The organism is Paenibacillus sp. RC67 (assembly GCF_030020805.1).
In the GTDB taxonomy this organism is placed as follows: Bacteria; Bacillota; Bacilli; order Paenibacillales; family NBRC-103111; genus Paenibacillus_S.
Genome location: NZ_CP125098.1, coordinates 7,665,172 through 7,722,189, shown reverse-complemented (window position 1 = coordinate 7,722,189; position 57,018 = coordinate 7,665,172). Strand labels below are relative to the sequence as shown.

Below are 57,018 nucleotides of genomic sequence, written 5' to 3'. Positions count from 1 at the left end.
TTTGCTCTATTTGATTCAGCTCAACCGCCATATGGTTCAGGTTTTCCGCCAATTCACCCCAAGGGCCGTTGTCCTTGTGTGTCTCGAAAGTGACATTGAAGTCACCCTTGGCCATTTTCCGGATGGCATCGATCATTCGTTTTAAAGAGAGCATCTGTTTTTTTCTCTTGGGCGATGCGAGCAAGGCCAGCAGGAAAAGAAGAAGGAAATTGACAAACACCGTGACGAGCTGTTTGCCGTAATCGTGGAACAGGCTTTCCGTATCTGCTTGAATGAACAGAGCATAGGGGTGGCCGGCTATGGAGATGGACTGACCTGTGGTCGCAAGCCCAGGCTGAAACACATTGGTACGCTCCGCCTTTTTAACCTCCCTGCCCAAAAGTACTAGATCGATCTCGGTCTGATCGATAGTTGAAGCGAATGACACGGCCGGATCTCCTCCAAATTCCAGCTTGCGGCCCGAACTGTCGATGAGAACAAGCCGTTCCTGTTTCAGAAGCGCCAACTGCTTCAACAAGCCATCCATATTTCCGGGATTGTTGTCGGTCAGGGCGGCAATCGTCTTTCCATTGCCGAGCATCTCGTCCCATCGGGCTTCCTTGCCGCGCCAATCGTAGTAATATGCGGTCAGTAGGGAAGCCACGGTCCATAGTGTAATAGATACGGTTAAAAAGACGGTCAATCCAAAAACAAATTTGAAGGGGAGTTTCTTTTGTTTCATACAAGAACCTCCAGCCGGTAACCGAGCCCCCGGATGGTATTGATTTTGAAGTCGTACGTTTCCTCGGGAAACCGCTCCCGGAGCCGGTTAATGTGAACGTCGACCGTTCGTTCATTACCTTCGAAATCATAACCCCACAATTGTTCAATGAGCTGCTCTCGTGAGAATGTTTTGCCCGTGTAGCTGCCCAGCTTGAACAAAAGCTCGAATTCCTTTAAAGGCAGCGTCATGCTTTCGCCGTTCGCAATAAGCTCATACGTTTTGCGATTCATCGATAGCTTGCCGAATTGAATCGTCTGGGAGGATGCAATGCGATACCGCTTGAGCAAAGCCTTTACCCGGACGACCAGCTCTAGCGGGTCAAATGGTTTTACCAAGTAATCGTCCGTACCGAGCTCGAAGCCTTTGACCTTCTGAGCTGTATCTCCTTTGGCTGTCAGCATGAGGAGGGGGAGCTCATAATGCTCCCTCAGCTCGCTGCACAGCTCCCAGCCATCCATATTAGGCATCATAATATCTAGAATGACCATATCTACAGTGACCGACGCGAGCATGGTGAGCGCCTCTACGCCGTCCGAGGCTTCAACTATTTCGAAGCCTTCGTTGGATAGAAAAACCCGCACCAATTCGCGGATATGCGCATCGTCATCGACAATCATTATTTTTGTCATCTTATTTGTCAGCCTTCTTTCTGCAATAAAATCCAACGGTCCGAAAGGAATAAAAAGTCGTGTTGGAAATATCATATACCAGTTCCTCTTCTTATACGAGTTCGGCTTCATGCATAGATTTTTTTGCCGTCTGCTGTAGTCTTTTGCTCCTGTACTTCAGTACCGGAGCCGCCCGAACTTTGGCTGCTTAAACGGGCTTTGCCTATAAAGAAGCCTGCAATGAGTCCGATGAGGACTATAATGAGCCCTGTCATGAACACCTGATTGACTGCTGCTGTGAATACCTTTTGGAGCTCTAGTAGAACTTCATGCGGAAGCTTGCTCATTGCTGCAGGGTCTAGAAGTACCCTCGGATTAGCCAGTGCTGCCAGCTTCTCTGATGGGACTTGCGGGAGCCTATCACCAATACCTGCTAGACCGCTGCTCATCCGACTTGCCATTAGGGCGCCCATAACACTGACTCCAATCGTCCCGCCGATGGAGCGGAAAAATTGGACGGAGGAGGTAGCAACGCCGCGCAGCTGTCTGCCTACTTCGCTTTGTACTGCTGTATTGATGGTTGGCATAAGCGGCCCCATACCAAGGCCGGCAATAATCATGTACATAATGATCGTGCTATTGGAAGTGTGAACTCCCATCTGCGAAAGCAGCCCGAATCCGATGGCCATGAGGGCCATGCTTGATATAATCGTAACACGGTAAGGTACCTTGATGATGAGACGGCCTCCGATCATGGCAGCCACAAAGACCGATAGCATCATAGGTGTCAGAATATAGCCCGCCATGGAAGGATTGACGCCTATAACTCCCTGCACAAACAGCGGAATATAGGTGATGGCGCCAAACATGGCGGCACTCATCAGAAAGCCGGTTAAATACGAGATCGCGATGACACGGTTGCTGAACAGGTGAAGCGGAAGAATAGGCTCCTTCGCTTTCTTTTCAATCCAGAGAAATAGGGCAAGCAGAACCGCGCTTGTAGTGAACAAGCCGATGACTTGGACAGATCCCCAGGCGTAATGGACGACACCTTCTCCACCGCTGCCACCCAGCACGAGCGCTAACAGCAGGGAGATGATCGATCCGCTTAAAGTAATGGCGCCAAGCCAGTCGATGGAGCGCTTCTCCGTGCTTTTACTTTCTTTAAGCGCTATGGACATGATGATCATAGCGGCTATACCGAAGGGAAGGTTGATATAAAAAATCCAGTTCCAAGTCGTATGCTCAACGATAAATCCGCCAATAGCCGGACCGATAATACTGGATAAGGCGAACACACCTCCGAATAGCCCCTGCATCTTTCCACGTTTCTCCGGAGATACGATATCTCCAATGATGGTCATGGCAATGGGCATTAATGCGCCGCCGCCAATGCCTTGGAGCCCGCGGAACACGATCAGCTCCGTCATGTTGCTAGCCATGCCGCATAAGGCTGACCCTACCATAAACAACGCCATGCCGATTAAGTAGATGCGCTTGCGCCCGTACAAGTCGGCGAGCTTGCCGAATATTGGCATACTGGTCGTTGAGGTGAGCATATACACGGAGAACACCCAGCTGTACAGCGACATTCCTCCCAAATCTTTAATAATCGTGGGCATCGATGTAGACATAATTGTTTGATCGAGAGAAGCTAACAGCAGCCCAAGCAGCAGCCCGGTCAAAATCAGCTTCATGTTTGGTTTTGTATTCGACATTTACGCATTCGCTCCTTTTGGTACTTTGGTAAGAGCAGAATACGATACATTTTTAAACGGAATATAAACGGATGTTATTGGAAGGGGCCTTTCCTGTGTAGTAAGAAAGAGACTGCCCAACTAGACGCTGGACAGTCCTTGCAGATGAGACGTATTTGGTGTTACAACGTGCAAATCAATAATAAGGCCTTTGCTGAGCTGGCGGATAAGCGGGCTGAGCCGAGTAGCAGGCAGGGTAGGGAAGTATATTTTGAATCTGGCTGAGCGGATAATGCTTTGTCGCAAACTGCGTGTGGTACAAATATTCAAGCAAGTAAATTTCTCCTTCGTTCACGCTGCACAGAACTCCCGACACTCCCTGACCGTTTGCTAAAGAGACGCCGACCGGCTTACCTATTAAATAATGAATGCTTTGATGCCAAGACATAATGAATCCCCTCCGTAGATTACAGTATGAGGGGAGGACAGATAGGGTTACTTGCCTAGAAGAATAGAGGAGACAGGCGAACTGCAGCTGTTCGTTAAGCAGATACAGATACGGTTATCCGGAAGGATGCTGCTTAATCTCAATGAGTATACTCTCTCTGCCGCTGCGTTCCATTTCTTGAACGGTTTGAATCAGTTTAATGGCGGCATTCCATTTCTCTTGCTCAATGGCGGATAAAATAATCTCTTTCATATCATGTTTTGTCGTGAGATTATACTGCATTCGCATCGCTCCTTGTAACCGGTTTCTCGTATCTATTGTTTCCACTAAATGGATGTTTCAATCCTAGCCGTGCAAAAAGACGGCCGCCCCATTGTGGAGCAGCCGCCCTAACTTCAATGATTAAAATTTCACGATCAAATGACTGAGTGAACCGTATTGGTAGCTTTGGTGAAGAAGCTCCGCTTTCTTCCGGGTATGGCCTGCGCCCATGGCGATGAATATTGGCAGGAAATGCTCGTAATCCGGCGTTGCAACTTTAGCGTAAGGCCCTTGGTTCAAATAATCGAACAAGGAAGCGGTGTCCCATTCCTTCATCCGGCCAATGAGCCAATCGTCGAATTCCTTGGCCCAGCCATCGGCTTGATCCGGCTTGCCGAAGTCCATTGCGCGGAAGTTATGCACGGTTGCCCCGCTGCCAATAACGACAACGTTTTGGTTATCGCTAAACTCTGCCAAGGCTTGCCCAATACGATAGTGCTGCTCCGGCGGCAGCAGCGGATTAACGGAGAGCGCGATAACAGGAATATCGGCATCAGGATACATATGCCGCAGCACTACCCAGCTACCATGGTCCAGTCCGCGGGTTGTGTTGCGATTCGCCGGAATACCGGCAGCTTCCAGCAACGTATGAATCTCGTCAGCGATGCTAACCGCTCCCCGGGCAGGATAGACAACCCGGAACAGCTCATCCGGGAAGCCGCCGAAATCATAAATCGTCTCGTACACATCATTCGAATACGTAAGCTCTTGCTGACGGTTTACCCAATGGGCGGAGAATAAAATAATCGCCTCAGGCTTGCCCAATTGATCTCCTAGCTGACGCAGCTCCCGAGTATAAGGGAGATCCTGTATTGCAAGCATTGGAGATCCGTGACCGATAAAAAATGATGTTCCCATTATCGCAGCCTCCTTAAATGATTAATTGGTTGAATTTGCAGTACGCCCGAATAAACGGTCAAGGCCCCAGCCTTTATGTGGTTCTACAGTTAAGAACAGTGCGATCAGCATATAGGCTAGCTCCAACTCGAATCCTGGAGCTTTACCATCTCCGAGAAGTCCCATCGGCAGCTTCGTACTAATAATGGCTCCTGCCATCAGTATAATATAAGCAATTGATATATAACGGGTAGCCAAGCCTGCGATAAGAAGTACGCCGCCAATTAATTCCAAGAAGGCAACCACATAACCGAGCTGCCCCGGTAAACCAATGCTGTTGAACCAGCCTGCCACATTGCTCAACCCCATTTGCAGCTTAGAAATACCGTGAGCCATAAACATCGCTCCGAATAGGATGCGTATTAGGGTAATAATGATACTTCCTTTAGACACAAGATCCTCTCCCTTTGACTATAATTTTGTAAGTTGATTACTTTAAATAAAAGTTATCATGTTTGCAGCAGTGCGTCAAGAAGAAATATTTCTCATACAAATATAATATTTATATTAATAATATAATACGAAGACTACAGCTGCTGCACAATATCCTACTCCGCGAATATCCCCACTATAAAAAACAAACCTAATCTCTTAAGTTTGTTCATTGTTGAATAGCTCTCCCGAATGCAATAATAAGCATGTAACAGGGAGAATTGATGTGAGGGGGAGCAATGATGAAGAAATTGCGTAAGGTCCATCTGGCTTTGACCGGAACGCTTGTATTAAGTCTTGCGGCATGTGGAGGCGGAGGTAGCCCGTCACCTGGTCAAACGAGTCAGGGGGGCAGCTCCAGTGACGCAGGCAAAGAGAAAGATAAGCAAAGTGCAGTAACAATCACATTCCAAAACATATACCCGGACCCGACGACCCCGACAAATAAAATCATGAAGAAAATTGTAGCCGATTACATGACGGCGAACCCAAACATTAAGATAGAGCTTGATTCCTTGAACACCGACCAGCAGAAGCTGAAGCTCAAAACCCAAGCAGCCTCCAAAGAAGTGCCGGATATTACGATCGTTAATCCAAGCGCACAGATGAAACCATTTGTAGATGCCGGATTGCTGGCACCTTTGAACGATGTAATGGATAAGAACGGATTGAAGGATACGTTCCAAAAAGGCATCCTTGATTATTACACCTTCAACAATAACGTGTATGCTTTCCCGGATGGCAACAATATTGCCGTTGTGTACTACAATAAGGAACTGTTCGCTCAAGCGGGCGTTGAGGTTCCTAAGACCTTTGAGGAAATGGTTGAGGTGTCCAAGAAGCTGAAGGCTAAGGGCATTACACCGATCGCCCTACCGGAGAAAGACACTTGGACCGGATCCTTCTTGTTTATGAACATGGTGCTAAGGACAAACGGTGGACCGAATTTCCTCAAGGATGTTATGGATAAAAAGAAAACATTCAATGACCCGGCATTTGAGTTGGCGGTTTCGAAACTTCAGGATCTCGTTCAAGCGGGTGCATTCCAGGAAGGCGCGACATCGTTCGACTATAACGCAGGGGAGAACCTGTTCAAAACAGGTAAGACGGCCATGTATTTCATGGGAACATGGGCAACAGGAAGCATCGACGATTCATCGGTCAAAGGTAAGGTTGGCGTATTCAAGTTCCCAGCGGTAGATGGAAAAGGAAATCCGGATCAATACATGCTGGCACCGGGAAGTGCCTTTGCCGTATCGGCTAACAGCAAGCATTTGAAAGAAACGAAAGACTTTCTTAACTACTTCATGACTAATTTCCCTAAAGTGTCGTTTGATATGAAAAATGCGGTCGGCTTGGCGCAAAAAGTAGACGGCGATTTCAAAGCCGCCGGCTATTCGCAGCTGGCAATCGATGTGCTTGATTTATTCAAAACGGTGCAGGGTGGCGATTTGGCCTTCGACAACACGATGAACCCCGGAACGGCACAAGCTCATTTGACCAGCATTCAAAACCTGTTCGTCCAGAAAAAAGATCCTAAGGATGTGACGAAGGAGCATCAAGCGGCCTTCGAGGCGAACAATAAATAATGAGAAGCTAGGTGCGAAGGGAACCGGGAATTTGGACGGTTCCCTTTGTTGTAAGAACAACTTGAGAGGAGGCTGTTACAGATGAACGTGTTAAGGGTTCCGAAACGGATGATCGCTTTGTTCGTGCTCCCTTGTTTACTGTTATATATAGCCCTTGTATTTATTCCGATTCTTGTTTCCTTTTACAGTGCCATGCTGGATTGGAACGGGATAGGCACGTCGAAGTTTATCGGACTGGATAACTTCAAGACTATTTTTACGCAGGATCCGGTCTTTTGGCCTTCCGTCGGGAGAACGCTGCTGTTCGCCTTGTTCTCGATGGCAGAAATTCCGATAGCGTTATTCGTAGCAATACTGATCAGCCGGTTCGTCCGCAAGCCGAACTTTTGGGTATCCAGCTACTTTTTACCTGTCATTCTGTCGGTTGTCGTTATCGGACAGCTGTGGAAAACGATCTACAATCCCGCATCGCTGGGCGGTATGCTGAATCAACTGCTCATAGCTGCCGGTCTTGATCATTGGACTCGAGTGTGGCTGTCTGACCCCAAGGTTGCGATTTTCTCCTTGTTCTTCGTAGCGCTGTGGCAGTATCTGGGGTATCATGTGCTCATTCAGTTCACCGGTATACAGAACATTCCGGCGGATATTTATGAAGCGGCACGTATCGATGGTGCAGAAGGCTTAACTGCCGACCGCTACATTACGCTTCCGCTGGTGCTGCCAATTTTTAAAATATCTATTGTGTTATCGGTTATCGGGTCGTTGCAGGCGTTTGACATGATTATGGTTATGACCGGGGGAGGCCCCGCCCATGCGACGGATGTGATCTCCACTCATATGTATAATATGTCCTTTTTATCGATGAAATATGGTTATGGAAGCGCACTGGCGACCTTTCTTGTTATCGAGTGTCTGATCGTGACTGTGCTGTTGAACGTCATTTTCCGTTGGTTGGAGAACAAATATAATTAACGAGAGGAGAGCCGACCATGAGCTCCATATCCGGTAGAGTCATCGTTCCGAGTACCGTGAAAGCTCGCCGCAGTAAGTTTTCGGTGGGAAAAGGTATCGTTATGGTACTTCTGTCCGTACTGTTCGTTACACAAATTTACCCGCTCGTCTGGCTGCTGCTGTATTCGCTGAAGACAAATGAAGAAATATTAAGCGGCAGCTTCTTCTCACTCCCACAATCGCCCCAGTGGCACAATTATAAGGATGCTTACGTATCCGGGACTTATTTGAGGTATTTGTTCAACAGCTTTTTCGTGACGACGGTAACCATGCTTGTAGTCATTATGCTTTGCTCGATGGTTGCCTATGGGATAACGCGATTCAAATTTCGTTATGGCAATGCGGTTATGCTTGTGTTTCTAGTCGGGATTATGATCCCTCTGCAAGCGACGCTGCTGCCCAATATGATTATTTTCAAGCACTTAGGAATTTTGAACACATACCTGGCTTTGATTTTGCCCTACATTTCCTTTTCAACGCCGATTGCCGTATTTGTGCTATCAGGATTTATGCGTTCGCTGCCAGTAGAAATTGAAGAGTCCGCTATTATGGACGGAGCAAGCGTTATTCGGATGTTCCGCAGCATTATTCTGCCGATTTCCGTTCCCCCGATTATGACGGTATGTATTTTAACATTTATTTCCGTGTGGAATGAGTATATTATGGCAGCAACGTTTATTTCGTCCCAGAGCCTTAAAACCTTACCCTTCGGTGTGAACAGCTTTGTCAGCCAATACTCCGTCAACTACGGTGCAATAGGTGCTTTTCTTGTCATGGGAGCTATACCGGTGATTATCATCTACTTCGTTCTGTCGGAGAAAATTACGAAAGGCATGGTGGCCGGAGCGGTCAAAGGATAAGCTTGCACCCTTTTTCGGTGTGGTTCAGCGGGAGGATCTGCTCAAAATCCGGGCGATGTTGTATAGTTAAAGCAGGCAGGTTATGTGAAAGGGGACTACATTCGTGCGGCGAGGGCTTCATTCGATCCACAATCGGTTATTTTTCCTTTTTCTCATTTGTATGCTTAGCCTGCTCCTGGTCGTGAGCGGATTGTACTACAAACGTTGGACAGACCAATTTCATCAGAAATTCAGCGATATCGCACAAAAGAACGTATACCAGACGGTTGAGTTGTTCGATTTGCTGCTGCAAGGGTACAATACCATGTCCAAATCCATTGCAGGCAATTTGGATATGCAGCGGCTGATGGTGGACGACAGTCATAAAGACCCCGCTCTAAAGGCGATTAATGAAAGAACTATCGTCAATATTCTGGGTGGCTTTTACAATTCGCGGGAGGATATTCTCGGTATCCACGTCATTTCCAACGGCGGAGCGGTATACAGCTACGGCAGTATGATGAGTGTGATCGATCCGAATTTTGCCGCGGCGTCTTGGTATAAGGAGATCGAAGCCTCAACTGGCGAGTTGGTCTGGTTCGGCGTGAAGGATCACTCGATGATTGATCAGAATGAGAAACGGCCGGTATTTGCCTTTGGTAGACATCTGTATGATTTTCATACTCATCAGCCTATTGGGGTGCTCTTTGTAGAAATGACTCCGAAGCAGGTTGTTTCCGCACTGTCCAATTTGAGTCTCGGCGCGCATAGTGAGGTATATATGCTCTCCAAGGATGGCAAAGTGATGGGCTCGAGCGGTACGACGGAGACGGATTCCAAGCTGCTCAAATCACTTGGCGCCCATCAGCTCCAAGAGCATGAAGTGCTGGTGACGGAGCAATCGGGCATTCTTGTGGTCGCATCCAGACCGGCGTTGGCCGATTGGCAGTTCGTCAGCCTGACTCCTTCAAAAGATTTGAACGTAGAGCTTGATCAAATGAAGCATTATTTGCTGCTCGTCGGGTCCATTCTTGTTGTCGTAGCGACGATTATGGCCACACTCGTTTCCAAATCGTTTGCTTCCCCCATGAAGCGGCTCATTCATCAAATGAAGCAGGTAGAAAGAGGTAATTTCCACGGAGTTCTCAACGTAAATTCTTATGAAGAAATCAATATATTAGTCGCATCGTTCAATCAAATGGTTGGTCGAATGGAAGAGCTGATTGGCCGCATCAGAGCGGTGTCTGAAAGTGAAAAAAATGCACAGCTGCTCGCGCTGCAGTCTCAGGTCAATCCTCATTTCTTGTATAACACTCTGGATATGATCTACTGGATGCTTGACGAGAAGGAGAATGACAGGCTGGGAAGGGTTGTTTTATCCTTATCCCATATGTTCCGCTACAGCAGCCATTGGGAAGAGGATTCGGTTGTGACCTTAGGCGAGGAGCTGGAGCAGATCGGTCATTACTTAACGATCATCGAGACACGGCTCGAGGGCAGACTGCGTACGAATATCCAGATAACCGAGAGCTGGCAGTCCATACGGCTGCCCAAAATGACGCTGCAGCCCATCATCGAGAATGCGGTGAAGCATGGGTTGGAGCCCATGCATGAAGCAGGCGTACTGCGGGTTTATGGAGAGTCTACGGATTCGGTTCTGCGTTTGTACATTGAAGACAATGGCCCAGGTATGGATGCCGCTGCTCTAGAACGGCTCAACGGCTCGCTAGGGGAAAGCTTGCCGAATGGAGAACATGAGCAGCAGAAGCTCAATGCTCCAACTAATACAGCACATACCGATGGGACGGCTGTAAAGATCCGTCAGGGCATCGGGCTGTATAATGTGCATCAGCGCCTGCAGCTCATGTTCGGTGAGCCCTATGGTTTAGCTGTCCAAAGCCGGGAAGGGCAGGGGACAACGATTACGATTACGATTCCTTTAGTGAGGCGTATGGAAGCAGAAAGGGGCAGCTTGCATGAATATTCTGGTCGTCGATGATGAGAAAATCATTCGTGAAGGGGTTAGGCGAGCTATTCAAGCCGGTTATCCTGAATGTCGTGTCTTTTTGGCGGCTTCTCCTGGGGAAGCCATTGAGGTGCTGCGGAGTGAGCATGTGGATACGGTATTTACCGATATTTTGATGCCTGGCATGACCGGACTGGAATTAATGAAGCTGTCCCGCCGCAGGCATCCTCATGTCAAATGGATCGTCATCTCTGCCTATTCCGAATTTGCTTATGCTCAAGAAGCGATGAGGCTTGGAGCGCGGGATTACTTGATCAAGCCTATAGGCAAGGAGAAGCTGATAGGACTCATAGCATCATTGGAAGCTGAATTGAAGCGGGACAGCCGCCTAACAAGGGAAACTCAGCTTCTGAAATCGAATTTGAAATATTTGCGCGAGGCGGTCTTCCAGCGCTGGGCATCAGGCCTCGATATCGGCCGTTTCGATATGACCGACCTTACGGAACGGCATCCGCAGTTTTACTTGGCCATGGTTCGTTTGGAGAGCGCCAATCGAATCCACCTGGAACATTTCATCGTAGATAATGTTCTGTCCGAACTAATCGATAAGCAGGGGCATGGCTTCGTCATCAGTCTGGACAGCCACAGCCTGCTCGGCTTGGTGACGCTGCGCGAAGGGGCAGGGGTAGAGACGTTCACGGCAGAGCTGAAGAGTCATCTTCATCAATGCTTGAAGATCCCTTTTCATCTACCGATGAGTGGTTTATTGAGTGATTTCGGGCGAATTCCCGAAGAGGTTAAGAGGCTCAAGCAGTTCGGTGCCGTTCCAGCGGCAAAGCCGGTCGAGAAGGGCGGCGAAAGCTCTATCGACGTCGCTTTGCAGTATATCCGGACACATTACGATGCGGATCTTTCTTTGGAGAAAGTAGCCTCGGTCGTATTTCTAAATCCCGTATATTTCAGCCAGCTGTTCAAGCAAAAGACGGGTCAGGGCTACAAGGAATATGTGATCCAGCTGCGCATAGAACGGGCGAAGGAGCTGCTGCAGGACCCTTATTTGAAAATCGCCGATGTGGCTGAGCGGGTCGGCTATCAGGATATGCGGCATTTCACCCAGGTTTTCCGCAAGAAATCTACCCTTACGCCAACGGAATATCGCAAGCAATTCGATTGCGGCTCCTAGCCAGCAAAAAGCCACCGCATTCCTCATAGGGAAGTCGTGGCTTATTTTACTTTTTCAGGTGCGCTTGCTGCAATCAGGAGCGTCCCGCTCTGCTCTCGTTGTAGCTGGCTATCAAGATAACGGCCTGATCGTCCCCGATGTTGGATACTTTATGCGGTACGCAGGCTTGCCAGGTGAAGGTATCTCCTTCGCTCAAAATAAATTCATCCTCACCCTGAGTTACGAGGAGAGTGCCTTTTAATATAAGGTGACATTCTACCCCTTCGTGAACGCTTGTTTCCTCAGTTCTAGGAAGCCCCGGTGGAACCTCTATGAGGATAAGCCGCAGACCGCCTTCCTCTCCCAAATGCTCCACCTTCAATTGATCTTTGTAGAAGCTGAAGGTGCGTTCCTCTTTTCGAACGACTTTCATCCGTTCTTCCTGCTTCAGCAGTAGGAACGCCAATGGTACTTTCAGTACGCCGGCGATAGATTCAAGGGTTGCTAACGAAGGAGAGGTCTTATTATTCTCCACCAGGCTCATGAATCCTTGCGAGAGTCCCGTCGCTTCGCACAATTGCCCGATCGTAATGCCTCTCTTTTTACGTATCGCCCGAATCGTCGCTCCGATCTCCATGATTCCATCCCCATTTTTCACCTTAATGTGCATGCTGTTGCTATCATCTTAGCGAATCGGGCGGTGATTTGCAAAGCATGGACTATTTCTGAGGTACTCCCGGATGCTTCGCTCTGCGAAGGAACAGAGAGAAGAACAAGGCAATGACGGTAATCAGAGTCGCAACCAGAAATGAGTCATTAATCCCACTAATGGTCGAGTGAGTCGCTGCCAGAGAGTAGATCGTCTGGATCGCTAAGCTGCTGCCGGTTTCCACGGCTTGACCTGAAGCTAGAGCGAGCTGCTGGCCGAACTGATTAATATTTTCCGTCAAAATGGGATTGCTCGTTGTGATCTCATTTGAATAATTGCCCAAATGAACCGTGGTTCGGCTCGACATGACGGTAACTAAAAGAGCGGTGCCGATGGAGCCTGCGACTTGTCTTGTCGTGTTAGACATGGCGGTTCCATGGCTGCCTAGCTGCCTTGGCAGCTGGTTTAATCCAGCGGTCTGCACAGTCATCATAATCATCGACATTCCGAACATGCGAATCGTGTAAAGCAGCATGATGTGATTGTAGGTCGATGTATCCGTCAGCTTGCTGAATTCGAGCGTCGTGATTGCGGTAATGATCAAACCGACAATGGCCAACGGGCGGGCTCCCATACGGTCGAACAGAGCACCGGAAATAGGGGACATGACTCCCATGATCAAAGCGCCCGGAAGCAGCAAAAGCCCTGACTGCAGCGGTGTAAAACCGCGAATATTTTGCAGATAGATCGGAAGGAGAATCATCGCTCCTAGCATAGCCATATTAACGGCCGCGCCTATGATCGTGCTCATGGTGAATACATCGTATTTGAATACGCGCAAATCAAGTAAAGGTGTATCGGCTGTGATTTCGCGCCAAATGAATAGGAGCAGGAAAATAACACCGATAAAAAAACTCGCTAAGACAAGCAGGCTGGTCCATCCTTTGCTGCCGGCTTCGCTGAAGCCGTACAGTAAAGCCCCGAAGCCGATAGTGGAATAAATCGCTCCAGCGGTGTCGAAACGGGGATAGGAGAGCTTGGTCACATTCTTGAGCCATTTGAGTGCCAACAAGATGTCGAGAATACCTAATGGAATCATCGCATAGAACAAAATGCGCCAAGTGTAGTTCTGAACCACCCATCCCGCTAAGGTCGGCCCTATCGCCGGAGCAAAAATCATTACAATCCCCATGGTACCCATGGCTGCTCCCCTTTTCTCAGGAGGGAAGACGGCTAGGAATACGTTAGTGATCAGAGGCATCAGCACTCCGGCTCCTGTCGCCTGAATAATACGTCCAATGAGAATAATGGTGAAATTGGGCGATATAGCACAGATTAAAGCCCCTACCGTAAAGGCAACCATGGCGAAAAGAAACAACGCACGTGTTCCGTACGTCTCGATCAAGTAAGCCGTGATCGGTATAAGCACTCCGTTAACCAGCATATAGGCGGTGGTCAACCATTGTATCGTTGTAGCCGAGACATTGAAATCGTTCATCATATGAGGGATTGCCACACTGATGAGCGTTTGGTTCAAGATGGCTACGAAAGCCCCGGCCATTAACACGGTTAGCGTGCGGCCAATCGAAATGTTTTCCATAACGGCCCCCTGCTAAATATGAATTCGTACGGATACGTTCATTCCTGGAACGATGGCCAGACCGTTATAGCTGTCCAATGTGATAGTAACGGGAATAACTTGAGTTACTTTCGTATAGTTTGCATTGCTGTTAGAGGAGGGCAGCAGTGAAAAAGAACTTGCTGTCGCCAGACCTACTTTGTCTACATGTCCTGTAATCGTTGTGCCGGGAAAAGCATCCGTATACACGTCCACGGTTTGTCCCGCTTTAATGTTGTTAATTTTGGTTTCTTCAATATTCGCGGTTACCCATAAATGATTGAGATCGAACCCACGGGCCAAGGGAGAACCAGCAGAGACGAAAGAGTTGGGAATGGCGGTTTGTTGAACAATCGTAGCATCAATCGGTACATTCAAATCTACCTTAGCAGTACCTGATGGCGGTTGTATGCTGCCCACCCGATCGCCAGAGCGGTAGGCCTTGCCAACTTGTCCGTTCCATTCCGTTAATTGTCCGGAAGCGACGGCTGCTATCGTTACAGATTGACCCTCGAACTTCGCATTATCTGTTGTTACGTAGTTGATGGAGCGGTTGTAGTAGTAGATAGCTGCTCCGGCCCCGCCCAATATGAGGATCAAGACCAAAATATTGATCAAAATTACTTTACTCATCTTTCATTCCTCCATGCATCCAATTTTCTGTACACATTTTCCCCTGAGGGTTCCTTATTTATGCAATCGCTAGCTGTTGGAAATTATTTAAGGCTCATACTTTCATGTTTCGTGGGGAAAATTGAATGGAGAAGCCTAGGATAGGGAGGATAGAACTTACCATGAAAATCTTAGTGGTTTACGATAGCGAGAACGGACATACAGAGGCGTTGGCACGCTCTATCTATGAGGGGGCTAACAGTCACCCACAGTCAACGGTGAAGCTGCGCCATGTCAGTGAGGCGGATACGAGCGAATTGGTCGATATGGATGCTATTATATGGGGGTGTCCGGGCCATTTTGGAACCATCAGCGCCGGAATGAAAACCTGGATCGACCAATTAGGCTACTTATGGGCCAAAGGGAAGCTGATGGATAAAATCGGTGCTGTATTTTGCACTACAGCGACCGTCCACGGCGGGATTGAGGCTACTATGCTGAACTTGATTACACCGATGCTGCATCAAGGGATGATCATAGTGGGATTGCCCGGCAACATTCCCGAGAATGCATTGTACGGCTCGTATTACGGAGTTGGTGTTACCTGCCCTGTAGAAGCATCGCGTGACGATCCGCCGAATTTGCCTTCAGAGAGAGATCTCGCTCTAGGACGAGCTTTAGGCAAACGAGTCGCTACTATAACTGGAAAAATGAAGCACGACAGGGTGTAGCCATATGCAATATATCATTTTTGGTATTATTGCCGTTGTCGGGCTTGTGTTTCTTATCGTTTATAATTTGAAGGTGGAGTCCAACCGTAAAAAAAGAGAGAGCGAACTCTCCTCTCCAGCACAAGAACGGATTCCGGAAGCGCCGTCCGAGCCGGCGGTACGAAAGGAAGTTGCTCCTCCTCAGCCTGTGCCTGCAACCCCTCCTCCGGTCGCTGCTGTACCAGAGCGGGCCAAGGAAGTGCCTTCAGCTATCGAGCCCGATCCGCCTGAGCCTCCTAAGATCAGAAGAGAAAGCAGTCGCGGTGACCACGATTATCGGCAGGCTCTCAGAAGCTTTGAGAACAGTGAAGAGACCCAGGAGGATAAAGAGGATACAAGCTCTAAAACAAGTAAAGACAATCAGTTTCGCGAGGCGCTGCGTTCATTGAACAAAAATGATGAATAAGCAAACGGGACAGCACTAGCCCTTTTATGGAAAAGAATTTCTTCAGGCCTACCAATAGCGCTTACCAATAAAACAGCCCGGCTGAAGCTTTAGCGCTTCTTACCGGGCTGTTCTGCTTTTAATTATAGGCTAGGAAAAGTTCGGCTAAGGGAGATAGCGGAATTAGCAAGATGAGGGGTTAATTTTGCTCGTAAGCGTTCAAGGCATTGACGGAATGCGCCAGTGCAGCACCGGCATTGACGGCTGAGGCTACCATGACGGCTTCCACGATTTCTTCCATGGTACCGCCAAGCTTTTTGTATTTGGCTACGTGGACGTCAATGCAGTAAGGGCAGCCCGTAATATGTGCAGCCGCTATGGCGATCAGCTCCTTCGTTTTCCGGGGAATCTGGCCTGAAGCGAAAGCTTCTTTTTCGAATTGAAAATAGCTGTCTGCAGCGGGTGCGGCCATTTTTCTCAGCTCCGTAATACGTGCTAAATACGATTTACGATATAAAACGTCATCTGACATTGGAAACCAACCTCTTTCCTGTAATTTACTTAGATATCTAAGTAAATTGTAATAGGAATAATAGAAAAAATCAAGAACTTAACCCGTTATTTTCCTTTATTATTCATATTATTCTTGTTTAAATAAGTGAACAATTTGAACTTATTTGTTTCTATATCTAAATAAAAAAACTCCTGTGCAGGAGTTCATAGTATTGAACCTTTATTCGGGAAATTTGCTATTTAAGTAGGTGGGGTATGCCTTGGAAGAGTCTACGTCCGCCTTTGAACCCCGTGAATATACCGTTAAATTTCATCAAATTCACGGGGTTCAACAGCGGCTGGAGGGGCATATCCCACCGGAGTATACTAGCAAAGTTTCAAGTCTATGGGTTTCTAATTAAATGAACTTCTGTTTAGGAGTTCAAATTGCTCATTACCCGCTGAATCCAAGCTCTCATAATAACAACCTCATCCGATGAAAAGCCGCTGCGCATTTTGTCCTCGCCCTCCAGCACAATCACCATGCACGGCTCCTTCAGTGCCTGGCCTGGCTCGGTGAGATATAAACGTTTCGCCCGGGAATCGTTCGGGTCTCCCCGTCGGGTAACAAGCTGTTTATGCTCAAGTCCCTTGATCAAATGCGTCATAGAAGCCGGCTGGATGCCAAGCATTTTTTGAATATCGGTCTGTGTGAGTCCGTCTTGCTCCCAAAGCATCATTAATACACCCAATTGCGAATTGGTCAATCCATAAGGCTCCAGACGGCTATCCAAGTAATTGCAAATATCGCGATAAGCCCGTTTCATCCAAAATCCGAGCAAAGAAGACATGTGCTGTTCCATCTCATACCTCGTTCTAATAATAGATCAGCCCGGCTTGTCACCGACAGCTGTTGTACAACATTTAGTGTACATCGGAATGGGGCAGATTCCAATCCATAACAAAGAAACAACCTTATTCCTGCGGACAGGAGTAAGGTTGTTTCTAAAGAGGGCGTCTAGCTGGCTGGAACGATAAGGCTCTGGCCCGGGAAGATCAAGTTAGGGTTGGTGAGCTGGTTCCATTCTTGCAGCGTCGTCCAACTGGTGTTATATTGCTGAGCGATTTTCCATAAGGAATCGCCATTTTTCACAATATACAATCCAGAAGCGGTCTGTTCAGCCTTTGCTTCAACAGGAGCCGGTGTTGGTTCAGAAGGTGCAGCTTGAGGCTTTGGAGCAGCAGCTATGACTTTGATTCGGCTGTCTGCGCTTGGCAGCACAGCACCTTTTTTCTGCAAGTAGGCGATAACGGACTCCTCGAGTGATGAGAAATCGTTGGCTAGCGGGTAGTCCTTGAACATGGTGTATTGATCGCCTCCGGCTGCCATAAAGTCATTGGTCGCCAGAACATATAGTTTGTCTGCATCGATAGGCTGGCCTTTTACCTTCACTTCGCTAACGCGACTGCCGGATGGTTTTCCAGCATCAAGCGTGAAAGTGATTCCACCAACATGCGGGAATCCGCCGAGAGACTCTGGATAGGAGGATACTCCCAGCTCCAGAGCGGCGACGATATCGGAGCCTTTGACTTTTTTCGTTTGGATGTAGTTGCCGAAAGGGAGCACCGTAATAACTTGACCTTTGGTGATCGGCCCAGCTTCGATAGAAGCACGGATTCCGCCTCCGTTGGTCAAAGCGATGTCTGCCCCGGTCTCATCCAGCATGGCATCCGTGATTAAATGGCCGAGATTGGATTCACCTACACGTACAATTTCGCGCTCACCGATCAGCTTTTCTGCCGTCGATCCTACGACCTGTGACAGCAAGCTGTCCTGACTTTTTTTAATATCATTGACTATCTTAACCACGGCAGGATCGGCTTGAATACTTTCTGTTGCTGACTTCATAATAAGGCTTGCCGATTTGCTTTTGATTTTCGTTCCATCCAGTGTTAAATCCACTTTGCCGATATTTTTGCTGTACTCTCCGGTTTGGGCAATGAGCACGCTGCCGACCGTCATCCCTTGCTCTAATGTAGAGTGACTGTGCCCATCGATAATGACGTCAATGCCTGGAACCTGCTCGGCAACCTTGATGCTTGTATCTATGCTCGATTTATCTATCCCCAAATGCGCTAGGGCAATGATAACGTCGGCCTGGCCCTTAAGCTCCGCGACCATCGCTTTGGCTTCCGTTACCGGATCGGCAAATGTGATGCCTTTGACATTGTTAGGATGAGTCTTATAAGCCGTTTCCGGCGTAGTCAGACCGAATATTCCGAATTTTACACCAGCGACCTCCTTGATGATATACGGCTTGAGGAGACGGGTGCCGTCAGCTTTTTTGACGTTGGCAGAGATAATAGGGAATTGAGCCTTACCGCTTAGCTCGACGAGCCGATCACTGCCGTAGTTGAAATCGTGATTCCCCGGCTCCATGGCATCGAAACCGATGCTGTTCATCATTTTGACGATGCTCTCACCGCGCTCCAGATTGGCAATGGTCTGACCGTGGAACGTATCTCCGGCGTCCAATACCAGCGTATTCGGGTTGGCTGCTTTCTGCTGTTTAATAATTGTTGCCAGCTTCGCATAGCCAATGCTTTCCTTGCTTTCCTCAACTCGGCTGTGAATATCATTCGTATGTAGAATCGTGATCGTTTTTGTCCCGCTTGGTGCGTCTGCAGCTGCCGCCTGGACCGCGGATGAAGCGCTCATGAATAAGGCCAACATCACGGAAAGCCATGCTGTGCTTTTTTTCATACTTGCCCTCCTTGGATTACCTAATTAATTTGTCCATCGCATTGTATCAACCGAATGTTAATGGACTAACAATTACGTGTTAATTTATGGTAAATAAGGAAGGGGTCAAAACAAAACAACCACGCCAAACAGCGTGGTTGCCAACAAGTTTAAGCTTCAACATGCCGTTTTTTTCTGCGGATACTTTGTGCCCTTAGCGATTTGATAGACAGAATGATACCGGTCGAAGTAAGGACGATCATTCCTACGGCCGTCAAGTCGGCAAGCCATTTCACATTGGTTTGACCGATTCTTCCCTCATGGAGGCCTTTGATAATCCCCGTAGCACCGCTTCCTTCACCTCTGTCTCCGTCTTTAAAAGCTTGTCTGTTATTAGCTGAGGCTCCATCTGAAGCAGATTCACCGTTACGGGCTGTGAATGTCCGTCCTGTATTGTTAGCTGTTTGATCGGATTGTCCCGTGTCTTGTCCGGCCGCAGATGCCGATTGTGTAATGGCTTGTGGAGGCCTCATGTCCGTACTACCCGATCCAAGCAGCCACCGTTCGGATAATAGTAATCCGGTAACCGATTCAATCAAAATAAAAATAGAACAAATCAATCCAATCCATAAATGAAGTTGGCGCGTACGCCTCATAAGAGACTCACCTTTTCTTTTTATTTAATTTGCTAACCTGTTAGCAAGTATAAGTCGCCTTTATGAAATGGGACTGAACAATGACTGAAAGTCTCCTGAAAACAAAAAAGCAGCCCCATGCGCATAAGCGAAGGGACTGCCTCTTGTTATCAATTGCCGCGATAGCCGTAGTCGTATTAAAGCTCGAAGGAGCTTTTGAGGGATACGATCCGGTTATAGACGAGCTTGTCGTCTTGGGTCAGCTTAGGATCAATATTAAAGTAGCCGTGACGGAAAATTTGGAACTTATCCTGAGGCTTTGCATCTTTCATGTTTGGCTCTACAAAGCCTTGAACAATCTCAAGCGAATTCGGATTGATATGCTCCATGAAATTGTCGCTGTCGCCTTTTTCCTCATCGAGGATTAACGGCTCAAACAAGTGAAATTCAGCAGGAAGCGCGTGAGTTGCATCGACCCAATGAATCGTTCCTTTCACTTTACGGCCGGTAAAGCCGCTTCCGCTTTTCGTTTCTTGGTCGTACGTACAATGGATCTCGACCACATTGCCGTCCGCATCCTTCACGAAGTCATTGCATTTGATGAAATAAGCGTTCTTCAGACGCACTTCGTTGCCAGGGAACAAGCGGAAATATTTATTCGGCGGGTTCTCCATAAAGTCGTCCTGCTCAATATAAATTTCACGGGAGAACGGAATTTGGCGTGTGCCCATCTCCGGATTTTCCGGATTGATCTCTGCATCCAGCATCTCGACTTGTCCCTCAGGATAGTTCGTAATTACGACCTTCAGCGGACGCAGCACAGCCATCGTACGAGGAGCCTTCAGCTTCAAGTCTTCGCGGATAAAATGCTCCAGCATCCGCTCATCGGCTACACTGTAGCTTTTAGCTACGCCGGTTTCACGAACGAAGCTGCGGATCGATTCCGGCGTAAAGCCTTTGCGGCGCAGGCCGCTGATCGTCGGCATCCGCGGATCATCCCATCCGTCAACGATATGCTCATCCACAAGCTTCTTCAAGAAGCGCTTGCTCATGACGGTGTTCGTAATGTTCAGTCTTGCAAACTCATACTGCTTCGGCTGGTGCTCCATCTCACACTCGGATACAACCCAGTCATAGAATGGGCGCTGATCCTCGAACTCCAGCGTACAGATCGAATGAGTGATTCCTTCAATGGCATCCTCAAGCGGGTGGGCGAAGGCGTACATCGGGTAGATGCACCATTTGTCACCCGTTTTATGGTGAGTGGCATGGGCAATACGATAAATGACCGGATCGCGCAAATTAATGTTCGGCGAGCTCATATCGATTTTGGCGCGCAGCACCTTTTCGCCATCCTTGAATTCTTTGTTACGCATACGTTCGAACAAATCGAGATTTTCCTCGACGGTTCTGCCGCGATGGGGGCTATCTTGTCCCGGCTGAGTCAAGGTGCCGCGAGTAATACGGATTTCATCCGCAGATTGGTCATCTACGAACGCCAGCCCTTTCTTAATCAACAGCACCGCGCGGCTGTACATTTCTTCGAAGTAATCCGATGCAAAGAACAAGTTGTCCCACTCAAAACCGAGCCAAGCAACGTCCTCTTTGATGGCCTCGACGTATTCGGTATCTTCTTTAACCGGATTCGTGTCGTCAAAACGAAGGTTGGTCTTGCCTTTGAACTCGTCGGCGAGCTCAAAATTAAGAGCGATGGACTTGGCATGTCCAATGTGCAAATAACCATTCGGTTCAGGGGGGAAACGGGTTAAAATGTAGTCGACTTTGCCGGATTTCAAGTCTTCCGTAACGATGTTTTTAATAAAATTAGATGATGCAGACGGGTTCTCCAACAGAATCAACCTTTCTTACGTAATAGTTTATCTTAATATAATACACAAAATTGCGTTGAAATATAATGGTCTGCCTCTAAAACTATGATTTTTTTGGGAGTTTGGCAAGTTTGGAGAAAAACAGGCTTTCCCTAGTGGCTCATCTGCCCTTTCTTCGTTACGTGGCTTGACATAAACTATTGTAATCACATTGAGGTGTATTGTCTAAACGGTCGTGTATTCATAGAACAAGAAGGCTTGTAAAGGAAGTGGGGCTTATGTACAAAATTCCCGAGCAATATTACTTGAAAACCGTCGATTGGGCAATGGAAGCAGCTACTTCAGAATTGTATGAGTTAAATGATTTATATAAGGTTGTTTATCCAGCGGAGACGTCTCTGCTTCCTACGCCCAAAGGGTTGGAGTCTGCGCGCTGGCCCCTCGAATGTAAGATTGATGAGGCCTTTGTAGCCATTATTCCATATGGACGCGTCGTAACCGGGAACTGTTATGTGGTGACTCCTAACCATAAACGGCTGTATGATCTTGAGTTTGCCTATGAATATCCATTTACGGAGCTTCCGCCTTTTGAGTACAGCGAGGAGACGATTGCTACCGTCGTATGGGGCTGGAATCTTTTTGAAGAAAACATTTATACACAAAATATATACGGTCACTGGTTTTTTGATATTTTACCGCGTTTTCACCTGTTGGAGCAGTGTGGGATCCCCATAGACAAATATTTGATAGGAAAGCTGTTTCATCCCTATCAATACGAATCGTTAAGCTTGCTGGGGATTCCTATGGACAAATTGATTGAAGTGGACAGTGATGACTATCATTTGATAGCCAAGCAACTGCTCGCTCCCTCCGTACCGGTGATGTTGGGCAAGTGCCCGAAATGGGCTTATGATTATATACGCACAAGGCTCAAGGAAGACCATCCTATGCAAAAAGTAAAAGGATACGACCGCATTTACATTACCCGCAAGGACGCAGCCAAAAGATACGTTGTCAATGAGGATCAAGTGATCGAGCTGTTGAAAAAGAGAGGCTTCCACGTCATTGTTCTGACTCCGCTATCCACGCAAGAGAAAATCGCCATCTTCTCCTCCGCCCAGGTTATCGTAGCTCCGTTCGGGAGCGGAAGCGCGAATATCGTCTTCAGTGAGCCCGGAACCAAGCTGATCGAGCTATCGCCGATCACCGTGGTGGATACGTACTTCTGGAAGCTGTGCAGCCATGGGGAGATCGACTACTATGAGTTGATTTGTGACGTAGAGCAGCCCCCGAAGCAGGCGGTAGGATCGGACAATATTGTGGTTGACTTAGCGAGGTTGGAAAAGACGCTGCAGCTTGCGGGTCTATAACGGCCTATCTGAAAATCCCTCCAAAAGGCGAAAAGGGCCTAAGTGGAGGGATTTTTCGTATTGCGTCCTTGCTATGCAATACCCACTGGTCAAATAATTTGCGCATCACAATACGCAAGAAACAGGCTAATATCATTGGAAAGCAGATAGGGGATGGCTCTTTCAATACGGTCCAGCGGCCAATTCCACCATTGAATTTGGAGCAATCGTTGGATGGTAGGTTCATCGAAACGGAACTTGATGATTTTGGCGGGATTACCGGCGACGATAGCATAAGGGGGAACATGCCTGGATACCATTGCGCCGGCTCCAATAACGGCTCCATCTCCGACATGGACACCTGAGAGAATGGTAGCGCCTGATGCGATCCATACATCATGGCCGATCATCACATTCCCTTTTGTTTTGGGATGACCCTGGATGTGCGCGAATTCCGGCATAAGGGAGTTGAACGGATAAGTAGTAACCCAGTCGGGACGATGCTCTCCCCCGAGGAAGATGGTTACTCTATCGGCGATGGAACAAAATTTGCCAATGGTCAGAATGCTGCTTTCTCCCCATGACCTGACTTCCGGGTAGCCATAAGTAAATTCTCCGATTGTTACCTTGCTATCCAGCCTTGGAGGCAGCGCTCCCCGCAGCGAATGTATACTCATGCCTGCTCACGCTCCTTGAACGTTGAGTTTTCCATGCAGTATATTCCGTACGAGTACAGCTTGCATCGAGCAGGAGTACAGGTTTTGAAATAGATTACTAGCCTGTGAGCGGCTCTAAGACAATACGTAAACCTTCACATTTTTTTTCACGCCAAAGTTGACGGCTTGATTGAGATCATCCATGAACACATCGATTCTAGCCCCCCTTACAGCGGAGCCGGTATCTTCAGCAGTACGGATACCGATGCCATCAATGAAGACCATGGAGCCGATAGGAATGACAGTAGGGTCCACGGCAATAGTCCGGCCTTCTTCGGCTTTGCTTCCACTGTAAGTGATCCCGTAGGCGGCACTGGAAGGTCCCTTGCCTGTAGATTCCTTGCCTGCTGTATACGCAGTCAACGTAGAGCTCAATACTTGCTTAATGACTTTTTGCTGACCGTTGGGCAGCGGAAGAACCGACTCGGTTGACGGGATTTGCAGCTTTTGGCCAATGGAGAGCAGTCGAGGGTCTGTAATATTATTTTCAGCCATTAAGGATGCCACGGTAGTACCGAACACACTGGCAATCTTGTACAAGGTATCGCCTGAGTTTACTTGATAGAGAAGAGGCTCAGGAGCGGCTGCCTCCTTAGCTGCGGGCTCGTCTTGAGGCTCATACGCTAAAGCATAGAAGTATGGGACGGAGTAGGCCTCCAGCAAGTCGGAAGAATCGTCCAAGACATGATAGGCATATACATTGGCGGTTAAGGCCAGATTTGGCAGCAACATCACAGGGAGAAGCAGAAGAATGCTCAAGCATTTACGGAACATGATTTGTTTCCTCCTTTGGGTAGTAAAAACAATAGAATCGATTGCTAGTACTAGATTTGCCGTTTTTGCTAGATTCTAAACATGACCGAAAGGCTAGGAGAGCTGTAAGGCCATTTTGCAAGGGATGTCCAGCTAGTTTTATGTGAACGATTTGCATATTTACACTGATGGTGTATGGTAATAGTAAATGTTGGATGGGATTGTATCCTGGGGTGAGGGAATCATGCATTTTTGGACTATAAATATTTGGAAGACAATGAACGATTGGATTCCCGTCATCAATTTGTTATTTGCCGCTGCCATTATTTTTTTGGAAAGGCGCAATGTCGGGGTTACTTGGGCGTGGCTCATGGTGTTACTGCTGCTGCCGATAGTCGGATTTATTTTATATATTTTTCTCGGCCAAAATTTAGCCAGACAAAAGGTATATCGCAACCGTCCGCGGCTGGAGAGAAGGGTCCGGGAGGAAATGAAGGGGCAGGCTCAAAGCTTGCATAATAATACATTTCCATTTCACGATCCTTCGGTCAGGGACTATCAGCGGTTGATTTACATGAATCTCATTAGCGGGTATTCTCCTCTGACACAGAACAATGAAGTCAAGCTGTTTACCGATGGTGTGGAGAAATTCGAAGCGCTGCTTGATGAAATTAGCCGTGCCGAGCGCCACATTCATCTGCTTTACTACAAGATCGGAAATGACGAGACCGGAATAAGGCTAATTGAGGCTCTGACGCGAAAGGCGGAGGAGGGGGTAAAGGTACGTCTGCTGTATGACCATATTGGTTCATTGGGTGTTAAGAAGAAAATGTTTCAACCTTTGATTGCTGCGGGCGGACAAGCACTTCCGTTTTTTCCTTCCAAGATTCCTTACCTGAATTTCCGCCTCAACTACCGTAACCACCGCAAAATCGTTGTTATCGATGGCCGAACCGGGTTTATAGGCGGATTTAATATTGGAAATGAATATTTGGGGATGGATCGGCACATCGGATATTGGCGTGATACTCATTTGATGATTCAGGGGGATGCCGTTCACAGGCTACAGGTTCAATTTTTGCTTGATTGGGGAGTTGCTTCCAACGAAGCCTCCATTTCGGAGCCGTCTTTCTTCCCAGCTATGCGTGATACGGCCCAAACGGCTGTACAAATCATCACCAGCGGCCCGAGCTCAGAGACGCAGCGGATCAAGAACGGCTTTATCAAGTTTATATTTGAAGCCCAGAAGAGAATTTATATTCAGACGCCGTATTTCATTCCGGACGATAGTGTGCTGAGCGCGTTAAAAATAGCGACGTTATCTGGAATCGACGTTCGAATCATGATTCCGCTCAAAGGCGACCATCGCCTCGTTCATTTGGCTTCTTATGCTTATCTGGTAGAGCTGCTGCGTGCGGGGGCAAGCTGTTATTTGTATGAAAAAGGATTTTTGCATGCAAAGACGATGGTTATCGACGGACAGGCGGCATCGGTAGGAACGGCTAATATGGACCGCCGCAGTCTGGAGCTCAATTTTGAGATCAACGCGTTTTTATTCGATCCTAATGTAGCTTCCCGTCTTGAGCATATTTTCGAGCAGGATATTCGTTACTGCCAGCTGCTTACATGGGAAAATTACAACAAACGGTCGGTGCTGACCCGTGCTGCTGAGTCGATGGCAAGGTTGATTTCTCCAATTTTATAATTGAAAAGGAAATGGATTCCAGTATACAATAGGAACGGCAATGGGGTGAGATGCCTATGATACAAATTGGACTTGCCGGTTGGGGGGACCACGACGACCTGTATGGGGAGGGAACCACGAGCCGAGATAAATTGAAGGTGTACAGCCGCCATTTTCCCATTGTGGAGGTGGATAGCTCTTTCTATGCTGTTCAGGCGGAGACAACCTATGAGAGATGGGCTAATGAAACGCCGGAGGAATTCGGCTTCATTATTAAAGCGTATCAAGGCATGACCGGACATTTGCGGGGGAAAAGCCCATTCAGCGACGAAGCCGCGATGTTCCAGGCTTTTGTAGCATCGATTCGTCCCGTCCAGGCTGCTGGCAAGCTGAAGACGGTCTTGTTCCAATATCCGCCTTGGTTTGACTGTACGCGGGCCAATGTTCAGAAGCTGCGCGAAACCAAACAGCGGATGGGGGAAATCCCGGTTGCATTGGAGTTCCGCCACCAAAGCTGGTTTACTCCTGAGATGAAGGACAAGACGCTGTCCTTTATGGAAACGGAAGGCTGGATGCATAGCATCTGCGACGAGCCGCAAGCGGGAGCAGGGTCTGTCCCTACGGTTCTGCATCCTACAGTTCGTTCCATGACCATGGTCAGATTTCATGGACGCAACAAGGATGGGTGGAATCAGGGAGGAGCCTCCGATTGGCGGGAGGCTCGCTATTTATACCGTTATTCCCGTGAGGAGCTCATAGAATGGAAGCATCAGCTCGAAGAACTGCAGGTAAAGACGGATGAGATTTGCGTGATTTTTAATAACAATTCCGGCGGCGATGCAGCAGGCAATGCCAAACAATTGATGGAGCTGCTCGGGATGCAGCCGAAGGAGAATGCTCCTAAGCAGCTGGATTTATTTTGAACAGGGAGAGTGTTGGAAAGTTATGAATCCCCGCTTAGTACACGAGAATGAAACTTCTTTATTCGTCATATGTCTTGTCATCAGTGTGTTGATCTACATCAGCTTGATATGTTCCCTTATCGGTATTCCTTATTTGTTGTTAGGCCTCGTCATATCGCTCGTATTGCATGGATTGATGATCGCGAGCATCCGCAGCTCCGGCGTGAAGCTCTCGGAACGGCAATTCCCCCTTGTGCATGAAAGAGTGCATCAATTGTGCAGCCAGATGGGAATAACCAAAATTCCAGATGTATTTGTCGTCCAATCCGGCGGTATTTTGAATGCCTTCGCGACAAAGTTTTTGGGACGAAATTTCGTGATTTTATATTCCGATATTTTCGAATTGATTGAGCAGGGGAACGATGAGGAGCTGACCTTTGTCATTGCTCATGAGCTTGCGCATATTCATAGAAACCATATGACCAAGCACATGCTGATATGGCCGGCGATGTGGATTCCTTTTCTTGGAAATGCCTACTCGCGGTCCTGCGAATACACATGCGACCGTATGGCAACAGCCTATACCGGCAATGCGAATGCAGCGGTTCGGGCGCTGACCGTGCTGGCTATAGGCAAGCAGTTGTTCACTCGTGTCAATCTTAACGAGTATGTGGAGCAGAGTGCCAGGGAGCGGGGCTTTTTCGTCGCGTGGTTCGAGCTTCTATCTACACACCCACCCCTTCCCAAACGGATTAACGAAATAGGACGCTTTCATGCACACCCCTATTTGTTCGGATATGATTCTCATCAATTTGAAGCCGTCGAAGATAGAGCTTCCGCGATGTAGCTTGGTGCAATGTCTTTTAGCGTTTGGGTTCGGCATAAAATGCCTCCTTTTGTCTCATAGTAAGCAAGGAATGAAAACTATGACTTAAGGAGGCAGTACCATGACTAAGGATTCCAGTCTGCAATCGCAAAACCCGATCTCCCAAGCGCAAAATTCCGTACATACAGCGCATCATGCGGTGACGCAAGCGCAAAGCCACCCGAGCGAGCAATTGATTGAGCAGGCTGAGACGGCAGTAGAGCGGGCGGAACGTGCCGTGGATCAGGCAGGCTTGAGCTATAACCAGCAGGCCGTGGAGGAAGCGAAGTCAGACCTGGCTGAAGACCAGGCGGCTTTGCAAAGCTTGACTCCTATGGAAAGTCCGGAGGAGACCGAAACAAGATGAGCTAAATGCTCAACTATAGAACGACATGAAGACCTGTATCGATCGGTTAGCATTAACCGGCGTGCAGGTCTTTTTTTATTGTTCGGAGAGAATGGATTCAAACATTGAATCGTCTCGTAGCGTCTAAAAGAATATTATGTCGGGTGGCTTAGCGCTTGCCGCTGCAGTGCTTTTCCTAAGTGTCATATGCTACAATATAGGGAACAATTTACATAAGGAAACGTTAATGATGAATGGAGGAGATTAGGGTGACACAGCTTCAATTAGAGTTGGTGCTTGATCACAAAGCTACATTAGGTGAAGGACCTTGCTGGGATCAGCGGAACGGAACGTTATACTGGGTTGATATTAAGCAAAACCAGGTGCATGCCTATGATCCTCGGCAAGGAACGAACAGCACGATTACTCTGGACCAGATGGTAGGAGCGGCCGTGCCGAGAGCCGGCGGAGGATTGGTGCTGGCTTTGCAGCACGGGTTTCATTTGCTTAACTGGGAGACGGGAGAGCTTACATTCATTGATGATCCCGAGAGAGACAAACCTGACAATCGGTTTAACGATGGCAAATGCGATGCCGCAGGCCGGTTCTGGGCCGGTACGCTCAGCTTCGAGGAGAAGGAGCCAGTAGCAGCGCTTTATGTGCTGGAGAAGGATCGGAAGGTTCGTAAGGTGCTCGATGGCGTTACGGTGTCTAACGGGCTCGGATGGAGCCCCGATGGATGTACGATGTATTATATCGATTCACCGACGAGAAGGGTCGTCGCTTATGATTACGATGTGGAGACGGGGAGCATGAGTAGCGTTAGAACGGTGTTGTCACTGCCGGAAGGAGGCGGCTTCCCGGACGGGATGACGGTCGATGCGGAAGGGATGCTGTGGGTTGCTCAATGGGACGGCTGGCAAGTATCTCGCTGGAACCCGCAAACGGGTGAGCAGATCGCTGCAATCTCTGTACCGGCGGCTCGTGTTACTTCCTGCACCTTCGGAGGCGAGGATAACGACGAATTGTATATCACTACGGCACGAACAGGGCTTTCAGAGGAAGAACTGGCCAAGCAGCCGCATGCCGGCGGTGTATTTCGGATCAAGCCGGGGGTACATGGGCTGCCGACGCATACGTTTGGCGGTTAAAAGTCGGCGCCAAGGAGCTGATATGAAGGATGATTCAAACCTTGATCGACATGGTTGAGCAGCAGCTGCTGCCCCAACTGCATATAGAAAGTGTGCACTCTCACGACCCTATCGTGGTGCATCATGCGCCTAAGCCGTGGAAGCTGCTCGGAGCAGGCAATTATGCTGCGGTGGTGTGCCACCCCGAGTTCAGCGATATGGCGGTTAAAGTATATGCTCCCGGACGTCCGGGGCTGGAGGACGAAGCGGAGGTGTACCAGCGTCTTGGGAAGCACCCTGCTTACTCGGAATGCTACCATGTGGGCAGCTCTTATTTGATCCTGCGGCGCTTGAGCGGAATTACACTGTACAACTGCATCCTGCGAGGTATTCCGATTCCGCGCCGGGTTATTGACGATATCGATGCAGCGCTGGATTTTGCGAAGCGCAAGGGACTCAATCCGCATGATGTGCACGGCAAAAATGTGATGCTCAAAGATGGACGAGGCATCGTAGTCGATGTATCCGACTTCCTTAAGGAGGAGCCTTGCAGCATGTGGGATGATCTGAAGAAAGCGTATGATCGCTTTTATTTCCCAGTCCTGCATCACATGCCGGTTCCCGAATTTTTACTGACTGCCGTTAGGAAAGGGTATCGTTGGTTTAACGATCAAGCACGCACGGGCTCTGACTCTTAATGTCCCAAAATAGGTTAATACCCGGCTTATATGCCGTCCCGCGGCGGAGTATCCCTACATACAATATCCCAATCCTTCATAAACACGAAAGTGGTGATTATCTCAATGGATTGGGAGTTTCACAATGCGGTATTTGCTGCGGACACGGCCCCAGAGTTACCCTATGAGTTCATGGTAAGCGGCGCTTGGTCGGGGCATCGGCGTTTCGCTTATGATCTGGTCCGGTTTGCCAAGCCACAAACGATTGTAGAGCTGGGAACCTTTTATGGGACATCGTTTTTCAGCTTTTGTCAGGCCGTCAAAGATGGAGCGCTGCCGACTCGCTGTTACGCCGTGGATTCGTGGAAGGGAGACTTTCATACGGGGGCCTATGGAGAAAACATATTTCAAGATGTGTCTGCAGTGACAGCTAGGGAGTTTCCCTCTATAGGCACGCTGCTGCGAGGCGAATTCGATCAAGCACTTGATTCGTTCGCGGACGGCTCTATCGACCTGCTTCATATTGATGGATACCATACCTATGAAGCTGTGCTTCATGACTTTCAATCTTGGCATCCAAAGCTTGCTCCCCATGGGATCCTATTATTTCATGATATTGTAGTGCGCCTCACAGATTTCGGAGTCTATGAGCTGTGGGAGCGATTAGGCACGTTGCCTCATATGGAATTTCCGCACAGCAACGGTCTGGGTGTCCTTTTTTCGAAGGGAGTGCCAGAGTCATTCCGGCCGGTATTGGAGCATAAAGAGGAGATAGTTAACCACTATGCAAGCCGATATGCATTATAAAGTTCACCCCCTACGCTTAAGTCGAATAAGGCAGGGGGTTTTTATGTTGAGCAAGACACGGTTAGGGCGAAGGCTTGGCAGAGGCGGGAGCATGGTTGTTAGAAGAGGATGAAGCGGGTGCGCTGTCATTCGGCATGACTCGCTCTCCTTGCATGGCAGGCTGACCGTTCGGCCGCATAGGTCCCTTCTCCTTATGTACCATTTGTCCTCCCAGATGCCCTGTATAAGAAACAAGAAGCACTCCGAGGAAGGCAACCGCCAAGTAAGCAGGCTTTCTGCCGGTTTCCGCTTGCTTTTTCCGATGAAACCATAGCCGAACGGCCGATAGAACAATAAAAAGCACCATCGTTATTTTTCCGTACAGCTCGTGCTTTTGCACCGCGGGATTAGGCATGTCCGGACCGGACCATACCGAAGCGATCGTTCCTAGAGTTCCTACAATTAGGCATAAAACAGCCGCCGTATGCCAATCCTTCTTCTTCAAGGCGATGGCTAGAATGTCAAATACCAAGCTGAATATTAACATGGCGATCGGAACATGGATAACAATAAAATGCAAATTTTTCAAAATGTAGGCCATGCTATCATCCTTTCGTTTTGGATTGTTACACTACATTGAGTAGTGTTACTTGCTATCTTATCATAACCACTTTATGGAAACCTGAATATTAACTTAAAGTTGGGCTGGTTTAAGGGTTACACGCCTCTCATCATAGTTCGTTAATAATAAGGGCATAATAACGTCCGAGTTCAACATCAAGGAGGGTTTTGACAGTTATGGCAAACGATAAGAGCATGAAGCCGGTATCCAGTGACGAGGTCGAAACAGACGGTATTTATGAGAATGAATGGGGGCGCGAAGAGACGCTGAAGCGGGGCGATGAATTTCCTTACGATCCGGCTATGGGCCAAACCGAATGGGAACTGGTCAGTCTTCCACTGGAAAGCCAGGAGAAAGAGATGTACAAGGATACCAAGGGCAACACGAAACCAAGGCTGCACATCGATCAAAGCGACAAGTAAACTATATTAGGACAATGGCAGTCCAGACCGTCTTCTGACAGAAGCATCTGCAGACAGTGAGGCTGCGGGTGCTTTTAATGTATCGTTTCAGAATAGGCTGGAATGGGTAAATAATAACCATAGCAGCACCTTAACTATTCAACCTAAAACAATGATTTCAAAAGGGAGCGTGACGTTCATGTCTACAGCAACAGCCGTTTCGATCGAAAAAGCCTTGAATAAACAGGTAGCCAATTTTGGTGTCTTATATATGAAAATTCATAATTATCATTGGTATGTTAAAGGCCCTCATTTTTTTACGCTGCATGTAAAATTTGAGGAGCTGTACAATGAAGTAACGCTCCATTTTGATGCGATTGCTGAGCGTTTGCTCACGCTTCAAGGAAAGCCGGTGGCTACGATGAAGCAAATGCTGGAGGATTCCTCCATCAAGGAAGCCTCGGGTAAAGAAAAAGCCGAGGATATGGTCCGTCAGCTCATCAGTGATTTCAACACCGTGAATAAAGAGCTGCAGGAAGGTATGGAAGCCGCGGAGGAAGTGGGAGATGAGTCGACCTCAGACCTGCTGCTTGGAGTACAGGCGAGCCTGGAGAAGCACGTGTGGATGCTGCGCTCATTTGTCGAATAAGCCATAACAGGATAACAGGAAGGGCGCTGCGGAATGCTGCGCTCTTTTTTGATATGCAAGAATTTATAAGCTTCGGGGCTCCCCGCAAAGTAGCTGAAAGGATTTCTAAGATAAAGCCCCTTTGTGGGGTTATTTTGCGTATCTGGTTAGAGGATTTTTGCCTGGAAGGGGAGGCAGCTCATAAGGAGTATCATTTAAGGAAATTAGCTTTCATGAGTCTTGTTTAGGTATAATAAGGAAAAATAGGATGCAAAAAGGTTGCGTATCGGTCTCTGTAAAATTCAAGGGGAGGGCGAAGAATGGCAAGTCTTTTGAACGGTTGGGTCTCTTTCAGTTTGGCTTTTAGTTTGTTGATGGTACCCGGGTGTGAGCGTCAGGCGAACCAAGTGGAGCGGGGCGAAAGCTCGGCACCCTCAGCAACACAGCAACCGGGAACGGAAACTAGCGTGGGAAAGGCGGCAGAAGGTGGCGCCGCTTCATCGTTTCCCTACACACAAGAGGTTGTTGCAAGTAAGCTCAACGTTCCGTGGGATATGGATTTTGCTCCAGACGGACGGATTTTTCTAACGGAGAGGGGAGGGGCCATTCGTGTCATTGACAAGGGACAGCTGCTGGATGAACCGGTTTACCGTTTTGCCTCTCCGTTATACAATCAAGGGGAAGCAGGTTTGCTCGGTATTGCATTGGACCGGGATTTTAAAACAAATCATTTTGTCTACGTCTACCACTCCTATCAGGAAGGTGAACAGGTCCGCAACCGAGTGCTGCGTCTAGTGGAAAACGGCAATAAGGCCAAGCTGGACAAGGTGCTGCTCGATCTTTTGCCGGGAGAGAGAATTCATGACGGTGGACGCATTAAAATCGGTCCGGACGGTAATCTGTACATAACCAGCGGCGACGCCAGCAAGCCTTCCATAGCGCAGGATGTAAAGCAGCTCGGAGGCAAAATCTTGCGGATTCATACAGATGGCACGATTCCCAAGGACAATCCATTCCCGGACTCTCCTATTTACAGCTTGGGGCATCGCAATCCTCAGGGGTTGGCATGGCATCCAGAAACGGGTAAGCTGTTCAGTACAGAGCACGGGCAAACGGCCCATGACGAAGTGAATCTCATTGAGCCGGGTGCCAATTACGGCTGGCCGCTGATAGAGGGGGATGTCGCACAAATCCCTGCGAAAGACAAGGATAAGGCAGGACCCGGCCCAGTTAAGAAGCCTCTTCTGCATAGCGGCAGTACGACATGGGCGCCCTCAGGCATCACATTCGTCACTAAGGGTCCATGGAAGGGAAGCTTACTAGCGGCGAATTTGCGCGGAATGCAGCTGCAGCGCTTTATCTTGGGCAGTGACCAGCAATCTGTCGTTAAGGTCGAAGAACGGTTCAAGGACGAGCTGGGCCGCATCCGTAATGTAGCGGAAGGGCCTGACGGCTCGCTGTATATATTGACAAATAATCGGGATGGCCGTGGTACGTCAGGGGCGGACGACGATAAGCTGATCCGGTTCAAGCCTTCTTTTTAGCACCCTAGATCCTACTTACCAATCGGAACGGAGAATGAATATTTATGCAATCCATAGCTTCTTTAATGAATGATCTAATAGAGCAGCGTACGCTGATTCAAGCAACCTTGAGCCAAGTACGCACGACCGACCCTCAAGGCTGCACTAAGGTTGTCGTGAAGCCGATAGAGCTCAAGGGAAAGCTTCATTACCAATTCAGCTCTTTCTGCGGCAAGAAAGTGCTGCACGACAATGTGCTGCCCGACGAAGCGGCAGAGAAGATGAATGACTTACTGACGGTCACGTTCCGTCAAGCGCTATTGCAGTCAGCAGAGGCGGACTATCAGGTGCTGATTAGCAAGAAAGGGAAGGCAGGCATTTTAAAAAAGCCTCCGACCAAGAAACCGGCAGTTGAGCTATCCCATAACCGTAAGAAGAATTATGTGCTGGAAGAAGGGACGCCGATTCCTTTTTTGGTGGAACTGGGTATTATGAATGCGGAGGGCAAGGTACTTGCCAAAAAATACGATAAGTTCCGCCAAATCAACCGCTTTGTCGAAATGATTGCCGATGTGGTACCACACCTGTCCAAGGACCGGACGCTTAACATTGTTGATTTTGGCTGTGGCAAATCCTATCTCACCTTTGCTTTGTACCATTATTTGAAGGAAGTGCAGGGGCTCGATATCCGGGTTATCGGGCTTGATCTTAAGGAGGATGTCATAGAGCACTGCAGCGGCCTTGCGGAGAAATTCGGATATGACCAACTGCAGTTCCTTGTAGGGGACATCGCGCAATACAACGGCTTGGATCGAGTCGATATGGTTGTTACACTGCATGCCTGCGACACGGCTACGGATGCGGCTTTGGAAAAAGCGGTCCGCTGGCAGGCCGATGTTATATTGTCGGTGCCTTGCTGTCAGCACGAGCTGTTCCGCCAGCTGGAGAACCAGGTGCTTCAGCCGCTGCTGCAGCACGGTATTCTTAAGGAACGCTTCGCAGCGCTCGCAACGGATGCGATTCGAGCGAAGCTGCTAGACATCGTAGGCTACAAGACACAACTGCTGGAGTTCATCGATATGGAGCACACGCCTAAAAATGTACTGATCCGTGCCGTTAAAGGGAAACGGCCCACGGAAGCGGAGCTGTCGGCACTGGTCGGCAGCTATATGGAATTTCGCAGCTTCCTCCAAGCCGATCCTTATCTAGAGCGTGCGCTTGAGCCTGAGCTGCGTCCGCTGCTGGACGCTTATTCTGCGGAGAGATCGGCAGTTGGTCGGAAGTAAGCTGTGGTCAAGCTAAACGGATTGGTTTTTACAACTAAATGGAATTATTAACCGACCAATGAATGAGCCCGGATGACGAATGAGCGACGGGCTCATTGTTTTTTTATAAGGGGGAAAACAGAAATGGAAACGAAGCTGGTGAAGGGCGGGCTGTACGGCTTTATTATCGGTTTATTTTTGGCGATATTGTTTTGCGCCGATCGGGTGACGGTTCATGTGAGCGCTTCGTCTACGACAATGGAATTACTGACGATGAGAGAATATGTGCTTAAGCTGCTGCGATATAGCTGTGGCTTTTCATTGGGTACGGTTGCTGTGCTATGGCTGCAGGATTGGATGAAAAGGGATCCCCGGGATAAGCAGGAGCCGTCTTTTGTTGTAGGGTTCCTTAAAGCTTTTTTCATCGTTTTGGGAGGTATTATAGCCCTCACGGTACTTATGATATTGTGGAGACGGTTCACTTAAAAAAAGTGTCGTTTTGTTGTGCGTAAAATGTCATATTTTGTACATTTCGATAGGCCTTTGCTCCTATAAAACCATGTATAATAGTGGAAAATTAAGCCATATACATGGGGGAATCTTATGACAAACGGTTTCGTTTCTTTGACAGGCAAGTTTATGGCGTACACCGGGATCATCTTATTGGCATTAATGGGAGGCATCTATGCCTTCGAGTGGTATGAAATCAATAAGGATGCAGAGGCGCAACTGCTCGATAAGGGCAACAGCTTGGCAATTGCACTCTCCAAGACGCTGCAAAGCATCACCGAGGACGACATTCGCAATGGCGTTGTGCTGAAGAATGGTACACGCCTGACTGGCGAGGAGCTGAAGAACCGGTTGTTCAATGACAAGCTGACGATTATGCCGGAGAGCAAGCAGGAGGCGCAGAAGCGCTCGAAAGACAATGATTATGCGGAACGGAAGCAGCAGCTATTCGATGGCCGTTCCGTTCCGCTTGCGCAATATGAGCTTAAATATACGAGCGACTTCGATGATTACACCGACGATCGTTGGCAGGCGGTTATCGACAGCTTTCTAACGGATGAGAATGTCATATTCGCTATCCCTACGATGTATTCAGACAATGCGGATTTCGTCGGGTATACGGCAACGCATAACAGCAAGTACAGTCTGCAGGGTGATGCCTCCAAGGATTCTTGGGGGGCTGCGGGTTTGCTGAGTCAAAAGTATCGAGGCAATCGCGTATTCAATGATGAGACCGGATATCGCTCCGCCGCAAACAAAGACGCATCCAAGGCGCTGCTGCAAAAATATCCGCGTAACCTCGAAGGGAAAATTGTTGAAACTTGGAACATTTCATACCCGCTTATGATCTCCGGCAAGCATTGGGGCGGTATTCGGGTTGCGTTATCCAAAGAAGGGTCCGATGCCTTGGTTGCCAAACAGCGTATGCTTATGGCTGCAGCGTTCGGTCTGCTGTATATAGGCATGCTTGTACTCCTGTTCGTGTTATCCCGTCTTATTGTTGCACGTAAGCTTCGTTTTGTGCTTCGTGCGACGGCTAATCTGAATTCGCATGAAGCGGATCTAACCTACCGGATTCCGGTTAAGGGCAGGGATGAGATGGGGCAATTGGCGGAAGAAGTCAATCGGTTCATTGCTCATCTTCAGACGATTATTGGTACGGTGCATGGAATGTCGGGTCAGATTGGGGACATTTCGGGCAAGCTGACAGACAGCGCAACTCAATCGAACGCTATGGCCTCCGATATTTCGCGAACGGTTCAGGAGATGGCGGCTGGAGCGGAGAATCAGGCTTCAGGAGCCGAGGACAGCGCCAAGGCGATGGAAGAGATGGCCGGTGGTATTCAGCGAATTGCTGAGGCTTCAGCGCATGTAACAGAGGCGACAAAACGTCTCGTTCAGGAGGCTGAGCAGGGAAGCGTATCATCGGATAAGGCGATGGAGCAGATGGGTACGATGAATCAGTCGGCCTTCAAGGTTGGGGAGGCCATTCACAAGCTAGAGGAAGGGATGCAGGTCGTGGGCGAGATGGCGCATGTCATTTCGGGCATCGCATCTCAAACGGGGCTTCTTGCATTGAATGCTGCAATCGAGGCGGCCAGAGCGGGAGAGCAGGGCAAGGGCTTCGCCGTAGTAGCCACTGAAGTCAGAAAGCTAGCGGACCAATCGGAGACCTCAGCTGGGCAAATTCATGAGATGGTCGATGGCATACAAGCCACGATGAAAGCTGCGGTCCTCGCCATGCAGCAGGGTGGTAAGGACGTTGAGCTTGGAATACATCAAGTCGAAGTTGTACGTGAGGCTCTGGTGAACATGGTTAGCATGATTCACAGCATTTCCGAGGAGATGGAGGAAGTGTCGGCAGCCGCCGAGCAAATGACGGCGGGTACAGAAGAAGTAACTGCGGGTATTGAAGAAATGGCGAGAATAGCCGGATCGGCGTCGGAGAACGCTCATCAAGTGGCGATAGCATCGCAGCAGCAGCTTCGGGAATCGGAAGAAACTCGAGCTTTATCGGATTCGCTCCGTACCGCTGAGCAGCAGTTACAAGAAACGGTGGGCAGGTTTAAGTTTTAAACCGCTCGCGGTTTCTTTTTTTATTCAAGGAAGGCAGGTGCTGAAATACTAGCATCTGCTTTTTTTAGGCATTATTTTTCGTCACGTTGCTCCATCGCTGTGGTACAATAGCTTCGTATTATGGGAGCTTCACTTAACAGACTCGTAATCCGGGTCAAGATTGCGAATGAGGTGTTGACAGCGTGGGATATTTCCTGCTTTTTTTGGCGACGTTATCCTGGAGCTTTGTTGGGATATTGGTGAAGACGGCATCCGGGATGGTAGACAGTACGACGATCACATTCGCCCGGTTTGCATTGGGCATCGTCTTTTTAGGAATATTATTGCTGCTGAAGGATGGAAAAATTAAGCTTCGCGGCAATATGAAATGGATATGGCTAGGAGCACTCGGCAAGACCTGCAACTATTTCTTCGAAAATTTAGCGCTCTCGATTGGCTACTCTTATGGAAATATATTGGTGGGTCCGATTCAGACGGTTATTTTGCTGCTGGTGTCCGCTTTTTACTTTAAAGAGCATGTCTCAACTCGCGGGTGGATGGCCGCAGCTCTCTGCATCGGCGGGGTATTGATGATCAGCTGGAACGGTCTCCCGCTGCATCAGATGCTCGCAAGCAATGGCTTAACGACCATCCTGTTCATGTTCTCCGCAGTAGGTACCACCTTTCACGTATTGAGCCAGAAAATGCTGATTCAATCCATGGATGCGGAGAATATGAATTTCTCTGTCTTTTTCTGGTGCTCTCTGCTCATGGCGCTGCCTCTGCCGGTACAAGCCCATGCAACAGGTCCAGTTACTGGATGGGCGATTGTAGCCCTGATAGGCTTGGGACTAATTACAGGGCTTAGCTTTAACTGGTTCGCTCAGGCATTGAAAAGGGTGAGCTTCTCGGTCGCTGTTATCGTCAGTAACAGTGGAGTGCTGTTTACGATAGCCTGGTCGTATCTATTTTTCCATGATCCTATTACAGTCTATATTATAGGCGGAGCGGGTATTTTCGTAGCAGGTCTTTTGCTGCTTAACTGGCCTTTGAAGCAAAGTGTACGAATAAACAAAGGGAAACAGGCGGAAGCGTGAAGCAAGCTGGTTGGAAAAAGCGTTGGGACATGAAGCTTGGAGATGAATGAAGCCAGAATAGATCAGGTTACGATATCGTAGAAAAGGAGATGGATTGCGTGGATATGGAGCAAGATCGTTTATTGGGGCTGCCGCCCGTGATCGATCCTTCCTGCCGGACGGTTGTACTGGGCTCGATGCCTGGTGCGCTGTCACTTAGCAAGCAGGAGTATTACGGACACCCGCGCAATCACTTTTGGAAGCTGCTGTATGCTATATTCGGCGGACCTTCGAGTGAGGGAGAAGCTCAGAATATGCCGAGTGACAGATACGAGGCCAGGCTTGCTTTTGCCTTGTCTCATGGAATCGGTTTATGGGACGTCTTGGCGGCCTGCGAGCGGGAAGGAAGTCTGGATGCCCATATCCGCAAGCCGGAGGCGAATGACTTTGCATCATTTTTCAACGAATACCCGGCCGTTCGTCGCGTCTTCTTCAATGGGCAGGCGGCCAGCGAGCTGTACCGGAAGCAGGTTCTGCCGAGGCTTCGAGCTCTTCGGATAGGCGAAAATATCGCGTATGCGGCACTCCCTTCCTCCAGCCCGGCCAGGGCCATGGCGTTGGAAGCCAAGCTATTGTCGTGGCAGGAGCTAGGGGCAAAATCGAAAGAATAAGACGGAATGAATCATTCAAATACCCGGTGAAATAATAAAAAAGTTAAGGGGGCAAGAGCATGAAGGAAAACAAATACGATGACCTCACCTTTTTTAACCAATACAGTAAAATGCCTCGTTCGGTCGAAGGTCTGAAGGCTGCGGGAGAATGGCATATCTTTCAACAAATGCTCCCTGATTTGAAGGATAAGCGAGTGTTAGATCTAGGCTGCGGCTTCGGTTGGCATTGCCGTTACGCAATAGAACAAGGAGCGAAGCAGGTTATAGGGGTAGATATTTCCGAACGCATGCTTCAGGAGGCTAAAAAGAACACCGAATCAGCCTCCATCGAATACATGCGTATGCCTATTGAAGATATTGATTTCCCTGCAAATAGCTTTGATGTGGTTTTTAGCTCTTTGGCATTTCATTACATAGAATCATTTGAAGGAATCTGCGATAAAGTGAATCGTTGTTTAACAAAGGGTGGGGCCTTTGTTTTCTCGGCGGAGCATCCTGCATTTACATCCAACGAGCACCAGGATTGGTATTATGACGATCAAGGTCATCGGCTGTTTTGGCCCGTTGATCGGTACTTTGACGAAGGCCTTCGCAAAACCAATTTTTTAGGTGAGGAAGTAATGAAATACCATAAGACGCTTACTACCTATGTGAACAGCCTTATCAAGTCAGGCTTTCAGATAACAGAGCTTATTGAACCCGAGCCTGATGCCCATCTATTGAACTCCATTCCAGAGATGAAGGATGAATTGAGAAGACCCATGTTCCTCCTGGTATCGGCCATAAAAAAATAGATCTCGGATAGCGTAAATCCGTGAGCAGGGCTTTGGCTTTCCATTAACAAAAGTAAAAAACAGAGGGTTTGGGTTCCTTATCGGGAACGCCATATCCTCTGTTTCTTTACAAAAGGCCTCAATAGAGGCTTCTACTCTTCCTCAGACGACTCTTTAGCAATAGCGCCGTTTAAATTTTGAGCCGTTTTAGCACCTTCCACCGTATCGTTGACGAATTCCATATCTTGATTTTCCGCTTTCATGGAGGCGGTTCCCTCGTAATTGCCTTGATGTTTTTTGTTTTCAGACATGCAGCTTCTCTCCGTTTCATAGTATGCTTGGCTTCCTCCGTATGCCCGGACTGCTCGCGCTCGAAGGCGCGAAATCGGAAGCATTTCTTAAGCTTGCCTGGGAAGAGGACAATTATTCCTTTTTGGCGGGAATGTTTATAGTGGTGGATGGTATACTAAGGGCACAAGCAGCTATTTCCAATAGATGGGGGGAAATGATGTGGCGAAACAAGTAAGCAAAGTTCCATACGGCTATGTGCCGGAGGATGAACGTAAGGGAAAGCGCGGCTCGGTATGGGTCTATGATAGTTTTGAGCGTTTCGATGAACAGCAACTGGCTGCGCTGGTTCACATGGCGGAGGACAAGACGATAGCCAAGCTTGTGTTCTACCCTCTGCATGAGGAAACGCTGCGGCGTATGGGGGAACGGGAAGCCGCCCCTTATTACCGACGGACGGATGAACTGGAGGCCAAGCTGGAGCAGATCGAAACAAGAGTGGACGTGACAGTGGACCGTTTTGAAGGCAAACGCAAAAAATATACGCCAATGGACACAGCCTTTCGTTATTTGGCCGAAAAGTACGCTGCCCCTCATTTTGTATGGGTCACACTGGAGACGGCAAATAAGCTGGCGGCATTTGATTCGTTTGAAGCCTGGATTAAAAAGGTACGGTTGTGGATCGACATGCCTTCCGGCGGAGTCAGTTCGGCAGAGTTGCACCCTCGGCTTCAAGCTGCGGATACTAGGTGGGATGCGGTGACATAACTTCGTTTGAACCATAAGTCTGGTAATTCCCCCAAAATATAAGCGTGTTACGAATCCTATAAAGGACTGAATAAGACATGACTTATAGGAGGGGACAATGAGAAAAAGACTCATATGGCTTATCATCGGTTGTTTATGTGTTGGTTTAGTTTCGTATGGCGCGTTCGGACTGGCTGACCGACCGGTATCGGCTGAAATATCAAAGGAAACGAAGGGGCAGTTCGTTCGTCTGGATGACGGAGGCAAACAGCTTGTTATGAATGTCAGCGGACAGGAAGCGTCTTACCCGGTGTCTGCAACGGTCTGGGTATACCGTAACATGCAAAAATCGGCTTTGACGGATATGAAGCCTGGCGATTCCGTAGATATGATTTTGAACAGTAAGGATCAAGCGGCTTATATTAAAGCGACGAGCGCTCAGGAAGCTTCACAATCGGGTCAAGAATCGAAAGGGTCGGCTGCTGAAGGGGACTCAACGAATTCTACAGGACTAGGAGCTAGTGGCAGTACGGGAACCGGTAACGAGGCAGGCACGCCATCTCCGACAACGCCTGAGACTGCAGCCACGGTTACTCCGCCTGCTGCCACGCCTGGCCTATCGGGATCGTCTTCTTCGACTTCTGGAAGCCCGAAGCCTACTCCGGGTAACGTTACTTCAGGAGCTGGCGGATCGGCACCCCCATCCAAGGTGTGGGAGAAGCTGGACCTTGAATGGAAAAGCCGTGAGTTTGAGCTTAGGGTTAAGCAGGAACCGGGTAAGGAGGATTCGAAGGAGAAAGGAAAAAGTGAAATTTTCCTGCAATCGAAGGATCGCTCTATCATCCATTTGGATGGTGCCGAAGCCGACTCGTTTATTCAACAGCTGGTAAAGGGACTTCCTTCCGATTCCAAAGCGTTCGAAGCCTCGCTGAAGCAAAAAATTGCTTCGGAGTTTCAGCTTAAAAACACATCCCCCGAATGGAAGCTGGATGTAAAATGGCCGGAAAAATCGGCGAGCGTTGCCCGCCCTCAAGAAGCCAAGGTTAAGGGCTATGAGAAGGATAAAGAACAGGACAAACAAAAAGATCACGGCAACGGCAAAGGAAAAGAAAAAGAAAAAGATAAAGAGAAGCACCAAGACAAAGGCCGCAGCGATAATAACAATGATGATTAAGGAAAGTTGTTAAACAACCAAACAAAACCCCGCTTATTTTCGCTTCACCGTTAGGTGAGGCGAGTAAGCGGGGTTTTTTTCAACAATTTATAAAGTTTCGGGGTTCCCTGCAAAGTACCTGAATTCACTTCGAAGCTAAAGGCTCCACTTTGTGGGGTTATTTTAGCTTGGGTTAATGCTCTTTGGGCTTCCCTTTGCCCTTGGATTTGCCATGTTCATTGTCTTTGTTCTTAGGATCTGGTATGGAAGCAGGGTTACCTATGCCGAGCTTTTCTTGAATGGATTGGAGCCATGTGCTTTTTGGTTCGGGCTCCGGTACATAATCATCGGGTACGATGAATGGTGAAGCTGGTACATCGCGCAGCGCCCGGCTCATTATCTCTTTGAACAGCGCAGCGGGAACGGCGCCACCCGTGGTTAAGTAATGGTTCTTATCGGTCTGGTCGTAGCCGAGCCAGACAGCAGCGGTCAGCTCAGGCGTGAAGCCGACGAACCACGCGTCCTTGATGCCGTTGGCCCCGATGTCGGCGAATTCCTTGGTGTCGGGCAGCTGCGTCGTGCCCGTCTTCCCTGCAGTGGGCCGCCCTAGAGCGGCGGCCTGCCCTGTCCCTGACTTTACTGCATCCTGCAGCAGTAAAGTCAGGGTGTAGGCGATAGCCGGCTTCGTCACCGTTGCCGGCTGCGGCTGTGCCTCGACCAAGGGGTAGCCCTCCTTGGTCGTTACCTTCACGATGGCGTGCGCCTGCTGCCGCACGCCGAGATTGGCGATGGCGCCGAAGGCCTGCGCCATCTGCAGGGGCGACACGCCCTCGGACAAGCCGCCGAGGGCGATGCTCAAAGAGCGGTCGGCAGGTCCGAGGGCAATGCCTGCCCGGCGGGCAAAATCGATCCCGGCGTCGATACCGATCTCATTCAGCAGCCAGACGGCTGGGATGTTCCACGAGCGCATAATGGCTTCGCGCAGCGTGACCTGCCCCCGGGTCTGACCGTCCCAATCCTTGGGCCGGTAGCCGGCGATGTCGAGGTCTCCATCGTAGAGCGAGGAGCTCGGGGTGTAGCCTCGCTCCAGCGCCGGACCATAGACCGCCAGCGGCTTGAAGGACGATCCTGGCTGACGCTTCAGCTGGGTCGCGTGGTTGAAGCCGCGGTATACCTGCGGGCCCCGAGCCCCGACAAGCGCCCGGATACCACCTGTCTTGTGGTCGATGATGACCGCGCCGCTTTGGATGAGCTGATCCGGCTTGCTCTCGGGGAACAAGTCGTCGCTTGCATAGACGTCCTGAGCCGCCTGCTGCACCTGCGGATCCAGATCCGTATATATGCGCAGCCCGTTGGTCAGCACTTGCTCCTCCGTAAAGCCGTATACATCGGCTGCTTCCTGAATGACATAGTCGACATAGGAAGGATATTTGCCTTTGAGTGATTCCTCATTATGCTGCTTCAGTACGATAGGTTGAGCGACGGCCTTCTCATATGCGGCCTCGCTGATAAAGTTCTGCTCCTTCATCAGTGATAGCACCAGATTCCGCCGCTCCAGCGCTTTCTGCATGTTTTTAGCCGGGGAATAGCTGGTAGGGGCCTTGGGCAGTCCTGCCAGAAGAGCGGCTTCCTCCAGCTTCAGCTCCTGTACGGGCTTGGCAAAATACTCCTGGGCCGCCCCTTCGACACCCCATCGGCCCTCCCCGAAATAAATGCTGTTCAAATACAGCTCCAATATTTCGTCCTTGCTGTAAACCGTGTTGATTTTGAGTGCGTAGCCCGCCTCTTTCAGCTTGCGGCTTAACGTCTTATCCGACTGGAGGAACATGTTCTTGGCTAGCTGCTGCGTCAGCGTGCTGCCGCCTTCCTTCATCTCGCCGGACTTCAAATCGCGCAGCAAAGCTCGGGCTGTGGACCAGAGATCGATCCCCGAATGCTCATAAAAGCGTCGATCCTCCACCGCAATGACCGCATTGCGCAAATCGAGCGGAATTTGGTCGAGCGATACAGGCACGATACGGGAGGAGGATAGCTGGGAAGCCGGCTTGCCATTACGGTCCATGATCAGTGTCGGCTCGGGCAAAGGATTCTCCAGCTTGCTGATATCGAGTCCGTGGACCCATTGAGCCGCGGCAAAGATGGCGAAGCCAACAATCACCACCATGAGCCCGCTTATCCATAAAGCGATACGTCCGAATCGGCTGCGCCTCCGCTTTGGAGATCTCGCACGTTCACTTCCGGCAGAGCCGCTTGCTGTATTGCCTTCTGTCCTTTGTTTCGATGCGGAAGCGCTGGCCTCTGCCTTCGCCTTGTCTGCTAGTTTACGGCGAAGCCTTTTTGGCAGCATCGATATAATGGAAGGACGTTTTTTTGATGTCATAAGTTAACCCCTCACTACAATAACTTTTGCACAGTACAATATGTCGCCTATTAATGTATTCGCGGGGCTGTCCGTTTTTCTGCACGCCAAAGAACCCCGATAGGCTCTGGTACCGCAGCTGCCGGGGTTCTTTGATAGGTCACTATAGATCGTACTATTGTATGGGGTCTGGCACCATACCGTTCTCCATCACCTGGGAGTTAGTAGGCATGCTGGCCATTTCTTTGCCGAGCTTCTTTACTTCCTCCTCGGTATTAGCCATACGGCCGTTCATGGTTTCATCAATCGGTGCGCTGGACGGTTTCGGTACATGGCTGGACAAGTACTGTTCAACCTCAGCCATCATTTGGGTAGCTGCTTCTATGGCGCTGAGCGGAATCTCCACTTTGTCCCTGAAGCAAGCCTTATGAAGATGAACAATCGTCAGGCCGTTGCTAGCAGTCTTCGTCGGTAGTTGATACAAATAATCCTGCAACGTGATAGGGTCGCGGAAAGTGAGTTCATACACGCAGCCGTCACGCTGCGTTCTTTCTGTGAATCCTAAAGCCGTCAGTATATTGTGCACATGGGAGAAGGGGCGCGTTATCAAATGCATCTGCTTCTTGCGTGTCATTGCCTTCACACTCCTTATAATAGTTGTGTGGGAATACCCGCGACCGAAGTCAGGCATCCCGGGAATCGGGTAGTTTCTATTACCCTGCTCTCGGGGCTTTGAATCGGTATCTGGTTCTTTTATTAAATTATGCGGCATGTACTGTTGTCTTTTTGCGGTGTTTTTTGGCGGCTCGCAGGGCGGTTAGCGTCCAGATAGCCCCGCTTAAGTCGATGAGGCTCAGCGCGACGAAGATCGGCTTCAGCATCCCCAGCAGGACGAAGGTGGTCATGAAGATGATGATTGATGCTCGGGTATAAACGGTCAAATAAAAGAATCGTGTCATGCCTTCCAGCGCCGATGCGCAATAGTCAAAGGCAAGAAAGAGGAGGAACATGCCCACAACACGAATCCAAATTTCGCTCTCTGATGTATAGCCAAGCAGCGGTGCCAGCAACCCTGGTACGACCAACAGGACTAAGCTGAGTACAAACATGTACAGACTGAAAAAAAATACGGTTTTGGCTGGGTACGTCATACTAGATAACAATAAATATCCCCCTGCTTTCCTATTTATTTTTGTCGAGATCAAACTTAAGTCATGGGTCTATCGTACCTAATCAGGTATTTTATGTAAATGGCTAAACGCAGAACATTCCTATTTTTTGTTGAACAATGACAGACCGTGTTATAATACAGGCAGTTGAATGAATCTAAGTGGAGTGACGATAGATGAGGATTAACAAGTACATTAGCGAGACAGGCTTCTGCTCACGGCGTGAGGTCGACAAACTGGTGGATGCCGGGCGTATAACCATTAACGGGAAGCGGGCGGAATTGGGAAGCCAGGTGGAAGAGGGCGATGAGGTCCGAGTGGACGGCAGGCCGATCAGCGCCAAGAAGAGAGGGGTCTATATCGCCCTGAACAAGCCGGTAGGCATTACAAGCACGACGGAGCAGCATGTAAGAGGCAATATAGTAGACTTTGTAGGCCACAAAGAGCGCATATTTCCGATCGGCCGTCTGGATAAAGATTCGGAGGGGCTGATTTTACTTACCAACGACGGGGATATCGTGAACAAAATATTGCGTGCGGAAAACAACCATGAGAAGGAATATATCGTGACGGTGGATAAACCAATTACGCCGATGTTTTTGCAAGGCATGGCGAGCGGCGTCCGTATTTTGGGCACGATGACCAAACCGTGTCAAGTTTTTAAGCAGGGTGAAAGGATATTTCGCCTTATTTTGACTCAAGGTCTGAATCGACAAATTCGCAGAATGTGCAGCGCGTTCGGTTACGAGGTACGACGCTTGAAACGGGTTAGGATCATGAACGTTGAGCTCGGCTCGCTGCCAGTGGGCAAATGGCGTGATTTGACAGATCAAGAAATGAACGAGCTGTTGAAAAGCATTGTTCATGAGCGCAAATAGAAGTTGTAAGCTCTCGTTCGGAGCATGAAAAAACCGGATCAACCTTGGGTTGACCGGCTTTTTTGTGTAGTTATGTGCAGCAGTATCCTGTTATTAATCGCGGGTTCCCCCGAAAGTATTGGAATAAGCCTCAGAGAATGGCCTCACTTTTACGGAATTTGCTCCGTTATTAAGCCCTTCCAATCTTCGACTCCATTATCCTCAATAATCCCCAGAATGACATCTGAGATATCGGTATCGGCCAGCAGCTGGTCACGAACCCGAAATTTGATATCGTCGGCATCAGCCAAGGTAAGCCCTTTGCGAAGCTCGATATATCCCTCTACATGGTAGGTTCTGCCTTCTTGAATGACCCGCAGCCTGTTGATATCGGTCACATCTTGATCAGCCATTATTGTTGCCGCAACCTTGGATTCCACCTCTATCGGGGCGGCTACTCCGATCAGACCGACCATATTGTCATAACCGACTTTAAATGCCACTCCAACCATTAAAATGCCTATAAAAATGGTAGCGATACCGTCAAATATTTTAAAATTCGTAAACTGAGTCAAAATAACCGCGATAAGAGCAAGCAGGGCGCCGGATGTAGCGACAATATCTTCATAAAACACAAGGCGGGTCGGAGGGGCCGCACGGCCGACATTTTTGAAGGCAGCAGCAATAATTCCCACCCTCTGTGCAGAAACTCTCGTTTCATGTACAATTTCTTTCATGGCTTTTATGAGTACGGCTCCGTCTACAGCGATAGAGATAGCCAGTACGATGAAATTCAACCAGAAGCTGTGCGCGGCTGTTGGATGCGACAGCAGATGGATGCCTTCCTTGATCGTTTCGTAAGCCATGAGAGTAACGACTATAACCGCAATCATACAAAATATATTGATAACTCGTCCGAAACCCGTAGGAAAGCGCTGGGTCGGCTTTCGTTCCGCCAGAACGCTGCCTGCAAAAACAAATCCTTGATTTATTGCATCCGCAATCGAGTGCATAGCTGAGGCAAACATGGCGCCACTGCCGCTCATAGCTGCAGCAATGCCCTTCAAAATCGCAATCCCTGCATTACCTAATGCCGCGGTTGCGGATGACGTATTGCCTTGCTTCATCATTTGAATCCAACTGCTGCTCATACATTCCTCCGTTTTGATTGACTTGATCTTTACTATTCGTTCGTACACATTCGCAAATAAACACACTCGGTTCCAAACGAAGAGAACAAGGAAATCAAAATTATTGCTCTTTTGTATAATATGAGACCTATCAGCATCATTTATGTATGTCATCGAAACCGTAACAGAAGGCGAAAACGGTCCAAATCGGCTCAAAATTGTTAGAAAATAGTTTGTATCCCTATACTTTTTACTCCTTATCTCTAGATATAGCGGTGTATATCGGCAAGCCGTTCCTTGGAACCGAGCTTTATTTGCGATATAATATATATAAGTGTTACTTATGTTTGTTCTAAAAATAATCGTTTTTAAGGGAGGTGTACCTATCCGCCTCACCGAGGGGATAGGGAATTATTGAGTAGTGACCCGTTACCTTTATTGTGGAATCTTGTTTTGATTCTTGTTTTGATCTTATTGAATGGATTTTTTGTCGCTGTAGAATTTGCGATGGTTAAGGTTCGTAACAGCAGGATTGAAACGTTGGCCAAGGATGGAAATACAAGCGCCAAGTTTGCACAAAAAATTACAAGTAACTTGAATGCTTATCTTTCCGCGTGCCAGTTAGGTATCACATTAGCGTCACTAGCTTTAGGTTGGGTTGGGGAACCGACCGTTTCAAGAATGATTGAGCCTTTGCTCAAGGATATCGGCTTGAACGATACATTGATTCATACGATTTCTTTCATCATTTCTTTTTCTGTTATTACTACACTGCACATTACTTTGGGTGAGCAATTTCCCAAGACCTACGCTATTCGCAAGCCGGAGCAGATTACAATGATGTCTGCCGGACCTATGATTTTATTTTATAAAATTATGTTTCCGTTTAACTGGTTGCTGAACACGATCTCCAACTGGATGCTTCGTAAAGCGGGCATTGAAGTTGGTTCCGAGCACGATACGGCTCACACGGAAGAAGAGATTCGCGTACTGATGAAGGAAAGCCATAAGAACGGTTTAATCGACAATACCGAGCTTACGCTGGTTGATAATATATTTGAATTTACCGAAACGAATGCGCGTGAAATTATGATCCCTCGTACGGATATGGGTTGCTTATACATCCATTTGTCGTTTGAAGAGAATATGAAAATTGCGCTAGACGAGATGCGAACACGTTACCCGGTTTGTGATCCGGATAAAGATAACATTATCGGGTTTGTCCATATAAAAGATTTATTGAAGGCCAACGCCAACAGCGCGGACATTCGTAAAGTCATTCGTCCTATTACCAAAGTGCCTGAATCGATGCCGATCAGCAACCTGCTAAAGATGATGCAGAAGAAGAGAGCACAAATTGCTCTGCTGATCGACGAATATGGTGGTACTTCGGGTATGGTGACACTCGAGGATATCATTGAGGAAATCGTCGGTGAAATTCAGGATGAATTTGATACAGATGAACGTCCGATGCTGGAACAAAAAGACGAAAGAACCTTTTCTATCGACGGCCGCATGCTTATTGACGAGGTCAATGACCGGTTTGGTATCGAGATCGATACCGAGGATTATGATACCATTGGTGGCTGGGTTTACTCTCATATTGAGATCCCGCCTAAGAAAGGCCAGAAGATCGCCTATGCCGATCAATTTGAGTTTATTGTAGAAGACACGGATGAGCTCAGGGTTTCACGGATTATCGTCAAGAAGCTGTCAGTAGAAACGTTAACTGCATAACTGAACAAAAAGGGCTGTCCCGTAAGATCACATAAGGATCTTACGAGGCGGCCCTTCTTATTATCATTTACGTGCCTAGCAGGTGAATTTATAGCCCACGCCGCGGACCGTCTGAACAAAAACCGGCTCGGTCGGATTGGGTTCAATTTTTTTGCGAAGATTGCTTATATGTACGAGAAGAGTGCGGGTATCGCCGTTACTGTCTACACCCCAAGCCATTCTGTACAGCTGCTCTATAGGCACCACTTTGTTCGGCTTTTTAGCCATGAGCGCCAGCAGGTCGAATTCCTTGGATGATAGAGGAGCAATAGTTCCATTCACCCATACGTTGCGGCTGAGCAGATCGATTTCGAGTCCAGGAAAAGAGAGCTGCTGCGAATCTTCCTTTTGCTGGTCCAGCAGCTGCTTGCGGCGCAAATGGGCCTTTACTCTTGCGACGAGCTGGCTTGGGCTGAATGGCTTGGTCACATAATCATCGCCGCCGATACTTAGTCCGAGAATAATATCCATATCTTCTCCTTTGCAGCTGATGAACAATATCGGAATATCATAATTCCTCCGAATCTGTCTGCATATTTCAATGCCATCCATCCCCGGAAGCAAAATATCCAGAATCACCATATCCGGCTTAAAGCGCTCCATATAATCCATTGCGCTCGCACCGTTGTCTGTACTTATCACTTCATAGCCTTCCTTGGCCAAATATAACCGAATGAGCTCAATAATTTCGGGTTCGTCGTCCACTATTAAAATTTTTTTCAGCTGACATTGTCACTCTTCATCTCCTGACCCCTGTTGTATCCTACTAGTTCCCAAATATTGAAAATTGCGATACGATGAGAGAAAAATGTATAGAAAGAAAGTGATTTCCGTTTCCAGAATATATCTCTATTATATATGGATTCCAGTTATTTTTGCTATCCTTTTGTTAAGCGGTTGCAGCAAAGAAGAGACAAGTCAACGATTGATTCCGCTTGCTGAGGAAGGAGTTATGGATTTAAGAGGATGGGACTTTGACCAGGATGGCAGTGTGGTGTTGAATGGCGATTGGGATTTTTATTGGAACCAGCTGCTTGATCCAGACCAGGCTGCTCTTAACGGAGAGGAACATAAAGCAACGGATTGGCTTCGACTCCCCAGTTCATGGAACGGACACCTCGTTAATGAGGAAGCGATCTCCGGTAATGGCTATGCAACCTTCCACCTGAAGGTGTTGACGGAGCCGACGGATCGTATTCTAGCGATCGATCTGCCCTCCATTCGTACCGCTTATATTCTATGGATTAATGGTGAAAAAGTAGCAAAAGCGGGCAAAGTGGGCACGAACCAGGAAAGCGGACGTCCGGGGTACAAGCCTCAGGTAATATATTATAAGCCAACCGATTCGACACTGCATATCGTGCTTCAGGTTTCTAACTACAGTCACCGGGTCGGGGGTATATGGAGCGAACTGACACTTGGGGAAGCTTCCGAGGTGACAAAAAGCCATAATAATCATATGGGCCTTGATTTGATGTTGGTAGGAAGCTTGTTATTGATGGGAATGTATCATTTCGGGCTTTTCCTTATCCGTTTTAAAGAAAGAGGGTCCTTATACTTCTCACTTTTCTGTATAGCTATCGGTATTCGGGCGATGTACGTCGGCGAAGGGGCCGCGCTGCAAATTTTCCCGTTTATCCCCTGGGAATGCGGCTTGCGTACCGAATACTTTTGTTTTTACCTTGCTTTGCCGTTAGCGGTCATGTTCTGCAGATCTTTGTATCCGCAGGAAATTAAGCGTTCCTTTGTTATCGGAACACAAGCGGCAGGTGGTTTGTTTTCTTTGGCTGTATCGCTGCTTCCTCCAGAAAAGTTTACGTTCACGACCCAGGCCTATCAAGTGATTACGATACTGGCATGCGGTTATGTTCTGACTGGGATCGTCAGGGCTCTACTGCGCGGCAGAGAAGGGGCTTGGTTCGCGCTGCTAGGCGGGGTTGTGTACGCATTCACGGTTATAGTGGATATTTTATATTACAATCAGTGGACTCATTTGGGGGACATATCATCTTTTGGGCTGTTTTTCTTCATCTTTATGACGTCGTTTATCATTAGCCTCAAATCTTTCAAAGCCTTTGCTTCCGTGGAAACATTATCCCGCCAGCTGCGTGAGCTGAATATGGGACTGGAGCACCGGATTAAAGAACGCACAGCAGAACTTCAACGGTCCAACCGCAGGCTGGAAAAGATGAATGAGGATTTGGGACGATTGGAAACTTCCAGAAGGCATTTACTCAGCAATATTTCTCATGATCTTGGAACACCGATGACACTGATTCAAGGCTATGTAGAAGCATTGATTGACCGTGTCGTCGTCGATCCCGATCAGCAGGAGAAGTATTTGCGGCTCATTCTGGGCCGGATAACCGGCTTGAATCGACTCATTGCCGATCTGTTTCAGCTGTCCAAGCTTGAGGCAAGGCAAATCGATTTCTCTATGCAGGAGATGACTATTGAAGACGTCATGGGCTTTTACAACGATCGCTATGATCTTGAGGTGAAAAATGCCGGCTTGCGCTTCAGTGTACAGGCTCCTAGTCCAGCTCCCGAGGAACGTAACAAAGTCGGCAGTGTGTTTATCGACATAGACAGGATAGATCAGGTGCTGACCAACATTATTTATAATGCTATTAAGCATACACCTGTAGGAGGCTTTATTCAGCTGCAGATGGCCATCGAAGGTCAGGCTCTTGTTATGAGAGTGCAGGACAACGGTAGTGGGATTGATCCGGAAGATTTACCATACATATTCGACCGTTTCTACAAAAAGGACAAGTCACGCAATTCTGCCGAAGGAGGAAGCGGCCTCGGGCTTGCAATCGCGAAAGAAATCGTGGAATTCCACGGGGGACGGATCTGGGCGGAGAGCCGCCTGGGCCAGGGAGCTTGTATCTGCTTTGTACTTCCGCTTCAGTCAGTTAAGCATTCCCTTCGAGCGTGAGCTAGCGAAGAGGGGATAGTTCTCTTTTCCCCAGTTCATAGGCTCGGTTAGAGCCGCTTCATTGCATGGCGATAGTCGGTCGGCGACATCCCGTAAAGCCTTTTGAATTGTTTGGAAAAGTAGAGCGGATCTTGGAATCCAACGGAAGAGGCGATCTGCTCTACCGTGAGTTCCTGTCTCTCTCGCAGCAGCAGTCTTGCTTTATCCGTACGGAGCTGCAGCAGGAAGGTGACGGGAGTCAATCCGGTATGCTTCTTGAACAAAGTGGACAAGTAAGCACGATTGTAACCGAGCGTCTCTGCCATCAGCTCAATGGTGATTGGCTCCGCATATTGCGTGGATAAATATTGAAGGGCTTGCTGAACGATTTGTTCGCTACTGCTTGTCAGCTGCGGTGAGCTCTTCTGCTCTGGCTGGAGAGCTTCGGCATACTCGGCAAGCAGCAGGTGTAAATAGCCGCTTGCTCTCAGGTTAGCCTGGCTAATTCTCGTTTGGAAGACGGTCTGTACTTGGTGGTAGAGCACACCAATGCTGCGTTTGCGCCCGGTATGAACGATAGGCTGCTGAGAGGAGAGGCTGATTTGCTTCAAAATCCGCTCTGCAAGAACTCCCTCGAACGCAATCCAGCGGTAGTACCACGGATCTACGTCGTCGGCTTTATAGCTGATTAGCTTCCCCGGCTCGATCAAGAAGCTATCTCCCGGCCCGAGCGGGTAGGTCACACCCTGGCACGTATAAGTACCGAATCCGGACTGAATATGATGCAGCAAATAATAATCAACGACTTTGGGCCCGGGCTTATGTCCGGGCTTTGTTTGACTACTGCCACTGAACAACACGGTTAGGTCATCCTCGGCAGGGGGTTGAGGGTTAGAGACGACATAATAGCTTTCCGTTTTTTTGGCTGGTGTCGACATGGGTTTCCTCCTGCATTGTTCTTTAACTTCCGTGTCCTTACGCTTGTTGTTCGTATGGATAAAAGTATATCATGTTATGAGACAAGGTAAACATGCAACCTAACATTTTTCCATGCGGTGCTGACATCGTTCCATAGTGAATAGCTGCAAGCAGCAGTATACTTAAATCAAGAAAAGGCCGTTGCGAAATGATCCAACGCGGCTCAAACATTTAAAACAGGTGGTGTACTCATGGCAGATTTACAAGCATTGAAAGAGCGTTTTGCAGCATTATACGGTAGTGCCGGAACAGAACCTATTCACGTATTCCACGCACCGGGACGCGTCAATTTGATTGGCGAGCATACGGATTACAATGGCGGCTACGTATTCCCTGCAGCGCTTACTTTCGGGACAACGATGCTGATCCGCAAGCGCAATGATGAGCAGGTAGGCTTCGCCTCTACGAACTTCCCTTTGCACAAACATATTTCCATCAATAATATTGCATTTGATCCTGCGGATGACTGGATCAATTATCCGAAAGGCATTATTCGTGAGCTGCAGCAGCGTGGGGTATCCGTAGGCGGCTACGATATTTTGTACAGCGGCGCTATTCCTAACGGATCAGGCTTATCTTCTTCCGCTTCTATTGAAGTAGTCACGGCTTTCGGTTTGTTGACTTTGGAAGGACAACCAGCAGATAAAGTCCAGATTGCCCTGCTGTCGCAAAAGGCGGAGAATGAGTTCATGGATGTGAAATGCGGCATAATGGATCAGTTTGCTGTTGCTATGGGCAAAAAAGATCACGCCATCCTGCTGATGTGCGACACGTTGGAATATAAGCATGTGCCATTCCAGAGCGGTGCTTACAAGCTTGTCATCGGGAACACGAACAAAAAACGCGGACTCGTCGATTCTGCTTACAACGAAAGAAGATCGCAGTGCGAGCAAGCGGTCAAGGATTTGCAAGCCCAATTTCCTGAGCTGACGCTGCTCGGTCAGTTGAGCCTCGAGCAGTTTAACGAATACCAGCATCTTATTCCTGATGAGACGGTACGCAAGCGTGCCAAGCACGTTGTCGAGGAGATCGATCGTGTATTGCAATCCATGAAGGTATTGGAGCAGGGCGATCTGCAGGCATTTGGTCAATTGATGATCGGCTCCCATAATTCGCTGCGCGATCTGTATGAAGTGACATGCCTTGAGCTGGATGTCATGGTTGAGGAAGCGTTGAAGGTTCATGGCGTACTGGGTTCCCGTATGACAGGTGCAGGCTTCGGAGGCTGTACAGTATCCTTAGTGCATGAAGACAGCGTGGACTCCTTTATTGAACAAGTAGGTCGTGTTTATAAAGAGAAAACAGGCTTAACAGCAGACTTCTACGTATGCGATATCGGCAATGGCGTGGAGCAAGTGAACGCATAATAGATTTAAAGATTAGAGCGGCTGCCGCTTAAACGAATCGGATGATAGGAAATGAATCATACAAAGGACGGGGAGGCATTCGGATGGCTATTATGGTAACGGGTGGCGCAGGTTATATCGGCTCGCATACGGTTGCGGAGCTGTTGGCAAGAAATGAGGAGGTTGTCGTAGTAGATAACCTTCAGCAGGGACACCGCGAGGCCGTGCTAGGCGGTAAGCTGTATGTTGGCGATCTTCGCGATGCGGCCTTTATGGACACAGTATTTAAAGAAAATGAAATCGAAGCAGTCATTCATTTTGCCGCTAACTCATTGGTTGGAGAGAGTATGCAAAATCCGGCCAAATATTATCATAACAACGTGTACGGAACATTGTGCTTGCTGGAAAAAATGAACGAGTACGACGTGAAAAAAATCGTCTTTTCGTCCACGGCGGCTACTTATGGTGAACCGGAAAATGTGCCTATCATGGAAAATGACCGCACATTGCCGACGAATGCTTACGGTGAAACCAAGCTTGCCATGGAAAAAATGATGCGCTGGTTCGATACTGCGCACGGCATCAAATATGTGTCGCTTCGCTATTTTAATGCGGCGGGAGCCCACGAAAGCGGCCGTATAGGAGAAGATCATACTCCCGAAACACACCTGATTCCAATCATTTTGCAAGTGGCGCTCGGTCAGCGTCCTCACATCTCGATCTTCGGTGAAGATTATGCGACGCCGGATGGGACTTGTATCCGTGATTACATTCACGTAACGGATTTGTCCGATGCTCATATTCTTGCGTTGGAGAAGCTGCGTAATGGCGGCGATAGCAGCATCTATAATCTGGGTAACGGCAAAGGCTTCTCCGTTAAAGAGGTGGTCGAAATTGCCCGTAACGTAACGGGGCATGCAATCCCTGCGGTTGTGGAAGCGCGCCGCGCCGGTGACCCAGCCGTGCTTATCGCATCCTCTGAACGGACGAAGGCGGAGCTGGGCTGGCAGCCGAAACGGGATAGTCTGGAACAAATTATTGCAACAGCTTGGGCATGGCATCAAAGCCATCCGAACGGATACGCCAAGTAATGAAGTATATTGCGGCTTACCAGCTGCGAAAAGGAGATCGTGCGCTATGAATGACACAACCGGTATGAACCGAGAGGAATTGGCCGCTCTAACGATAGAACGGCTGCTTCAGTTCGGCGTTCGGCGAAAGCTGCTGGAGCCGATCGACATCTACGCCGCACGCAACGCCTTGCTTGAGCTGCTTCGAATTAGTGAGCCTTACGGCGGTAACGTCGAGGAGGAGCTCGTAGACAGCCCGGTAGCGCTGTTGGAGCTGCTGCTCGATTACGCGGCGGAGATCGGGATTCTTGAAGACAACAATACAACGCTTCGCGATCTGCTGGATGCCAAAATGATGGGCTGCCTGATGCCACGGCAATCGGAAGTTGCCGGGCGCTTCTGGAAGACGGCTAAGCAGGATAGCGTGGAGCTGGCAACGAATGATTTTTACCGACTGTGCATTGATTCCAATTACATTCGTGTAGATCGGATTGCTAAGAACCAATACTGGCTGGCTCCGACAGAGTACGGTGAATTGGAGATCACGGTCAATCTTTCCAAGCCCGAGAAGGATCCCAAAGAAATTGCTCTTCTCAAGACAGCACCGCAAAGCAACTATCCGAAATGCCTGCTTTGTATCGACAATGTTGGCTACGCAGGAAGGCTTAATCACCCTGCTCGTCAAAACTTGAGGGTAATTCCGATCGAGCTGGACGGAGACCCGTGGTATTTTCAATACTCTCCTTATGTGTATTACAACGAGCACAGCATCATCTTGGATCATCAGCACCGCCCGATGCAAACCTCGAAGCAGACGTTTTATCGGTTGTTTGATTTTATCGATCAATTTCCTCATTACTTTATCGGGGCTAATGCGGATTTGCCAATAGTGGGCGGCTCGATTCTGAATCACGATCATTTTCAAGGCGGTAGGCACCGGTTTCCAATGGAGAAGGCTCCGGTCGAGAGCAGTATGTCCCATCCGGACTATCCGAATGTGAAGCTTGGCATTGTGAAATGGCCGATG

At 48.6% G+C, this 57,018-nt stretch carries 59 protein-coding genes (2 of these 59 cut by a window edge); 34 read left to right on the top strand and 25 right to left on the bottom strand.

Annotated features, from left to right (window positions below; translation table 11 throughout):
• From QMA13_RS35150 to QMA13_RS35120, 7 genes are all read right to left on the bottom strand, one after another.
• On the bottom strand, positions 1-721 hold the 5' portion of the coding sequence (locus QMA13_RS35150) for a HAMP domain-containing sensor histidine kinase (RefSeq protein WP_349254190.1). It extends 698 nt beyond the left edge of the window; only the first 721 of its 1,419 coding nucleotides appear in the window; it begins with the start codon at positions 719-721; the stop codon falls past the left edge of the window.
• Positions 718-1,392 carry a response regulator transcription factor gene (locus tag QMA13_RS35145; protein ID WP_282938372.1) on the bottom strand — a complete coding sequence of 225 codons (675 nt, stop codon included), beginning with the start codon at positions 1,390-1,392 and terminating at the stop codon, positions 718-720. The genes QMA13_RS35150 and QMA13_RS35145 overlap by 4 nt, the downstream gene beginning before the upstream one ends.
• A 107-nt stretch (positions 1,393-1,499) precedes the next feature.
• Positions 1,500-3,089, bottom strand: a complete 1,590-nt coding sequence (locus tag QMA13_RS35140; protein ID WP_282938371.1) for an MDR family MFS transporter — start codon at positions 3,087-3,089, stop codon at positions 1,500-1,502.
• A gap of 175 nt (positions 3,090-3,264) precedes the next feature.
• Positions 3,265-3,516, bottom strand: coding sequence for a hypothetical protein (locus QMA13_RS35135; RefSeq protein ID WP_282938370.1), 252 nt, complete (start codon positions 3,514-3,516; stop codon positions 3,265-3,267).
• Between the two features lie 114 nt (positions 3,517-3,630).
• The gene (locus QMA13_RS35130) at positions 3,631-3,798 is read right to left on the bottom strand and encodes a hypothetical protein (protein ID WP_282938369.1); all 168 of its coding nucleotides are present in this window, start codon (positions 3,796-3,798) and stop codon (positions 3,631-3,633) included.
• A gap of 120 nt (positions 3,799-3,918) precedes the next feature.
• On the bottom strand, positions 3,919-4,695 hold the full coding sequence (locus QMA13_RS35125; RefSeq protein WP_282938367.1) for a DODA-type extradiol aromatic ring-opening family dioxygenase: 777 nt from the start codon (positions 4,693-4,695) through the stop codon (positions 3,919-3,921).
• Positions 4,696-4,716: 21 nt separating this feature from the next.
• Entirely contained in the window at positions 4,717-5,127 is a 411-nt protein-coding gene (locus QMA13_RS35120; protein ID WP_282938365.1) for a DoxX family protein, read from the bottom strand.
• A gap of 278 nt (positions 5,128-5,405) precedes the next feature.
• On the opposite strand from QMA13_RS35120, the gene QMA13_RS35115 reads away from it, so the two are divergent.
• The 5 genes from QMA13_RS35115 (at position 5,406) to QMA13_RS35095 (ending at position 11,754) form a co-directional block, all read left to right on the top strand.
• Positions 5,406-6,755 carry an extracellular solute-binding protein gene (locus tag QMA13_RS35115; protein ID WP_282938363.1) on the top strand — a complete coding sequence of 450 codons (1,350 nt, stop codon included), beginning with the start codon at positions 5,406-5,408 and terminating at the stop codon, positions 6,753-6,755.
• Positions 6,756-6,836: 81 nt separating this feature from the next.
• Entirely contained in the window at positions 6,837-7,727 is an 891-nt protein-coding gene (locus QMA13_RS35110; RefSeq protein WP_282938362.1) for a carbohydrate ABC transporter permease, read from the top strand.
• A 101-nt stretch (positions 7,728-7,828) separates the two neighbouring features.
• Positions 7,829-8,626, top strand: a complete 798-nt coding sequence (locus QMA13_RS35105; RefSeq protein WP_282943691.1) for a carbohydrate ABC transporter permease — start codon at positions 7,829-7,831, stop codon at positions 8,624-8,626.
• A 103-nt stretch (positions 8,627-8,729) separates the two neighbouring features.
• Positions 8,730-10,604: a cache domain-containing sensor histidine kinase gene (locus QMA13_RS35100; protein WP_282938361.1), complete on the top strand. Its 1,875-nt coding sequence runs from the start codon at positions 8,730-8,732 to the stop codon at positions 10,602-10,604.
• Positions 10,582-11,754: a response regulator transcription factor gene (locus QMA13_RS35095; protein WP_282938359.1), complete on the top strand. Its 1,173-nt coding sequence runs from the start codon at positions 10,582-10,584 to the stop codon at positions 11,752-11,754. Before QMA13_RS35100 ends, QMA13_RS35095 begins: the two co-directional genes overlap by 23 nt.
• 73 nt (positions 11,755-11,827) lie before the next feature.
• Here the strand turns inward: QMA13_RS35095 and QMA13_RS35090 are convergent, their stop codons facing one another.
• From QMA13_RS35090 to QMA13_RS35080, 3 genes are all read right to left on the bottom strand, one after another.
• Positions 11,828-12,370, bottom strand: coding sequence for a helix-turn-helix domain-containing protein (locus tag QMA13_RS35090; protein ID WP_282938357.1), 543 nt, complete (start codon positions 12,368-12,370; stop codon positions 11,828-11,830).
• An 82-nt stretch (positions 12,371-12,452) separates the two neighbouring features.
• Entirely contained in the window at positions 12,453-13,982 is a 1,530-nt protein-coding gene (locus QMA13_RS35085; RefSeq protein WP_282938355.1) for a DHA2 family efflux MFS transporter permease subunit, read from the bottom strand.
• A gap of 12 nt (positions 13,983-13,994) precedes the next feature.
• Entirely contained in the window at positions 13,995-14,633 is a 639-nt protein-coding gene (locus tag QMA13_RS35080; protein WP_282938353.1) for an HlyD family secretion protein, read from the bottom strand.
• A gap of 161 nt (positions 14,634-14,794) precedes the next feature.
• Between QMA13_RS35080 and QMA13_RS35075 the strand changes: the two genes are divergently transcribed.
• Positions 14,795-15,343 carry an NAD(P)H-dependent oxidoreductase gene (locus QMA13_RS35075; RefSeq protein ID WP_282938351.1) on the top strand — a complete coding sequence of 183 codons (549 nt, stop codon included), beginning with the start codon at positions 14,795-14,797 and terminating at the stop codon, positions 15,341-15,343.
• A gap of 4 nt (positions 15,344-15,347) precedes the next feature.
• Positions 15,348-15,788 carry a hypothetical protein gene (locus tag QMA13_RS35070; RefSeq protein WP_282938350.1) on the top strand — a complete coding sequence of 147 codons (441 nt, stop codon included), beginning with the start codon at positions 15,348-15,350 and terminating at the stop codon, positions 15,786-15,788.
• Positions 15,789-15,966: 178 nt separating this feature from the next.
• Here QMA13_RS35070 and QMA13_RS35065 read toward each other — a convergent pair whose 3' ends face one another.
• The 5 genes from QMA13_RS35065 to QMA13_RS35045 all read right to left on the bottom strand — a co-directional run bounded on the left by QMA13_RS35065 (position 15,967) and on the right by QMA13_RS35045 (position 21,487).
• Positions 15,967-16,299, bottom strand: coding sequence for a carboxymuconolactone decarboxylase family protein (locus QMA13_RS35065; RefSeq protein ID WP_282938349.1), 333 nt, complete (start codon positions 16,297-16,299; stop codon positions 15,967-15,969).
• Positions 16,300-16,693: 394 nt separating this feature from the next.
• Positions 16,694-17,122: a MarR family winged helix-turn-helix transcriptional regulator gene (locus tag QMA13_RS35060; protein WP_282938348.1), complete on the bottom strand. Its 429-nt coding sequence runs from the start codon at positions 17,120-17,122 to the stop codon at positions 16,694-16,696.
• Between the two features lie 155 nt (positions 17,123-17,277).
• Positions 17,278-19,023 (bottom strand): 5'-nucleotidase C-terminal domain-containing protein, encoded by a 1,746-nt coding sequence (locus tag QMA13_RS35055; RefSeq protein WP_282938346.1) that lies wholly within the window; start codon positions 19,021-19,023, stop codon positions 17,278-17,280.
• Between the two features lie 149 nt (positions 19,024-19,172).
• Positions 19,173-19,658, bottom strand: a complete 486-nt coding sequence (locus tag QMA13_RS35050) for a PepSY-associated TM helix domain-containing protein (protein WP_481858078.1) — start codon at positions 19,656-19,658, stop codon at positions 19,173-19,175.
• A gap of 176 nt (positions 19,659-19,834) precedes the next feature.
• Positions 19,835-21,487 (bottom strand): glutamine--tRNA ligase/YqeY domain fusion protein, encoded by a 1,653-nt coding sequence (locus QMA13_RS35045; protein WP_282938344.1) that lies wholly within the window; start codon positions 21,485-21,487, stop codon positions 19,835-19,837.
• Positions 21,488-21,744: 257 nt separating this feature from the next.
• Between QMA13_RS35045 and QMA13_RS35040 the strand changes: the two genes are divergently transcribed.
• Entirely contained in the window at positions 21,745-22,836 is a 1,092-nt protein-coding gene (locus QMA13_RS35040) for a glycosyltransferase family 61 protein (protein WP_282938342.1), read from the top strand.
• Positions 22,837-22,925: 89 nt separating this feature from the next.
• Here QMA13_RS35040 and QMA13_RS35035 read toward each other — a convergent pair whose 3' ends face one another.
• Both QMA13_RS35035 and QMA13_RS35030 read right to left on the bottom strand, forming a co-directional pair.
• Positions 22,926-23,492 carry a CatB-related O-acetyltransferase gene (locus tag QMA13_RS35035; protein WP_282938340.1) on the bottom strand — a complete coding sequence of 189 codons (567 nt, stop codon included), beginning with the start codon at positions 23,490-23,492 and terminating at the stop codon, positions 22,926-22,928.
• 114 nt (positions 23,493-23,606) lie between these two features.
• Positions 23,607-24,305 (bottom strand): 3D domain-containing protein, encoded by a 699-nt coding sequence (locus tag QMA13_RS35030; protein ID WP_282938339.1) that lies wholly within the window; start codon positions 24,303-24,305, stop codon positions 23,607-23,609.
• A gap of 256 nt (positions 24,306-24,561) precedes the next feature.
• On the opposite strand from QMA13_RS35030, the gene cls reads away from it, so the two are divergent.
• The 7 genes from cls (at position 24,562) to QMA13_RS34995 (ending at position 30,695) form a co-directional block, all read left to right on the top strand.
• Positions 24,562-25,989: a cardiolipin synthase gene (cls, locus tag QMA13_RS35025; protein ID WP_282938338.1), complete on the top strand. Its 1,428-nt coding sequence runs from the start codon at positions 24,562-24,564 to the stop codon at positions 25,987-25,989.
• 56 nt (positions 25,990-26,045) lie between these two features.
• Positions 26,046-26,891: a DUF72 domain-containing protein gene (locus QMA13_RS35020; protein WP_282938337.1), complete on the top strand. Its 846-nt coding sequence runs from the start codon at positions 26,046-26,048 to the stop codon at positions 26,889-26,891.
• A gap of 22 nt (positions 26,892-26,913) precedes the next feature.
• Entirely contained in the window at positions 26,914-27,717 is an 804-nt protein-coding gene (locus tag QMA13_RS35015; protein ID WP_282938336.1) for a M48 family metallopeptidase, read from the top strand.
• Positions 27,718-27,817: 100 nt separating this feature from the next.
• Positions 27,818-28,102, top strand: a complete 285-nt coding sequence (locus tag QMA13_RS35010) for a hypothetical protein (RefSeq protein ID WP_282938335.1) — start codon at positions 27,818-27,820, stop codon at positions 28,100-28,102.
• A 233-nt stretch (positions 28,103-28,335) separates the two neighbouring features.
• Positions 28,336-29,232 carry an SMP-30/gluconolactonase/LRE family protein gene (locus tag QMA13_RS35005; protein ID WP_481858077.1) on the top strand — a complete coding sequence of 299 codons (897 nt, stop codon included), beginning with the start codon at positions 28,336-28,338 and terminating at the stop codon, positions 29,230-29,232.
• A gap of 29 nt (positions 29,233-29,261) precedes the next feature.
• A complete protein-coding gene (locus tag QMA13_RS35000) occupies positions 29,262-29,909 on the top strand; it encodes a serine/threonine-protein kinase (protein WP_282938334.1) in 648 nt (215 codons plus the stop codon).
• A gap of 105 nt (positions 29,910-30,014) precedes the next feature.
• Positions 30,015-30,695 carry a class I SAM-dependent methyltransferase gene (locus QMA13_RS34995; RefSeq protein ID WP_481858076.1) on the top strand — a complete coding sequence of 227 codons (681 nt, stop codon included), beginning with the start codon at positions 30,015-30,017 and terminating at the stop codon, positions 30,693-30,695.
• 61 nt (positions 30,696-30,756) lie between these two features.
• Here the strand turns inward: QMA13_RS34995 and QMA13_RS34990 are convergent, their stop codons facing one another.
• Positions 30,757-31,275, bottom strand: coding sequence for a DUF2231 domain-containing protein (locus QMA13_RS34990; protein ID WP_282938332.1), 519 nt, complete (start codon positions 31,273-31,275; stop codon positions 30,757-30,759).
• A 197-nt stretch (positions 31,276-31,472) separates the two neighbouring features.
• Between QMA13_RS34990 and QMA13_RS34985 the strand changes: the two genes are divergently transcribed.
• The 9 genes from QMA13_RS34985 to QMA13_RS34945 all read left to right on the top strand — a co-directional run bounded on the left by QMA13_RS34985 (position 31,473) and on the right by QMA13_RS34945 (position 40,219).
• Positions 31,473-31,718 carry a hypothetical protein gene (locus QMA13_RS34985; RefSeq protein ID WP_282938331.1) on the top strand — a complete coding sequence of 82 codons (246 nt, stop codon included), beginning with the start codon at positions 31,473-31,475 and terminating at the stop codon, positions 31,716-31,718.
• A 178-nt stretch (positions 31,719-31,896) separates the two neighbouring features.
• Positions 31,897-32,346, top strand: coding sequence for a Dps family protein (locus QMA13_RS34980; protein ID WP_282938330.1), 450 nt, complete (start codon positions 31,897-31,899; stop codon positions 32,344-32,346).
• A gap of 299 nt (positions 32,347-32,645) precedes the next feature.
• The gene (locus QMA13_RS34975; protein ID WP_282938328.1) at positions 32,646-33,869 is read left to right on the top strand and encodes a PQQ-dependent sugar dehydrogenase; all 1,224 of its coding nucleotides are present in this window, start codon (positions 32,646-32,648) and stop codon (positions 33,867-33,869) included.
• A gap of 44 nt (positions 33,870-33,913) precedes the next feature.
• A complete protein-coding gene (locus QMA13_RS34970; protein WP_282938327.1) occupies positions 33,914-35,134 on the top strand; it encodes a class I SAM-dependent methyltransferase in 1,221 nt (406 codons plus the stop codon).
• Positions 35,135-35,257: 123 nt separating this feature from the next.
• On the top strand, positions 35,258-35,599 hold the full coding sequence (locus QMA13_RS34965; protein WP_282938326.1) for a hypothetical protein: 342 nt from the start codon (positions 35,258-35,260) through the stop codon (positions 35,597-35,599).
• A 117-nt stretch (positions 35,600-35,716) separates the two neighbouring features.
• Complete coding sequence (locus QMA13_RS34960; protein ID WP_282938325.1) at positions 35,717-37,699, top strand: methyl-accepting chemotaxis protein; 1,983 nt, start codon at positions 35,717-35,719, stop codon at positions 37,697-37,699.
• 182 nt (positions 37,700-37,881) lie between these two features.
• Positions 37,882-38,775, top strand: a complete 894-nt coding sequence (locus QMA13_RS34955; RefSeq protein ID WP_282938323.1) for a DMT family transporter — start codon at positions 37,882-37,884, stop codon at positions 38,773-38,775.
• Positions 38,776-38,879: 104 nt separating this feature from the next.
• Positions 38,880-39,425, top strand: coding sequence for a DNA-deoxyinosine glycosylase (locus QMA13_RS34950; protein ID WP_282943687.1), 546 nt, complete (start codon positions 38,880-38,882; stop codon positions 39,423-39,425).
• Positions 39,426-39,484: 59 nt separating this feature from the next.
• Complete coding sequence (locus tag QMA13_RS34945; RefSeq protein ID WP_282938321.1) at positions 39,485-40,219, top strand: class I SAM-dependent methyltransferase; 735 nt, start codon at positions 39,485-39,487, stop codon at positions 40,217-40,219.
• A 131-nt stretch (positions 40,220-40,350) separates the two neighbouring features.
• Here QMA13_RS34945 and QMA13_RS34940 read toward each other — a convergent pair whose 3' ends face one another.
• Complete coding sequence (locus tag QMA13_RS34940; RefSeq protein WP_282938319.1) at positions 40,351-40,509, bottom strand: hypothetical protein; 159 nt, start codon at positions 40,507-40,509, stop codon at positions 40,351-40,353.
• A 23-nt stretch (positions 40,510-40,532) separates the two neighbouring features.
• Between QMA13_RS34940 and QMA13_RS34935 the strand changes: the two genes are divergently transcribed.
• The 3 genes from QMA13_RS34935 to QMA13_RS34925 all read left to right on the top strand — a co-directional run bounded on the left by QMA13_RS34935 (position 40,533) and on the right by QMA13_RS34925 (position 42,407).
• A complete protein-coding gene (locus tag QMA13_RS34935; RefSeq protein ID WP_282938318.1) occupies positions 40,533-40,724 on the top strand; it encodes a hypothetical protein in 192 nt (63 codons plus the stop codon).
• Positions 40,709-41,254 (top strand): hypothetical protein, encoded by a 546-nt coding sequence (locus QMA13_RS34930; RefSeq protein WP_282938317.1) that lies wholly within the window; start codon positions 40,709-40,711, stop codon positions 41,252-41,254. The genes QMA13_RS34935 and QMA13_RS34930 overlap by 16 nt, the downstream gene beginning before the upstream one ends.
• A gap of 97 nt (positions 41,255-41,351) precedes the next feature.
• On the top strand, positions 41,352-42,407 hold the full coding sequence (locus QMA13_RS34925) for a hypothetical protein (protein WP_282938315.1): 1,056 nt from the start codon (positions 41,352-41,354) through the stop codon (positions 42,405-42,407).
• Between the two features lie 172 nt (positions 42,408-42,579).
• Here the strand turns inward: QMA13_RS34925 and QMA13_RS34920 are convergent, their stop codons facing one another.
• Positions 42,580-44,550 (bottom strand): transglycosylase domain-containing protein, encoded by a 1,971-nt coding sequence (locus QMA13_RS34920; protein ID WP_282938314.1) that lies wholly within the window; start codon positions 44,548-44,550, stop codon positions 42,580-42,582.
• On the opposite strand from QMA13_RS34920, the gene QMA13_RS34915 reads away from it, so the two are divergent.
• Positions 44,549-44,773: a hypothetical protein gene (locus QMA13_RS34915; protein WP_282938313.1), complete on the top strand. Its 225-nt coding sequence runs from the start codon at positions 44,549-44,551 to the stop codon at positions 44,771-44,773. The genes QMA13_RS34920 and QMA13_RS34915 overlap by 2 nt on opposite strands.
• Before the next feature lie 147 nt (positions 44,774-44,920).
• Here QMA13_RS34915 and QMA13_RS34910 read toward each other — a convergent pair whose 3' ends face one another.
• Positions 44,921-45,379, bottom strand: coding sequence for a hypothetical protein (locus QMA13_RS34910; protein WP_282938311.1), 459 nt, complete (start codon positions 45,377-45,379; stop codon positions 44,921-44,923).
• 127 nt (positions 45,380-45,506) lie between these two features.
• Entirely contained in the window at positions 45,507-45,896 is a 390-nt protein-coding gene (locus QMA13_RS34905; RefSeq protein ID WP_282938310.1) for a hypothetical protein, read from the bottom strand.
• A 194-nt stretch (positions 45,897-46,090) separates the two neighbouring features.
• Here QMA13_RS34905 and rluF point away from each other — a divergent pair, with 194 nt between their 5' ends.
• On the top strand, positions 46,091-46,792 hold the full coding sequence (rluF, locus tag QMA13_RS34900; RefSeq protein ID WP_282938309.1) for a 23S rRNA pseudouridine(2604) synthase RluF: 702 nt from the start codon (positions 46,091-46,093) through the stop codon (positions 46,790-46,792).
• 149 nt (positions 46,793-46,941) lie between these two features.
• Here rluF and QMA13_RS34895 read toward each other — a convergent pair whose 3' ends face one another.
• Positions 46,942-47,922, bottom strand: a complete 981-nt coding sequence (locus QMA13_RS34895) for a cation diffusion facilitator family transporter (protein WP_282938308.1) — start codon at positions 47,920-47,922, stop codon at positions 46,942-46,944.
• 393 nt (positions 47,923-48,315) lie between these two features.
• On the opposite strand from QMA13_RS34895, the gene QMA13_RS34890 reads away from it, so the two are divergent.
• Positions 48,316-49,638 (top strand): hemolysin family protein, encoded by a 1,323-nt coding sequence (locus QMA13_RS34890; protein WP_282938307.1) that lies wholly within the window; start codon positions 48,316-48,318, stop codon positions 49,636-49,638.
• 75 nt (positions 49,639-49,713) lie between these two features.
• Here the strand turns inward: QMA13_RS34890 and QMA13_RS34885 are convergent, their stop codons facing one another.
• Positions 49,714-50,382 (bottom strand): response regulator transcription factor, encoded by a 669-nt coding sequence (locus QMA13_RS34885; protein WP_282938305.1) that lies wholly within the window; start codon positions 50,380-50,382, stop codon positions 49,714-49,716.
• A gap of 103 nt (positions 50,383-50,485) precedes the next feature.
• Here QMA13_RS34885 and QMA13_RS34880 point away from each other — a divergent pair, with 103 nt between their 5' ends.
• Positions 50,486-52,618, top strand: coding sequence for a sensor histidine kinase (locus QMA13_RS34880; RefSeq protein ID WP_282938303.1), 2,133 nt, complete (start codon positions 50,486-50,488; stop codon positions 52,616-52,618).
• Between the two features lie 47 nt (positions 52,619-52,665).
• Here the strand turns inward: QMA13_RS34880 and QMA13_RS34875 are convergent, their stop codons facing one another.
• Positions 52,666-53,535 carry an AraC family transcriptional regulator gene (locus QMA13_RS34875; RefSeq protein ID WP_282938302.1) on the bottom strand — a complete coding sequence of 290 codons (870 nt, stop codon included), beginning with the start codon at positions 53,533-53,535 and terminating at the stop codon, positions 52,666-52,668.
• A 231-nt stretch (positions 53,536-53,766) separates the two neighbouring features.
• Between QMA13_RS34875 and QMA13_RS34870 the strand changes: the two genes are divergently transcribed.
• From QMA13_RS34870 to QMA13_RS34860, 3 genes are all read left to right on the top strand, one after another.
• Positions 53,767-54,942 (top strand): galactokinase, encoded by a 1,176-nt coding sequence (locus tag QMA13_RS34870; protein ID WP_282938301.1) that lies wholly within the window; start codon positions 53,767-53,769, stop codon positions 54,940-54,942.
• A gap of 83 nt (positions 54,943-55,025) precedes the next feature.
• A complete protein-coding gene (gene galE, locus QMA13_RS34865; RefSeq protein WP_282938300.1) occupies positions 55,026-56,012 on the top strand; it encodes a UDP-glucose 4-epimerase GalE in 987 nt (328 codons plus the stop codon).
• A 46-nt stretch (positions 56,013-56,058) separates the two neighbouring features.
• Positions 56,059-57,018: the 5' portion of a UDP-glucose--hexose-1-phosphate uridylyltransferase gene (locus tag QMA13_RS34860; RefSeq protein WP_282938299.1), read on the top strand. The gene runs 618 nt beyond the window's last position; the window shows 960 of its 1,578 coding nt (coding positions 1-960); its start codon is at positions 56,059-56,061; its stop codon lies beyond the right edge, outside the window.

Bases quoted from the DNA above. Each gene is read 5' to 3' on its own strand.
- QMA13_RS35145 (WP_282938372.1), bottom strand. From the start codon at position 1,392: ATGACAAAAATAATGATTGTCGATGACGATGCGCATATCCGCGAATTG.
- QMA13_RS35140 (WP_282938371.1), bottom strand. From the start codon at position 3,089: ATGTCGAATACAAAACCAAACATGAAGCTGATTTTGACCGGGCTGCTG.
- QMA13_RS35135 (WP_282938370.1), bottom strand. From the start codon at position 3,516: ATGTCTTGGCATCAAAGCATTCATTATTTAATAGGTAAGCCGGTCGGC.
- QMA13_RS35130 (WP_282938369.1), bottom strand. From the start codon at position 3,798: ATGCAGTATAATCTCACGACAAAACATGATATGAAAGAGATTATTTTA.
- QMA13_RS35125 (WP_282938367.1), bottom strand. From the start codon at position 4,695: ATGGGAACATCATTTTTTATCGGTCACGGATCTCCAATGCTTGCAATA.
- QMA13_RS35115 (WP_282938363.1), top strand. From the start codon at position 5,406: ATGATGAAGAAATTGCGTAAGGTCCATCTGGCTTTGACCGGAACGCTT.
- QMA13_RS35110 (WP_282938362.1), top strand. From the start codon at position 6,837: ATGAACGTGTTAAGGGTTCCGAAACGGATGATCGCTTTGTTCGTGCTC.
- QMA13_RS35105 (WP_282943691.1), top strand. From the start codon at position 7,829: ATGGTACTTCTGTCCGTACTGTTCGTTACACAAATTTACCCGCTCGTC.
- QMA13_RS35095 (WP_282938359.1), top strand. From the start codon at position 10,582: ATGAATATTCTGGTCGTCGATGATGAGAAAATCATTCGTGAAGGGGTT.
- QMA13_RS35090 (WP_282938357.1), bottom strand. From the start codon at position 12,370: ATGGAGATCGGAGCGACGATTCGGGCGATACGTAAAAAGAGAGGCATT.
- QMA13_RS35085 (WP_282938355.1), bottom strand. From the start codon at position 13,982: ATGGAAAACATTTCGATTGGCCGCACGCTAACCGTGTTAATGGCCGGG.
- QMA13_RS35080 (WP_282938353.1), bottom strand. From the start codon at position 14,633: ATGAGTAAAGTAATTTTGATCAATATTTTGGTCTTGATCCTCATATTG.
- QMA13_RS35075 (WP_282938351.1), top strand. From the start codon at position 14,795: ATGAAAATCTTAGTGGTTTACGATAGCGAGAACGGACATACAGAGGCG.
- QMA13_RS35070 (WP_282938350.1), top strand. From the start codon at position 15,348: ATGCAATATATCATTTTTGGTATTATTGCCGTTGTCGGGCTTGTGTTT.
- QMA13_RS35065 (WP_282938349.1), bottom strand. From the start codon at position 16,299: ATGTCAGATGACGTTTTATATCGTAAATCGTATTTAGCACGTATTACG.
- QMA13_RS35060 (WP_282938348.1), bottom strand. From the start codon at position 17,122: ATGGAACAGCACATGTCTTCTTTGCTCGGATTTTGGATGAAACGGGCT.
- QMA13_RS35055 (WP_282938346.1), bottom strand. From the start codon at position 19,023: ATGAAAAAAAGCACAGCATGGCTTTCCGTGATGTTGGCCTTATTCATG.
- QMA13_RS35050 (WP_481858078.1), bottom strand. From the start codon at position 19,658: ATGAGGCGTACGCGCCAACTTCATTTATGGATTGGATTGATTTGTTCT.
- QMA13_RS35040 (WP_282938342.1), top strand. From the start codon at position 21,745: ATGTACAAAATTCCCGAGCAATATTACTTGAAAACCGTCGATTGGGCA.
- QMA13_RS35035 (WP_282938340.1), bottom strand. From the start codon at position 23,492: ATGAGTATACATTCGCTGCGGGGAGCGCTGCCTCCAAGGCTGGATAGC.
- QMA13_RS35030 (WP_282938339.1), bottom strand. From the start codon at position 24,305: ATGTTCCGTAAATGCTTGAGCATTCTTCTGCTTCTCCCTGTGATGTTG.
- cls (WP_282938338.1), top strand. From the start codon at position 24,562: ATGAACGATTGGATTCCCGTCATCAATTTGTTATTTGCCGCTGCCATT.
- QMA13_RS35020 (WP_282938337.1), top strand. From the start codon at position 26,046: ATGATACAAATTGGACTTGCCGGTTGGGGGGACCACGACGACCTGTAT.
- QMA13_RS35015 (WP_282938336.1), top strand. From the start codon at position 26,914: ATGAATCCCCGCTTAGTACACGAGAATGAAACTTCTTTATTCGTCATA.
- QMA13_RS35010 (WP_282938335.1), top strand. From the start codon at position 27,818: ATGACTAAGGATTCCAGTCTGCAATCGCAAAACCCGATCTCCCAAGCG.
- QMA13_RS35005 (WP_481858077.1), top strand. From the start codon at position 28,336: ATGGAGGAGATTAGGGTGACACAGCTTCAATTAGAGTTGGTGCTTGAT.
- QMA13_RS35000 (WP_282938334.1), top strand. From the start codon at position 29,262: ATGATTCAAACCTTGATCGACATGGTTGAGCAGCAGCTGCTGCCCCAA.
- QMA13_RS34995 (WP_481858076.1), top strand. From the start codon at position 30,015: ATGGATTGGGAGTTTCACAATGCGGTATTTGCTGCGGACACGGCCCCA.
- QMA13_RS34990 (WP_282938332.1), bottom strand. From the start codon at position 31,275: ATGGCCTACATTTTGAAAAATTTGCATTTTATTGTTATCCATGTTCCG.
- QMA13_RS34985 (WP_282938331.1), top strand. From the start codon at position 31,473: ATGGCAAACGATAAGAGCATGAAGCCGGTATCCAGTGACGAGGTCGAA.
- QMA13_RS34980 (WP_282938330.1), top strand. From the start codon at position 31,897: ATGTCTACAGCAACAGCCGTTTCGATCGAAAAAGCCTTGAATAAACAG.
- QMA13_RS34975 (WP_282938328.1), top strand. From the start codon at position 32,646: ATGGCAAGTCTTTTGAACGGTTGGGTCTCTTTCAGTTTGGCTTTTAGT.
- QMA13_RS34970 (WP_282938327.1), top strand. From the start codon at position 33,914: ATGCAATCCATAGCTTCTTTAATGAATGATCTAATAGAGCAGCGTACG.
- QMA13_RS34965 (WP_282938326.1), top strand. From the start codon at position 35,258: ATGGAAACGAAGCTGGTGAAGGGCGGGCTGTACGGCTTTATTATCGGT.
- QMA13_RS34960 (WP_282938325.1), top strand. From the start codon at position 35,717: ATGACAAACGGTTTCGTTTCTTTGACAGGCAAGTTTATGGCGTACACC.
- QMA13_RS34950 (WP_282943687.1), top strand. From the start codon at position 38,880: ATGGAGCAAGATCGTTTATTGGGGCTGCCGCCCGTGATCGATCCTTCC.
- QMA13_RS34945 (WP_282938321.1), top strand. From the start codon at position 39,485: ATGAAGGAAAACAAATACGATGACCTCACCTTTTTTAACCAATACAGT.
- QMA13_RS34940 (WP_282938319.1), bottom strand. From the start codon at position 40,509: ATGTCTGAAAACAAAAAACATCAAGGCAATTACGAGGGAACCGCCTCC.
- QMA13_RS34935 (WP_282938318.1), top strand. From the start codon at position 40,533: ATGCTTGGCTTCCTCCGTATGCCCGGACTGCTCGCGCTCGAAGGCGCG.
- QMA13_RS34925 (WP_282938315.1), top strand. From the start codon at position 41,352: ATGAGAAAAAGACTCATATGGCTTATCATCGGTTGTTTATGTGTTGGT.
- QMA13_RS34915 (WP_282938313.1), top strand. From the start codon at position 44,549: ATGAGCCCGCTTATCCATAAAGCGATACGTCCGAATCGGCTGCGCCTC.
- QMA13_RS34920 (WP_282938314.1), bottom strand. From the start codon at position 44,550: ATGGTGGTGATTGTTGGCTTCGCCATCTTTGCCGCGGCTCAATGGGTC.
- QMA13_RS34910 (WP_282938311.1), bottom strand. From the start codon at position 45,379: ATGACACGCAAGAAGCAGATGCATTTGATAACGCGCCCCTTCTCCCAT.
- QMA13_RS34905 (WP_282938310.1), bottom strand. From the start codon at position 45,896: ATGACGTACCCAGCCAAAACCGTATTTTTTTTCAGTCTGTACATGTTT.
- rluF (WP_282938309.1), top strand. From the start codon at position 46,091: ATGAGGATTAACAAGTACATTAGCGAGACAGGCTTCTGCTCACGGCGT.
- QMA13_RS34895 (WP_282938308.1), bottom strand. From the start codon at position 47,922: ATGAGCAGCAGTTGGATTCAAATGATGAAGCAAGGCAATACGTCATCC.
- QMA13_RS34880 (WP_282938303.1), top strand. From the start codon at position 50,486: ATGTATAGAAAGAAAGTGATTTCCGTTTCCAGAATATATCTCTATTAT.
- QMA13_RS34875 (WP_282938302.1), bottom strand. From the start codon at position 53,535: ATGTCGACACCAGCCAAAAAAACGGAAAGCTATTATGTCGTCTCTAAC.
- QMA13_RS34870 (WP_282938301.1), top strand. From the start codon at position 53,767: ATGGCAGATTTACAAGCATTGAAAGAGCGTTTTGCAGCATTATACGGT.
- galE (WP_282938300.1), top strand. From the start codon at position 55,026: ATGGCTATTATGGTAACGGGTGGCGCAGGTTATATCGGCTCGCATACG.